Here is a 56,114-nt window from a genome sequence, read left to right as displayed (position 1 = left end):
GTGGCCGTCCAAGCGCACAGGCTGTGTACAACCGCCGATGCCGCGGAGTTGTTTGACGAGGGCGGGCATGCCGCCCAGGGAGACGAGCGCACCCAGTTCTTCGACTGGGGGCGGGACGCGTCCGGTAGTAATGGGAACTGTCCTTTCGGTTTCGGTCGGGAGGTCCGCGCCTGCCGGGGCGGCGGGATGCTTGGCGGTATCGAGGCCGCCCCGGCAGGCTGGTCAGCGCTTGGGCGCGCTGTTGAGCAGGGAGCGCAGCACCAGGGCCGCGATGGAGACGGAGACGGCCGTGATGGCGACCGTGGCCAAGAGCGCGGTCAGCACGACGCCGACGACGAGGACCGCGGCAACGGCGCTCGCCCCACGGCCGACGAGGGGCGAGACCGGGCGGCCGACGGACACCATGGGGGCGTGAGCACAGGAGCAGGTCACTGAGGCGTGGTGGTGCTCGGCTGATCGAACCGGCGTCTGTGCGATCGGTATTGGAGCCGCGTCGGGCATCTTCGGTCGGAGCAGCATGGGGTTTTCCCTTCAGCGATGGGTGCCGTCGACGACGCCGACCCCGGAGCGGGTGCCGGACTCGATGGCGGGGGCGAGGAAGGTCTGAGAGAGCAGGAAGCCGAACAGGGCGATCACGACGGCCACCCACATCCGGACGCCGAGGAACTTGATCGCGGCCCAGGCGATGACGCCGAGGACGAAGACGAGAGGCAGGCTGAGGGTCACGGCGGTCTCCTCAGCGAGCCGAGCAGCGGTGGGTGCGGGCCGCCAGCTCGGCGGCGGCGCGGCTGTCGTAGTCGGTCGAGAAGCCGCAGCGAGGTGCCGTGCAGGCGGCGGTGTGCTTCTCGCGACCGCGACCGTCGTAGTACGTGGCGACCTGGACGGGGCCGATGCGGATCACTCGGCGAAATCGGGGGTTGGCGGGCATCAGGGGAGCTCCTTCGGGTCCTCGTGGTTCTCGCCGGTGAAGTCGGCGACGTGGTCGAGCAGCCACCGCCGGATCTCCTCGCCCTCGATGTCGTCGGCGACGAGGATCACGGGTTCGGCGATGAGCATTGCCTCGGTGAGGCGGTTCTGACGGGTCAGCTCGGCGGCGCGGTTGAGCGCGCGGAGCGTGGACGGGCGCATGGGCGGAAGTTCTCCTGAGGTCAGGTGAGTTGGGCGGCGATGGCTTCGGCGAGCGGGCCCGGAACGCCGAGGCGGGCTCGCAGGGTGTCGGTGTCGATAGGCGCACCGGTTCGGGTGCGGTGCTCGGCGGCCACCTTTCGGGCGTGGTCGACGAGCGCGGTCGGGAGCCGATCTGTCGGTGGAGCGGCAAGCGCGGGACGCACAGCAGGGGCAGCGGGCCGGGACGCAGGCGCGGACGCAGGGAGCGGTCCCTGCTGCGCCGCTTCGTTCGTCGGCTCGTCGTTCTGCTCACGCGGCTCTGGGGCGGGATCGGCGGGTCCGTGCGCGAGCAGCGTTCCGCCGAGGAAGGCGACCGCCGGCCAACCAGCCACGACGATGCGGAGCGAGGCAGGAACATGATCAAGGTCGAGGAGTCCGGCCGTCGCGACGTTGGCGCCGAGACTGGCGGTAAGCGCAACCAGGAACCAGCACCACCCGGCCGCTTTGGACTCCCCCGCCCTCAGCCGCCTCCAAGCCGCCACCAGCAGCAGATCGACGCTGATCGGGTAGGCCCACGCCTTCCAGCCGTCCTGTCCCGCCGCGACGGCCAGATCATGAAGGTGGGCGAAGGACAGCGCGGCAGCGATGACCGCTTGAACCAGTACGGCGTCCACGCGGACCGGAAGGGCACGCGGTGCGGAGCGCTCGACCACGCTGATCACGTCCTCTCGTTCGGTTTCGGGCATGGCGGGGGTAGGGACTTGGCGCGAGGAGGTCGCGCCGGCCGGTGGGTTGGTGGGTCAGCCAGTCGCCGGGTGCGGCTTGGTCACACTGATCGGGGTGTCCGCAGGCAAAGCCGGGACATGCGGCCGGAACGGCTTCAGGGCCGGTACGTCGGGGGCGAGCTCGGCAGTCTCGCGGCAGATCGCCGCAGCGTCGCCGAGGGACAGGTACGGAGTGCGCATGCGTCCCCAGCCGCCGGACGTATCCCCGGACACGGCCAGGCCCGGACGCTCAGCGGGAATGGTGGCCGCGACGCCCACCGCTTCAGGGGCGATGTCGCCGAGGGCCATTTTCGCCGAGGCCTCGTCGTTGACGCGATGGCACACGCGGCCCGTCAGTTGAGCACGCAGCATGGTCGCGCCCTTGCCCAGCTCGGCGCCGAAACGCTGCCCGCAGATCTCCAGGTAGATGCCCGCAGCCCGCCCGAGCTGGGCAAGTCGGATCAGCTGGGTCACCATCTCGTCGCGCCGTTCCTCGTCCTTGCGACTCGCCACGAGGAAGAGTTCGGCCACCTCGTCGACGAACAGCACGATGGGCGGCGGCCGTTCGTCGTCGGGGAGACCCCACACGTCGGAGGTGATCTCCTCGTCGGGCGTGCCGGGCGCGATGCCCTGACGTGCCTTGACCAGGTCGTAGCGGTCCTCCATTTCCTGGACGAGGGCCGGCAGCAGCTCGGCGGCTTCATCAGAGTCGGTGGCCAACGCCGACAGTCGCGGAGCGAAGGGCGCCAGCTCGACCCCTCGCTTGCAGTCGATGCCGACCAGGGCGACCGGTTGAGCGGCCAGTCCTGTCAGCAGATTGCGGAGGAACATCGACTTCCCCGACAGGGTGGCGCCGAGGACGAGTTCATGAGGAACGGCCCGGTAGTCGCGGACGAACACGGTCGCGTCCTCCCGCAGAGCCACCGGCACAGCGAGGAGGTCGTGCCCCGCGCTGCGCGGCATCTTCACCTTGCGCAGCAGGTCGAACCCGACCAACCGCAGTTCGACCACGCCCGGCTTGATCTCGCGAACGTGGACCGCGTGAACGCCCCAAGCGTGCCGCAGCCGCTCACAGGAGGCGGCCACGTCCGCCGGCTCCTGGCCGGGAGCGAGCCGAAGCCGGACCCGCAGCCCCGTGGAAGTGGGACGGATCAGCCCTCGGCGCGGCGGCACCGGTCGAACCTCACGGCGGGTGGTAGCCCGCACCGCCAAAGCCCGCAGACGGGACGGCTGAACCGTCAGCCCGCACGCGTCCATGGTCGAGCTGTACGAGCCGACCAGCCGGGCCACCGACGCAGGCAGCCCGACCGTGGCCCAGTAGACCGACGGATGCGCCTTCCTGGCGTAGACCGCCCCGCCTAATAAGGCGAGGGGTCCACCCAGTTCGGCCAGCGTCATGAGCTCGGACACGAGATCAGTTCTCCTGTCCGACGGGGAAGGCTCCCGGAACCACCGCGGCCGCCCGGTAGGCGATGCCGTGGCGAGCCTGCCCGCTGAACACGCTCTCCCAGGGACGGGCGACGAGGCCGGGCAGGGAGACCGGGGCGCCGACGGCCAGGCCGTCCGTGATCCCGCTCTCCGGGACGGTCACCGCGATGAGCGACGACTCCCCCTCGTCGATGTAGACGACGCCGACCTTCATCAGCGCCTCCCCACTGACCGCGTCCTTGGCGATCTCGCCCGTCTGCCGGTCCTTGACCTTCGGCTCAGGCGCCTCCGTCAGCAGGATCGTCGCGGACGAGGTCTCGACTCGGATTGCACGCACAGAACTTCTCCTTTGTAGACACCTGCCAGACGACCTGACAGGTTGACTTAGCAAGTTCGAAGTTAAGGAAGCCAGGTTGACTTGTCAAGTGGCTTCAGTGGCCTACCGCGAAAGTCGCCGAGCACCAAATGCCCCGTCTTTTGGGCCAGTTGGACTCAGCCGAGCCGGTACGTGTCTTCAAGTTCCTGCCGATCAGCAGGAAGGAGAACGTCCGTGACCTGCAAAGCCTGCCCAGCGACGTCGCACGCAACGACCAACACACTGAGCACCGGCTCCCCTTGAGGCATCGCCAAGAGGTCAGCCTCCTCCTGGCTGGGCAGCCGGGCCGAGACGCGCTCGGTTACATGGTCGAAGCGCACCTTCTTGCGCGCTTCCAAGTGAGCACGCTGCCCTTCACGCAGTGGAGACGGGACGGAAAGCTCGGTCCCTTCGACCAGGCCGGCCGAGAAGTAGGACGAGGAGAGCTCAACCGGCTCACCGTCCCGCTCCACCAGAAGCCGCCGAACCAGGACCCTTGTCTGCTTGGGCACGCCGAGGAGGGACGCGACCCTCGACGGCACGGGGACTTGATCAACTTGGACGAAGCGACCCTCGATCGAGGATTCGTCGCGCTCCAGCGCGTCACGTCCCCGCCGATCCTTCTGCTCTACGACTTCCGGCCGCCCGCGAACGATGGTGCCGAACCCCTGCCGGGACTCAAGCCAGCCATCCCGCTTCAGCAGCTCCAGCGCGCGAACGACGGTGGGCCGGGACATCCCGAAGGCCTGGACCAGCTGATTTTCACTCGGGACCCGACTCCCCGGCGGATACGTGCCGTCCTCGATGCGTCTCTGGAGCGTCTGCGCCAGCCGCACATACTTGGGTGCAGCCACCTCGTACGCCATAGCCCCGCCTAGTGAGAATCCGCCAAGTCAACCTGTCAACCAGCCTACTCACGTGAGTGGGTACTGAACAGCTGCAGACACGCAGGCGCCACCGGTCGGGGTCGACTCACGGCTTCCATGCTTCATCGATCTGGAACCACACGACGGTTCCACCGAAGCGGCTGGGGCCGGCGGCCCAGGAGTCCGCCAGCGCGTTCACCAGGCAGAGCCCGCGGCCGTGCGCATCATTGGCCCTGGGATTACGGAGCCGGACGTCCGCCGGGAAGCCCGGGTTGTGGACGTCGACCCGCAGGGACTCCCCCAGGCGCGACCACTCGACCCGGACCCGCCAGGGTTCTTCGGCCTCCCCGTAGAGGATCGCGTTAGTCACCAGCTCGGAGAGCATCAGTACGCAGTCGTCGATCGGGCAGGCCAGGTTGTACGGAGCGGTGAACTTCCGGAACCATCGCCTGGCCCGAGCCACGGACTCGGGCACGGGATAGAGGGTCATACCCCCGATCGGCGTAGGTCCGGCAACCGCAGCTTCGGACTCTTCACGCGCATCCGCCATGAGCGCCACTACTCCCTACCGGTGCCATCACAGTCGAGACAGCGCCGCTTGGACGTAGCACGGACGCGAGCATCAGCGGCGGAGAGCGCCAGAGCGGAGCGGGAGCCGACGTGCTTCCACCCTCGCCCCCGGCATCCACGGCAGACCGCTTCCCGCGAGACGTGCCGTAACTCCCCGCACTCCTGGCTCACGCCCGTGCCCCTTCCGGTCAAGTGGCCTTAGCCACTTACTGGATAGTGGCATTAGCCACTCGGAGCCACAAGCGATTCTCAGAGAGAAGGCCGATTTTCTAGCTGATCGGGTAGCCCTGCTCGAACGCCCAACGCCCAGGCGGGTACGTGGCTTCGGCGAACTCCAGAGGCCGATCCTGCAGGTCATAGACCACGTGATGAACGATCAAGACGGCTGCACCAGGCTCAAGTTCAAGGTCAGCAGCCTCATCCTCGGTCGCCAGCCGGGCACACATCCGGTCTTCGGCATAGCTTCCTTGCCGCCCCGTGACGCTCTCGACGTACATGAGCGTCCCCTCCTGAATCCGGTCGGGATCACAGAGCCTGGGCGCCCGCTCGCCGACATCAACGCCGAACCACGACGTGGAGATGGTGATGGGACCCGACTCGTTCTTGGTGACGCGTCGACGGTGAACGGCTCGACTTCCAGCCGCCAGACTCAGCGCCTCGGCCACGTAGTCGGGGGCCTCCAACCAGCCGGCGGACGTGATGACTGCATACTCGCCCGGCGTGTAGATCTTGCCGGTCTGCTTGGCGCGACCGTAAAGCTCCCGAGCACGCCGATTGACTGCGAGGCCCCGCACGTAAGTGCCCGAGCCCTGGCGCTTCTCCACCAGGCCTTGATTACTCAGGGCCTCCAGGGACCGAGCCGCCGTAGGGCGTGAAACGCTCCAGTCGGCGGCCAGTTGACGTTCCGACGGGACCTCATCGCCAGGCCTCAAGTCGCCTCGCAAGATCTGATCGCGGATGTGGTGTGCGATCTGGAGGTACTTGGGCTGGGTCTCTTCGATCTGCGGCATCGGAGCCCCTCCCTAAGTGGCTATGACCAGTAGCCACTATAGGGTGAGTGGCCAGCAGGGGAACCCGTACGCTGCGAGGGTGACCCGCTTGATCGTGGCAGCAGGAGGAGGGGGCGACGCAGTCGCCGCCGCAATGCTCGACGCAGCCCTCTACGGGGGTGACGACCGTCCGGCGGTGATCCTCACGTACGCGTGGGACCGCCTCCTGATCGACCCGGTGCCGGGCCCCCGAGGCCCGGAGAACTTCACGGGTCTACGTCCCCTCACGCGAAGCGTCTGGACCGTCCCGGCCGACGCGAAGCCCATCGCCCCCGCGGGTTCGACGCTCCCTCGCCTGGCAGCCGAACTCCCCCACGCCTTCGCCCTGATCGACCCCACGCACGGCGCCGAGGGCATCACGCGCCAGCTCGAAGAACTCATCGAGCACCTGGCCCCCGAATCCATCGACCTCCTCGATGTCGGCGGCGACATCCTCGCCAAGGGCGACGAACCCACCCTCCGCAGCCCGCTCGGTGACGCCCTCACGCTGGCCGCATGCTGCCAGGTCAACGCACCCGTAAGGCTCCTGGTCGCCGGTCCCGGCTTGGACGGCGAGCTCCCGGCCGGGCTCCTTGCTGACCGAATGGGCCCGCCGACGCTGACGCTCACGGCTGAGCACGTCGAACCGGTCAGCTCGGTCCTGGAGTGGCACCCGTCCGAGGCGACAGCGATGCTGGCAGCCACAGCCCGCGGGGTACGCGGCCTCTGCGAAGTCAGAGACGCCGGCCTCCCGGTCCCACTCACCGCCAATGGCCCCGCCATCCACAAAGCGGACCTGGACGACGCCCTCAACCGCAACGAACTCGCACGCGCCATCCTCGCAACGGAGACCCTCGCCGAGGCAGAGCAGTACAGCCGCGAGGTCTGCGGGTACTCAGAGATCGACTACGAGCGCAACAAGGCCAGTTGGCTCGGCAGCCAGCCGGAACGGAAGCTCGACCCGGAAGCCGCGCTCCACCAGCTCGACCAGTTCGAGGCCCAGGCCCGCGACCGCGGCATCACGCACACGACGTTCCGCAGGATCACCGAAGCCCTCGGCCTCAACGGCAAACAGCGCCAGGACCTCCGGGCCCTACTGCTCAGCAGCCGTCCAGACCAGTACGAAGCCCCGCTGTGGCGCATCACGTGAGAGACGATCACAGACTTCCGACTGTCGCCGACCTGCCCGATCCCCGATCAACACTCACCCGAACCAACTGGGCCGCGCTCCAGCATGCTTATGGGCTGGCCACAGATGCACCCGAGATCCTGACCGCGCTACTGGACACAGACCAGGGTGTGAGAACCAGGGCGCTGGACAACCTCTTCGGCATCCTGCACCACCAGGGCACGATCTATGAGGCGACGGTACCTACGGCTCAATACGTGGCCGCGATCCTGCCCGATCCTCGAACAAGGCTTTCAGTCGACAAGACCCACCGATCCTTCCCCGGATGCATACGCGCCGATCTGCTGGCTTGGCTCGGATCAGTCGCCGACTCGATAACCGACGCGGTTGACGAGGTAGGCCAACGGCTCGGGTTCCCTCTCGACGACCACCCGCCCGCCGTAGCCGTGCGTGAGATACGACCGCTGCTGCTGTCGGCTGTTCTCCCCTACGTCGACGACAGCGACCGTGCCGTGCGCGAAGGGGCTATCGCAGCATGCATCCCGCTTCTCGACGACGTCCGGTTGCTGCACCACCGAGCAGCACTGGTGCCCCTGGTCTGCCAGGTGCTCGGAACCAGCGAGCTCTGGCAACACCGTGAACGGGCTATCGACGCCCTCGACGCATGGGGCGAAAGCTCTGCAGGGCTTGAAGGCCAGCGGAATCCCTTCCTGTTCTGCGACGCGGACCTATCGCCGGACAGCACCCCATGGCCTTCAGCTGCGAGCGACACCGAAGGATGGACCGAAGCTCCACCGTTCTGACACGACCGGTCCATGATCACCAGACTCTGCCAGCCGTTGAGTAACAACCTTCTTTACGGGTTCAAGGCGGCTCGCTCCGCTCCCCGCGCGCGGCCCGGCCCCCGGCCGGGCCTGCGCTCCAGTCTCCGCCCCGCTCCAGCCCGGCCGGCGCCCGTGCCGCGCTCAGAGCAAGAGGCCACCTGATGCCAGAGAAGAGGTACATCGTGGCTGAGGCCGGTCGGCTCCACGGCTTTAGGCAGCCACTTTGGCGCGAGCCTCGCAGATCATGGCCCCAACGTCGTGCTTTACCGGGCAGGTCCACAGACTGCCCGACGCGCCGGAAGCTTACGGGGCCATGATCACTCGCGCCAAAGCAGCTCCAGCCCAAAGCCGCTCCACAGACCGCACATTTGTTCTGCAGCCCGAATAGACCAGACCGCGTATGCTGTTCATGCTATCCCTCGATTCGACCAGAAGGAGTAAGAAATTGGGATGCACATCTGAGAGGGTAAGAATTTCAGACGCAACCGCCCGCGAGCTATTCTCCCGGGCCGCTGCTCACTGCCAGAACCCGAAATGCGCTCGTGACGTGCTTGTCGAGGTAGGCGACGGAAGAGTAAGCATCGCCGAAATGGCCCATATCGTAGCGGCCATCGAAAAAGGCCCTCGAGGAAACTCGCCACTCACTGACGTCGAGAGGGCAGGCTTCGCGAACCTGGCACTGCTTTGCGCTTCATGCCATACGATAGTGGATAAATCACCAGACCAGTTCCCTATCGAGTTGATGCTTGAGTGGAAAAAGACTCACGAAACGCGAATCAAGGAGCTATTCGGCACTCGAAAGGTCGGCGATCGAGCGGAGGCCCGTGCCTATGTTCTCCCGATTTTTCGAGAGAACAAGCAAATTTTTGATATTTACGGACCCGCGGGTAGCGGAGGCGAGGACTGGGCAGGTGACAGGTTTCCCTCATGGAGCAGAAAAATGCTCACCCGCATCATTCCAAACAACCGTCGCATTTTGAACTTTGCAGATCTCAATCGTGACCTGCTCACAGAGAATGAACTTCTCACGATAGAAGAGTTTCGTCAGCACGCCGACGACCTTGAGGCGAGGCACGTTCACCACATCTACGAGGTCAATGGCAAGCGGTTCCCGGAGGCCATGTCATACATCTTTGAAAGTGAGGGATAGCGGTGACACTCTCAAATCGGTTTCAGGGCGCACGCGACTGGGCGAGTAGGGCCCTTCTGGAAAGCGATGATGTTACCGCCACAGAAGTTACGCAAGAGGGGTCCTTGCTCGTCACCAGAAAAGATAAAACTCCCGTTCGGCTCAGTCTCGTAAGCGTTCCAATACTAGACGAAAAACTCGTGGATGAGTGCTACTCCACCGACCCTGGGATCGACGCTGTCGTCAACTCAGGAAAGGACTTGCATTACTCCGGACCTTCGAAAGAAAGGGCTCATTCACTCGGCTTCGAGGCTTACACATTCAAGGAAGCATGGAGCGCCATAGGGCGTAGGGAGTTCCGTGGATGGGAGCCGAGCAACCTCACTTATGCCAGGACAACGCTCCCTTCACACCGACGGGTATCGCACGTCGAGCGCGTATGTGAAAGCATCCTGCGCATCCATCGAAATAACATCCCCGCAGTTGATATCACTTTTGTGGACGCCTATACCCTTGGCGTTGCCGGCCTCCAGCAAGCTCTAGGTTGGCATCCGAACGTGGATGCCGTCGTAAATATGGGCGCATACAACAGCTATACCGGCGAGGCGAAAGAAGCAGCAGCCAGCCTGGGAATCGGACTGTTTACATACAAAGAACTAATGGGGGCCCTGCATCATGCCGAACAGAGATTCATTGATTACACGCCTCCGCAGTGAAGCGGAGGAATTTAGAAAAATTGCCCCTAGGGTTCAGTGGTACCTCTTCGGGTCATACAGCAGACCAGAAAGCGCAACCACCGCTAGCGATGTGGATATTCTGATAGTTTTCCCTGAATCGAACCGAAGCGACGTCATAAGCCTCCACGATAAATTAGCCCAAGATTTCAGGCTTCAGGATCTAGACGTTACTCTCCTCACGGACGAAGAGGAGAGGTCCCTTCAGTTCATACGACACGAAAGAGCAGTTGCACTTTAGTCGGCAATTTGGAATTCAGATCTCGCGCATGCAGAAAATTGCTGCAGCCTATGGATCGCCGGAGCCCCCTTCAGTGCATCCACGGCCGGGCGAACGCAGCATTGTCAGCCCGGCCGCGGTGGCATTCGTAGGGTCAGCTTTGCGACTTCCGCGATAGGGAAATCTAGAAAGAAAGTGTGTTTTCGCGAGGCAGGCCGAGGTCTGCAAGATATTTAATCCTGGCGTTGATGGCTGCCGAAAAATGACGCCAGTCCAGGCTGCCGGTGGGCTCGGCCGGCTTTGGATCGGCCGCCGAGGAGGTGATGTAACAAATCGAGTCGTACAACCCCTCCGCCATCAGCCTCTCACAGAATACAGCAAACCGATCCTGATACGATTTTCCAGCCCATACATGATCAACAGGGAAGACTCCATCTCTCGTCCCCACGGGGCCGCGAGACTTTGGATGATCTTCCATTATGAAGAAGTAACCAAGCCAAGGCTTTTCGCCCGGGAATAGCTCTGCAAGGGCAGCGCGACGTAGGTCCACTGCGCTACCCAAAGCTTCTTCGACCCGATTGTTGTAATTGTTACCGAAAGATGGGCCGCCGAGGGCTTTGAGCTCGAAAGCAGCGACGAGCGTGTTGTCATGGATCACCACGACATCCCATTGCTTCTGAGGGCGGTAGTAGCCAGGAAGTTCCAGCCCCTGCTTCTTGGTTACTCTGATGTCTTGTGGCGCATAACCGGCATCGAGGAAGAACTTGGCGAGAAGGGCAGCGATACCGTCAAAGTGCTTCCCTCCGCGTACAGAACCTGCAGTGCCAGCGCCTACCGCATCCTTAATAACGGACAGCTCTCGCTGAGACTCTTTAGCTCCCCAGTAGGCAGCGACAGCATCCTCGAAATCATGGCGCGTAACCGTCAAGACGTACCCCCTAGTCAGGAAGCGCGTCGAGCCCGTAAGCACGCAACGCAGCCTCAGTCGCGGCTTGCACGTCCCGCATTTCGAAAGCCCTAGCCAACGCGACACGATCCTCCTCCCGCATCTCTGCGGGATCGGGGACTCGAATCCTGCGAAGGTACTGCGCTTGGAAGCGAAGCGTCCCACCGCGCATCTTGACCGCGTACGCCTCCACGAACGCCTCGGCGACCTTCGAGAGCAGCAAGCCGCCGAGGACGCGCATGTCCCACGCGTCCGACACGATGTAGTACAGATTGTGGTGAGGGTACAGCCCGTAGGCCCCGCCTTCATCCAGTACTGGATGGATGGTCAACTTCATGTCTGGGAGAAGAAGTTTGGGCCGACGTGTGAGCTTGTGGTCTACCTTATCGATGGTTTTGTACCAGCGGGCAGGCTGCTTGACCGCAACGTATCGCTTGCTCAGCGCCGCTCGGTGCTCATCGAAGTAAGTGCGTAGCTGCGGGTACTCATCCAGGTCGACGAGCTGGCCTTGCGCATCCCACGGATTGACCAAGTAGGTGCCACCCCAGTCAAGCTTCCCACTCGTCGTGTCCTTGACCATGGCAAGGGGGAGCAGACGATCCGTCTCCGCCGTGTCTGCATCGCGGGTGATGAACACCTTGTCAGCACCGGTTGCGATGCCGATACCAACGCGGGTACCAGTGATTTCGTCTTCCAGGAGACGGAATCGGTCGCTCAAGTCCTCCAACATCGACAGGCGGGCCGGTGACGCAGCGGGCCACGAGTCCTCTCCTGGGAACCAGTGGGGAAGTCGAGCAGCGTGGTAACTGGACGCCTTGATGAGGTCCTGGCTCCTCTCGGCAACCCAGGCACGGAAGTGGCTCGATGCGTCGGCGTCGAAAGCACGGGACGCATCCGCTGCGACGGCTGGACCTTGGGTGCCGCGGCTAATGACAGTGATCGCGGGATACGCCGAGACCTGTTCCTCGAACGCGTCTACGTCATGCATGGTCAGTACCAGATCCATGCTGTAGTCACGGGTCACTAGCCGACGAAGTCCACGACCGTACTGGTTTCTCATCCAGCGATCCGCACAGATGAAGCCCAGCTTCCCGCCCTGCCTCAGCCTCCGCAGGCCAGCATCGTAGAAGCCGATGTAGATGTCAGAACGACCGCTCATAGTGGAACACGCCTGCCGGTAGGCCCTCATGCGCTCCTCAGGTACGTCCTCCAACCGGATGTACGGAGGGTTACCCACTACAAAATCTGCGGTGCCCGGGCTCGACTCTTGCAAGAGGAAGTCCCCGTGCCTGACCCATGAACGGACCACCTCCTCAACGTCCGACGCCCGCCACCCGTCGTTGCTGAGTTGCGCAGCGATGGCGGCCCGACTTTGCTCAACATTCCGCTCCACGAGGTCGAACGCCTCGATTGCGTTGCTGGCATCGAGTAGCGAACGCCCATGGCGCCGGCAAGATGCGCTCAAGCGCGCGGCCATGGGGCCGAGGAAGGCACCCTGTCCGCAGGCCGGTTCCAGTATCCGCATGTCGGCAAGGTCTTGATCGTCTGTGTACCCGACCAAATCGAGGATCATCTCTACGACCCAGGGTCGAGTGAAGACCTCCCCGTGCTGCACTGCCACCTGTAGCGAGGTGGGCAGCGGCAGGTCGCCGTCGTCGGATACAAAGAGACTCAGAGGTTCCACCCGGTGACCCTATAGCCCCACGGTCCTGTGTTCGCCTCAGGGCGGCGATGGCACACGAAGGCCGGACGGTGTGAAGCGGCGCACGGCCGCGTCAGGTCAACTCTCCGCGGACCGCTCGTGAACGAAGCTAAGTCGACTGAGCGTGCGTAGGGATCTGACCAGTAACTTCCTCTGAGTGCCAAGCACTCTCCGGAAAACCCGGTGGGAAGGATCAAGGCAAGAACTGCAAGTTGCGACAAATGTCGACCGAAAGATGGCAGTCCGACAAACAGTAATGGTCGATTTTACTGTAAAGATCAGCTTTTCTGCGGAATCTTGGCGTCCGTCACTCGAGACATGCGATGTTCACGCTGAGCGCGCCCTAGTCGCGCCGTCCAACCGCAGGCCCGGACTGGAGACACCAGTTGGCTCGGCCCCGGAGGCACTTCATCGCCCATAGCTGTACGGCGATGAAGTGCGGGGGTTTGCGGAGCGGACGGCCGATGGGCGGTCTCACCGAGCAGGCCGTCACACAGACGGAAGCCCGGTGTGGCGGGCTGCAGATCTCGTACGCGAGGTGAGCCCACTCACCCGGCGCCCAAAGGGCCCGGTGACCTTCACCCACGTCACGAGAGGAAGACATCGTGAACGACCACCACGAACCACATACACAGGCCCGGTCGATGGTCCCGCCGACCGGAGCGTCCGAGCTGTGGGAACTGCGCGCCGCGTTCGAACGGATGGACCGGAAGCTCGATGGGCTGTCCGGTCTAGTGCGCCAGGTCAACGACCACGAGCAGCGGATCAGCAGGCTGGAGCAGCAACAGCGCAGCCGTACTTGGGGCTCCACGCTGATCAGGACAGCGGTCATGTTCCTGCCCGGCGCTTTGGACGACTTGCACGACCACCGGTTCTGATCTCCTCGCGGCGGGTGCGTTCCGGTTCGCCGGACGTGCCCGCCCTCCTTCTCATCACCAACTCTCCACTAAGGCTTTTGTCATGACCGAGGCAATTTCAGGCCCCTTTCACGTGCCGGCTCCGAGGGAGGTACAGGAGACATGGGTCAACGCTGTACTAGCGACGCCTGGGGTCAACGTGCCGCGGGCAGCGCTTGAGGCCATAGTCCCGTTCATCGTCCGCCCTAAAGAAATGCTCGCAGAGCCTACTTCGGGCGAGACACGCCAGATCGCATCGGACCGGCTGCGGAAAGTCAGGACGGATGCTGGCGAACTGTTGGTCGTCATCGTCGACATGCACGGCATCGGCGGCGTGGTCTGGGAGCACAATGAACGGATCTCTGCGACCTGGCGATCGGTGGTCGACCCGGCCGATGCCAAGCATGGGGTGCGCAGCATCTCGCGGGTACGCCCGTGGAGCCGTCTGACCGAGGGCGGCGAGGAGAAGGTGCTTGCAGCCCTTGAAAGCAGGGTGGTGAACCGCGAGCACCTGATCGCCAACGTGGACGCTGCTGTTCACGCGCTCCAAGCCCGGGATGGCTTCCGCTCGTACGACCTGCGAGAGGACCTGATTCTGAACGGCCAGGTAGAGCCGTGCATGTATGTTCCGCAGCACCTCCTACTGGACGAGGAACCGCCCGAGGCTTTGGCCGGAGCTCCCAGTTATCCGGACTCGTATTGGGGCTGGATGGCCGTCCGGGGCAACAACAGGACCAGGTATCGGCACGACCTCTTTGAGGTGACCTCCTCCGAGGTACTCACGGGCATCCCCTTTCGAAAGCTCGGGCAGGACCGTGAGGGTCTGGCAGTCAATCCAAGCTATTGGCTAGCCCAGTACTCAGGGTTGCTCAACGCCGAGTACTGCGCAGCAGACGAAAACGGCGAACCCGCCGGACGGGCTCAGCGGGCGGCTCGAGTGGCCATCGTTGAATCGCATCTGGTGATTGGCAGCCCCACCCCGCGGCGGTTGTTTCGTATCGTGCAGGGCAGCAACCGGCGAGACCACGTGCACCCGCCGCTCGGGTTTGCCCCGAATGATCGGAGCCGGGCACTAGGCCGAAGTGTGCTGGGTGCCTATACGGCTCACGGCGAGCTGGAAGATAAGATCGCCGACGTTCTGACTGGCCTTGCCCCCATCACGGACCTGCCCGACGTGCCCGACGGCGCCTCCATCTCCACCCTGCGCGATATCCGGTCGATGCGACTACTGATCGAACTATTCCCGACCAAGGAGGAAGCAAAGAAGCGCCAATTGATCCGTAGCGCACTCAGCGAACCCGCTCCCTCCCAAATGTCAGCCTCTGACGTGAACCGCCGGGTGCGTGCGTGGTCCGCCCTTACCTCCGAGAGCTACCCCAACCCGTGGAACCCTCGCGTGGCCGAGGTACTCAAGCGCAGCGCGGCCTTCAACGGAGTTGAGCTAACAGGGCGAACGCTCGTGGACCTGCTGGCCGCTGCGAATACGGACGACGAAGCATTCGAGGAATTGCTCGCATATCGTGCGCCGCACTGGCTCGCTGCGTTCGACCTCATTGATGCCGACCGTGGTTCATTGGCCGGCCAGAAAATCGATGACGAAGGAACTAAGGCAGACCGCGTTCGGCGTAGCGTGACGAATAGCATCACTGCGATGCGCAACAACCGCGTCATTGCCGTTGGCCTGCTGCGCGAGATCGCCGACGCAATGGACCACGGCGACCGCCCACCTTCACAAATCGGTCCGGACGGGTTGCCAACCGCTAGCCGGGCTACCCGAGCGTGGTTCAACCGAACTTTCACCAAGGAGTCCGGCACCCGAAGCTATCGAAAGCAGTCGGCTACGGAGAACACCACCTCCGGCCAACCCAGCGCACCCGAATGGGAACCGCAGGACCTCGACGCCCCCGACGCTGCTCTCTTGACCAGGACCGACCCATCAGACAGCGCCACCGACACCGAGGAGTCCGATACCCAGGCACTCGAACGGCTGCAGCGTGAGTTCGAGCGCCACATCCTCATGCTGGCGGACGGAGTCGGGGAGCTCCCCGAGCAACTGGAAGAGATGTCCGAGCGTGCCAAGGCCGCTGGCCTCGACTGCGCAATCGACGCACAACAAGCCAACGAGTGGACTCTCACACTCACTCGGATGCTCGCCGCGCTGCGCAAAATCCCAGAAAGCGTTATGTCCATCAGCAGTCCTGAGTAACAAGTCAGTGTGGGATAGCTTATCGCTCCCTGGCCCTGGCCTCTGCTGAAGCGCGGAACGCGACCCAACCAACCCCGGCTCCTGTCCGTGGACTATTTGTGGACGGGGATTCCCGTTAAGGGGAACCGTAAGCCTGTGACCTGTAGGAATCCTCAGCGGTGAAGCGGCCTCCGGAGCCGTGTGCGCAGGTTCGAATCCTGCCGGGGGCACCCCTTATGAGGTGCCCAAAGACCCCGTCACCAGCGGAAACGCTGAGGCCGGGGTCTTCGCGTATGTGCAGCCGGATGCCGCCCGGAGCCACCGCATGTCGGGGTCTGTGGACTATTTGTGGACAGGATCTTGGAGCGTCGCCCCAGGTCAGCCCTGCAATTCAGCCGATGCCCATCATCCCGCGTCCGGCCACTCCTCGGGAGGGCTGGGCGGCTCGGGTTCGTTCAGACGCTCGGCCTGGCGCGCGTTCTCGCCTCGCAGGCTCGTCAGCCACGGCCACAGGTCGGGCAGTGCTTGTTCAGGACAGGCCAGCCGATGCTCGATGCGGCACCGCTGAAACGGATCGGGAGGACAGACGCCGTACACCGTCATCCGCCCGTCAGACGTCTCGATCCACCGGTGCTCCGCCGGCACCACGTGGGCGAGCGGAGTCATGTCCGGCTCCAACAGCACCCAGTCGTGTTCCAGCGTCGGCACCCGTTCCTGCGGCAGACCGCAGTACGGGCACATCAGCCGTGCCCCGCCTAACCGACGCGTCGACTTCTTCGCAGCCCCCATACAGCGAGGGTCAGCACTCTGCCCGTCCGTGCGTAGAGGGCGAATCGGACGGGATTTCCGGGGCGCTATCGCACAGCTGAAGCAGAAGTCGACGCGGCAGGTGCACCCTGCAACCAGTGACCTGGAAAGTGCGGCCAATACTGTCCCGTCCAACCGAAGGTTGAGCGGTTCGCACGGAAGGTTGACGGTTCCTAATCTCAGGAGAACCTGACCGCCCAGCTCATTAGGCCCGGGTCCCCGGCACCAGGTCTGGAAGGCCTGTGGATCGCTTGGCTACGAACCGATCCAAGAGGGGCGGACGTCGAAGCGACCGGAAGCCCCGTAGTCCGACAGCCGGGTGCGATCGGACTCGATGAGCTTCAAAATGTCGCAGGCGTAGGCGACGGTATCGGGCCCTCGTGCGGCTGCAATCTCGGCGTAGAACAGCCAAAGTCCCTGCCGGGCAGCCTGCTGGCACGCTTCCGAGACGTCTTCGTCGTCGTTGTGGATAAGCCTCAGTAGCAGGTCGAGTATCTCGGTCCTCGCACCGACGGACAGCTTTTGAGTGAGGGCCGCCATCAGCACCGAGACAGCAGGGACAGCCGGCTCCTGCGGGAACGACTGGATCATGAGGTGGTTTTCGAGGCCGAGAGCACACGCGTCTTCCCGCCTCTTGGCGGCTGCCAGCAGCAGGAAGTCGCCGGGCAAATGAGCCGCGCTGTGTCCACCGGCGCATCGGAGCGCGGTCCAGTCGTACCTGTCCAGCTCCGCCTTCATGAGCTCACCGGCGTTCAGCGCGTGCCTCCACGATGGTCACCGAGCAGCCCTGTTTCCAACTGCCTGTCGCAACTCACGCGCTGACGGAGCGGGTTCGCTACCGCCGCGTGCCTCGGCGACGATACCCGGCCCGAGGACCATGGCGATCAGACTCTCCTGAGAAGAGGGCTCACCGTCAACATGCAGCGAGAACCGCTCAGCCTTAACCACCCGGCGCACCGGTACGTGTGGTTCACGGAACGGGAGACGAGTAGCCGTACTCGCCAGCAACCGGGCTGCGCGACGACGGTCTGGGGCAACTATGCCGACAGTCCTGGCCGTTACGTCCACAATCTGACAAGCAAGGGGCGTTGGTGCTGCGCCGACCACCTCCAGGCTCGATCGTGACCGGTTGCCGACGCGCCCGAGGAGCCTGAACGCCACGATGCAACCGGGAGTTCGGGACTGGACCAGCGTCGTCGGTGGGTCGAGAGTGCGCCGGGACCGCTGCCGGCACGGCAGTGCCTGCTGCCCGGTCGGGCTCGGTGCTCGTTCGGTGCTGCGTAGTGGCCGGCCACCCCGGCCGATGTCGTCTCGCTGCCTCTGTGGCCATCCTGCAGTCTTCCGCCCTGCGCCGAATCGCTGGGCCCAGCGGCTGGCTTCTGCGGCAATTCCTTTGCTTGCGTGAGCAGTTCGCCCCTAGCGTGCTCGCTCGTAGGTAGAGGAGCGGTGCGTGCGCCGGAAGGATGAGGGGCAACCGTCGTGGGGGTCATGGTCTCGGTCAGGGGCTGGCTGCAGTGTGACGAAGGGCAGTTGGTCCGGATCAAGGAGATCGTGGCGGCGGACGATCCGAATCGCACCTACAGCGGGGGCTGGGCGTTCCCTCCTCGGCAGTACAACTCCGCCAACTGGGCCTTCTACGGGGGCGACATCCGCGCGGTGTCCCTCGACTGGTTCGAGGAGCGGCTGCGTCAGATCGCCGGGATCCCTGCCTCCGACCCGGACGACGGGTACGACGACAGGCCCCGGGGGCTCTTTCTGCTCAGCCACGACGTCGACGGCATGAGTGAGTGGAGGGTCCGCAACGGCGCCCTGGTGATCGGCCGCCCGGAGGGGGACTACCACTATCTCGACGAGTAGCCGGTGCTCCGACCGGGAAGGTTCGGCCGACGAGGTCGCTGACGCGCGCCGCGCCGTCGGATCGAGCAGGCGTTGCCGGCCGTTTCCTACCCCACCCTCTTCTCCAGCAGCGTGAACGACTTCGGGTTGCCCGTTGGTTGGGGTTTGCCGTGCTTGTGGCCTGTGATCCTGTAGCCGGCCGTCAGGTAGTAGTCGGTCAGGCGGGTGTTGGTCGTCAGGCAGTCCAGGCGGGAGTGGGTGCGGCCCGTCTCGGTGATGCGGTGTTCGGCGGCTCGCAGCAGGTGGCGGCCCGTTCCCGGTGGTGCGTGGGTGTGGTCGGTCATCAGGCGGTGGACGTAGCCGGCCGTCGGGGGCTGCGCGCCCCACGCGGCCTCGTCCGACCACCACAGTTCCCAGGCGCCCGCCGTGCGGCCGTCCAGCTCCGCGATCCACACCTCCCCGTGCTCCATGATCCGGCGGAAGTGGTCCTCGGCCAGTTCGCCCGGCTGCCACTGGCCCGTGGTGCCACGGGAGTTCATCCAGCGCGCCGCGGCGTCCCGCAGGCGTACGAGGGCGGGGAGGTCTTCGTCCGTGGCCGGGCGGAGAGTGAGGTCGCTCATCCGTCGATCCTCACATGGGGTCCGAACATGGGATCCGAATATGGGGTCCGAACATGGGGTTCGATGCGCTGGGGCCTGTTCTGCTAAGGGCTTCCGCGGTCCCGCTCGCGCCGGTTCCTTCGCTCCGTGTTCTCTCCTCCCTTGCGCGGTCACCGTCTTGCAGGAGTCCCGTCTACCGACGGCGCCGTAAACCTGCCGCAGGTCCCTGCCCGGCCGCGTGTGGTGTTCCGGCCGGTGGGCATCCTCGGCCCAGTCGGCGTGGTGGTGCCTGGAGAGACGAGGCGGGATGCGGTCCTGGCTGCGACAAGGGATCTTTCAAGGACCTCAGTCCCAGGCTCACTTGGAGGCGCTCAAGAGGCTTCAGCCCGAGCCGAAGGACATGTACGCCCACGACTACCTCTACGACTGTCTGAGTGTGCTGGACTCCAAGGCCCAGGTGCTGCTCGCCTACGACGGGTTCCTGGTCGCGGCGGCCTCCGTCGTGCTCACCGTCCTTCCCGGGGGCGCCGGGTCGACATCGCTTCTGGTGGCGGCACTTGTCGCGAGCGGGATGTCCGGAGCGCTGAGCCTGATGGTCGTGTCGGTGCACTGGACCGACACCTACGACCTGGAGCACCCGGGCGACATCTTCCCCCGGCTGCTGGAGGTCCGTAATCAACGGACGCTCAGCTACCGGCTTTCCTGGGCGATCGCGCAGGTCGCCTCGCTCCTGCTGGTGGCCGGGGTCCTCGTCCATCTGCCCGGATGGTAGGCGAGGTCCTACGCCGACGCCCGCTTGCGCGGTGTCGTCTTCTTCGCGGCCGTCTTCTTCGTCGCCGTCTTCTTCCCCGCGGCCGCCGTGCCGCCCGACCGTTTCGCGGCCGTGGACGTGCCGGAGGCCGACTTCGTGCTGCTCCTGTTCTCCGCCGCCGGCTTGCCCGACGAGGATGAGGATGAGGAGGAGGACGAGGAGGAGGAGGACGACGCCGACTTCGCCGTCGACTTCCGCGCCGTCGACTTCCTGGCCGCCGTCCGCTTCGCCGCCGACGTCGACTTCTTGCCGCCGACCTCCTTGGGCTCCGTACGGCTCGGCCCGCGGGCGGAGGACCTGCCGGACGCCAGCCGGGTGACCTCGGCGTCCTCCCCCGTGTCCTCGCCCCGCGACTCCTTGGCCGCGCGCACGCTCTTCTCCAGGGCCGCCATCAGGTCCAGCACCTTGCCGCCGGCCTTCTCCCCGGCGGGGGCCTCGGGTGCCTCGTGGCCCTCGGCCTTGGCGGTGACGAGTTCCTCCACGGCCTCGCGGTAGTCGTCGTGCAGGTCTTCGAGGTCGACCTCGCCGAGCGTGTCCATCAGGGCGTCGGCCAGGTCGAGTTCCTTGTCGCGGACCGTGACGGCGGTGTCCGGGGCGACCTCGTCGGTGGCGCGGATCTCGTCCGGCCAGAGCAGGCCGTGCATGGCGATGACGTCGTCGACGACCCGCAGCATGCCGAGCCGCTCCCGGCCCCGCAGCGCGAACTTCGCCACGGCGACCTTCTGGCTGCGCTTGAGTGCCTCGCGCAGCAGGACGTACGGCTTGGCGGCCGGGACGCCGTTCGCGGCCAGGTAGTACGCCGTGTCCATCTGGAGCGGGTCGATGCGGTCGGCCGGGACGAAGGCCACGATCTCGATCGTCCGGGCGGTCGGGATGGGCAGCGAGGCGAGGTCCTCGTCCGTGATCGGGATCAGGGTCCCGTCGGCGTCCTCGTAGGCCTTGCCGATCTCCGCGGACGAGACCTCGCTGTCCTCCAGCTCGCAGACCTTGCGGTAGCGGATGCGGCCGCCGTCGTCGAGGTGGATCTGGCGGAAGGAGATCGCGTGGCTCTCGGTGGCGTTCACGACCTTGATGGGGATGCTCACCAGGCCGAAGGAGATGGCGCCGTTCCAGATGGATCGCACGTGCAGCACCCTTCCGATCACTTTGAGCGATGTTTGTGCCGTTTTCGTGGGATTGTCGACTTTCGTGGGATTGTCATCGTATGACGCCGATCACGGAGGTGGAGGGCAGAAGGCTCGCGCTCACCAATCTCGACAAGGTCCTCCACCCGGCCACCGGCTTCACCAAGGGCGAGGTGCTGCACTACTACGCCACGGTGGCGGACGTGCTCCTCCCCCATCTGCGGGACCGGCCGGTCTCCTTCCTGCGCTATCCGGACGGCCCGGACGGCCAGGTCTTCTTCACCAAGAACGTTCCGCCCGGTACACCCGCCTGGGTCACCACCGCCGAGGTCCCGCGCACCGAGGGGCCCGCGCGCATGGTCCTCGTCCAGGATCTGGCCTCGCTCGTGTGGGCGGCGAACCTGGTGACGGAGTTCCACACGCCCCAGTGGACGATCGGCACGCCGGGGATCGCCGACCGGATCGTGTTCGACCTCGATCCGGGGGCGCCGGCGACGGCCGTGGAGTGCTGCGCGGTGGCGCTGTGGCTGCGCGAGCGGCTGGCCGCCGACGGGATCGAGGCGTACGCGAAGTCGTCCGGGTCGAAGGGGCTGCATCTGCTGGCGTCCGTCGCGCCGACTCCGTCCGCCGACGTCAGCGCGTACGCGAAGGAGCTGGCCGTGGAGGCGGAGGAGGCGCTGCCCCGGCAGGTCGTGCACCGGATGACGCGGAGCCTGCGGCCGGGCAAGGTGTTCGTCGACTGGAGCCAGAACGCCGGCCGCAAGACGACCGCGACCCCCTACACGCTACGGGCCCGGGCCGAGCCGTCCGTGTCCGCGCCCGTGACCTGGCAGGAGGTCGAGGAATGCGGCTCACCCGCCCAACTGGCCTTCCAGGCGCCGGACATCGCTCCCCGGGTACAGGAATTCGGCGACCTCCTGGCCCCGCTGTTCGACCCGGAGCGCACCGGGCGGCTGCCCTGAGCCCTCCGCCACGCCGGGCCGCGGCCCGAGAACCGCACCGGGCAGCGGCCTGAGCACCGCACCGGGCCGCAGCCGAGGCCGCGGGACGGACACCCCTCCCAGGTTCAGAGTCTCAGCCAGGTGCGCCGGTCACGGGCCATGGCGTGCAGGGCCTCCACGTCCGCCGGCTTGAGCACCGCGCCGAGCCGGGCCAGGCCCGCCAGGTCGGTGTCCCGCAGTACGCGGACCTCGCGCGCGGGCGCCGGTGTGTCCAGGCGGGCGGGGCCGACGACGGCCAGGACGGCTCGGACCTCGGCGGTCAGGGCATGGGACGCGCGGTCGGCGTCGGCGCGGACCCGGCGCAGCAGCGGGTGCGCCTCGCGGCGGCCGACGGTGACCATCGGTCCCGTGACCTGGACGCGCTGCCGGTGGGCGTACAGGGCGTGCACGCAGAAGAGGCCGGCGGGGCCGATCAGCAGATGGTGGATGCGGTCGCCGCCGGGGAGCGGGACCGAGTGGAGGGTGTGCCAGCCGCCTCCCTCCAGCCCGTCGAGGGCCGCGCCGACCGTCTGCTCGGCGGCGAGCGCGCGGCGGCGCGGGTCGGGGCGCAGCCGGTGCGCGGGGCCCGGGTCCCGGTCGAGGTCGATCACCAGGGCCTCGCCGGGCCGGTTCGGCGCGAGGTCGTCGTCCGGGTGGAGGGCCAGGCGGGCCAGCTCGGCCGGGGTCGGTACGGGCGGCGGTCCGATCGTCACCGGGCCGGTCAGGAACGGGCCGAGCACGGCGAGCACCTCCTCGCGCCGGTCCTCGCTGAGCAGGTTGACCCTGGCCGTGTCACGGTCGTACCAGGCGACGCTCCTGCCGTCGGTCCGGCAGACGTACAGGCGCTCCTGTCCGTGCCGCCGGGCCGGTACGACGCGCAGTCCGTTCATGCACCATCACCCCACGACCATGGGAACAGGCGGGGTGCTCCGCGGGCAAGAACCCGGTTACCTTTGGCAGGAGTTGGGGCAGTTGGGTGGGAGGCGCCGTTGCGAACTCGCAGAAGGTATCCGGATGTTCCGGTCCCGGACAGCCCGTGGAGTGAGATCGTGCCCGGTCTGTGGATGGGCGGGCACGAGTTCGCGGGACGTTCGGGACAACCGCAATCCGCCGTCGTACACGACGAGTTCGACCTGGTCCTGACGCTGCTGCGGCAGCCGGGGCACGGTCCCGACCCGGGGGTCGAGCATCATGTGTGGCCGATTCCGGACGGGCCGCTGGACGGTACGCAGCTGACCGGGGTCATGCGGCTCGCGCGGGCCGCGGACGACGCGCTGGAGGACGGGCGCCGGGTGCTCGTCCGCTGCTATCACGGGTACAACCGCTCGGGGCTGGTCGTGGCGCACGCGCTCGTCCTGGCGGGGCACACCGCGGACGACGCGATACGGCTGATCAGGACCCGGCGCTCGCCCTGGGCGCTGCACAACGAGCTGTTCGTGGAGTACCTGCGGGCCGGACTCCCCACGGCTCGCCTTCTCGAGGAGCTCGCGGAGTAGGAACCGGGAGCGGGGCCGGGCCAAGGGCCGCACCCGGCCGGAGGCGCCACCGGAACGGAGGCGCCACCGAAACGGAGGCGGGGTAGGGCCGAAGGCGGCACCGGAACGGAGGCGGGGTAGGGCCTGAGGCAGCACCGGGCCAGGCGCGGGACCGGGCTTGAGGCAGCACCGGAGAGGGGCGGGACCGGGCAGGAGCAGTACCGGGCCGGGGGCGTGGCCGTCCGTGCGGCGACCAGGGATCTCTGCGTCAATAAGGGGTACGGGTCGGCCGGCCGTCCCGGGTCGTGCGCGGCCGCCCGGCCTCGGCGGTCACCCCGCGGACGACGTCCTTCCCCTCGCCGGTCCCGTACGGCCTCGGCGCTCCGGCGCCCTCGGACGGGGCGGCCCGGACACGGGAGCGCAGTGATCCACAGCCGCCTCGCGCGCGGGCCCGGAGGAACGCGCGGGCCCGGAGGAACCCGCCGCCGTACCGACGCAACCCGCCGCTCCCCCGGAGGGAACGGCACCGTCCGCGCCCTCGCCGCCGTCCTGGTCGCCATGCTGGTCACGGCCCTGGCGGGCTGCGGTGACTCCGGGGCGCTGCACTCCGCCGGAGCGACCCCCGCCGCGGTCGGTCCGGCCAGGCTGTGGCCGCAGCTGCCGCCCGCGTCGACGCCCGCGGTCGACTACGGCGAGGCGGACACCGAGACGGTCAAGGGCGTCACCGCACCCGGCGACGACATCCGCGCGCTGGACCCGGTGGCGGTCGTACGGGCCGAGGTCGCCGCCCATCCGGACGAGTACAGCGGGCCGCACGCGGCGTACGCCGAGACGGCCCGGCGGCTCCGGGACTGCGGGCTGCCGGGCGCGCGCGGCAGGGCGTGCCCGGTGCTGCGGGCGTACTACCGCGATCTCACCGGCGACGGGAGGGACGACATGGTGCTCGGCATCCGCTTTCCCGCCCACCAGCTGGCGGTACGCGTGTACACGTTCCTGGATCACCGGCTGGTGCAGGTCATGGGCACGGCGGACAGCGTGGTCAGCGTGGAGCTGGCGGGCCGGGACGTGATCATCCGCTCGCCCTCGACCCTGCCGGGGTACGAGTTCCGTACGGTCTGGTCCTGGGACCCGCACCAGAACGCGATGCTGGCGACCCGCGACGAGATCCTGCGGGTCGGACCGCCGACCCGGGCGGGAACCCCCACCCCGGGCCGGTCCCCCGCACCGGACCGATCCCCTTCCGCGGGCCGATCCTCCACCCCGGGCCCGTCCCCTTCCCCGAGCCGGTCCTCCACCCCGGGCCGGTCCCCCTCCGCGAGCACTCCGTGAGACGCCCGCGCCTGCCGCACTGGACCGCCACCCTCACCTGGAAGGCGGCCGCGTTCATCGCGGTGATGTGCTGCTGTCTCGTGGCCCTCCTCGGCGCCCTCGTGCACGTCTCGGTGACCGAGCAGACCGTCGGCGAGGCACGCGACCGCGCGCTCGGCCGGCTCGCCGACGTCACGGCGGCCTACGAGGCGGGCGACCGGCTGCCGCCGGACGCGGGCGTCGACCCGCCCGGGCTGCCCCCGCGCCTGCGGGAACTGGCGGCGGACGGCAAGCGGGGCACGATGGTCGGCGAGCACGACGCCCGCCCCACGATGTGGGCGGCCGGACCCGCCGGCGGAGGGCGGGCCCTGGCCGTCCAGTTCGACTACGCCCAGGGCGCGCACGCCATCGACGCCCTGGACCGGGCCATCGTGTGGTCGTCCGCCCTGGCGATCGGCGTCACCCTGCTGGTGGGGGTGTTCGCGGTGAACCGGGTGACGCGCCGGCTGCACGCGACGGCACGGGTCGCGCGGCGGATCAGCGCGGGGGACCTGGACGCGCGCGTCAACGACCCGCGGGCCCAGGATCCGACACGGCCGCAGGACGAGGTGGCCGCGGTCGCGGGCGCGCTCGACACGATGGCGTCCTCGCTCCAGGGCAAACTGCTGAGCGAGCAGCGGTTCACGGCGGACGTGGCGCACGAGCTGCGCACCCCGCTGACGGGGCTGCACGCGGCGGCCGAACTGCTCCCTCCGGGGCGGCCCACGGAGCTGGTCCGCGACCGGGTGGCCACGCTGCGCACCCTCACCGAGGACCTGCTGGAGATCTCCCGGCTGGACGCCCGTACCGAGCGTCTGGAGCTGGACTCGGAGCCGCTGGCGCCCCTGGCCGAACGGGTGGTGCGCGCGTCGGGGACCGACACCGAGGTCCGGGTGGTGCGGGGCGTGCGGGTCGAGACCGACCGGCGGCGGCTGGAACGGGTGCTCGGGAACCTGGTGGCCAACGCCCACAAGCACGGCAGGGGGCCGGTGGTGCTGACCCTGGACGGGCCGGTGGTCACCGTTCGCGACCACGGGGACGGCTACCCCGGCTACCTCGTGGAACACGGTCCGCAGCGCTTCCGTACCGAGGGAGGTACGAAGGGCCACGGGCTCGGGCTGACGATCGCGCTCGGCCAGGCGGAGGTCCTCGGGGCGCGGCTGGAGTTCGCCAACGCGCCGGACGGCGGGGCGGTGGCGACGCTGACACTCCCTCAGGACGGACTCAGGGAGCCGGGCGGCCCCGATGGCGGAGCGTGAACTGCGCTCCCCGGCTCGCGATCCTAATGTGGCGATAAGTCAGCTTCACCCCCTTCCTGGAGGAGCCCTCCATGTCCCTGCGGTCCACGTACACCCGAATCGGTATGGCCCTCGCCGCCGGCAGCCTCGTCGCTCTCGCCGGCGCCACCCCCGCCCTCGCCGACGGCGACGGCGGCAACGGAAGCGGAAGCGGAAGCGGTGACAGTCACCAGTGGAGCAACGGCAGCGGCGGCCACCAGGGGAACAACGCCGGTGACGGAGGGGGCGACGGCCGGGAGCAGGGCACCGGCAGCGGCGGCCACTCGTGGAACAGCGGCGGTGGCGGAGGCGGCGGCAACCAGAACTGGAGCAACGGGGGCGGTGGCGGTGGGGGCAACCAGAACTGGAGCAACGGCGGCGGTGGCAACGGCCACACGTGGAACAACGGCGGAGGCGGCGGCCGCGAACCCGGGAACGGCAACGGCAACGGCCGGGGCGACGGGAACGGGAACTTCCAGGGCAACCAGAACAACCCGCGCCTGTACCAGGGCCGGGTCACCGCCCGCGGCGGACTGGCCCTGCGCAGCTCCCCGACCCGCGGCAGCCAGCTGATCCGGGTCGCGCGGCAGGGCGAGATCGTCTCCATCTTCTGCAAGACCCCGGGCGAGAACGTCGGCGGCAACCCGCTCTGGTACCTGCTCACCGACGGCACCTGGGCCTGGGGCGCCGCCCGCTACATCGACAACATCGGCCCGTCCCCCCGTTGGTGCTGAGGCCCGTTTCGTCGCCGCATAACGGGACATCACGTCGCCCGCTTGCTACGTTCCGGACATGACCCTGCCCGGAATGTCCGGAACGGCCGTGGCGGCGGACCCGGCCCCTCCCGCCGAACGCCTGCCCAGGCGCCGTGGCATCGAGCTCGCCCTCATCGTCGTCGCCGTCCTGCTCTGCGTGTACGGCTACTGCGCCGTCGGCCTCGCCCGCCACGGCACCGTTCCGCCCGGCGCCGCCGGTTACGGCGCCGGGCTCGGCGTGCTCGCGCTCCTCGCCCATGTCGCCGTGCGCCTGCGGGCCCCGGACGCCGATCCGCTGCTGCTGCCCATCGCCGTGCTCCTCAACGGCCTGGGCCTGGTGCTGATCTACCGGCTCGACCTGGAGACCCCGCACGACCGGGCGGCGCCCATCCAGCTCGTCTGGTCGACGCTGGGCGTGGCGTTCTTCATCGTCGTCGTGCTCGGTCTGCGCGACCACCGGGTGCTCCAGCGCTACACGTACGTCTCGGTGGTCGGCGCGCTCGCCCTGCTCGTCCTGCCGATCTTCTTCCCGGCGGTGAACGGCGCCCGCATCTGGATCAGGATCGCCGGATTCTCCATCCAGCCGGGCGAGTTCGCGAAGGTCCTGCTCGCCGTCTTCTTCGCCGGCTACCTCGCCGCCAACCGCAACGCGCTCGCCCACAGCGGCCGGCGGATCTGGCGGCTCCAACTGCCCACGGGCCGCGTCCTCGGCCCGATCGTGGCGATCTGGCTGCTCAGCGTCCTGGTGCTGGTCCTGGAGCGGGACCTCGGCACCTCGCTGCTCTTCTTCGGCCTGTTCGTGATCCTGCTGTACGTCGCCACCGGCCGCACCGGATGGGTCGCGGTCGGGCTGCTGCTCGCGGGCCTCGGCGCGGTCGCCGTCGGCCGTCTCGAACCGCACGTGCACAGCAGGGTGCAGGACTGGCTGGACCCCTTCGGGTCCATCACCGCGGGCCAGGGACCCAACCAACTCGCCCAGTCGCTCTTCGCGTTCGCCGCCGGGGGGATGCTCGGCACCGGCCTCGGGCTCGGCCATTCGGTCCTCATCGGGTTCGCCGCCAAGTCCGACTTCATCCTGGCCACCGCGGGCGAGGAACTCGGACTGGCCGGTCTGCTCGCCGTGTTCCTCCTCTACGCGCTCCTCGTCGAACGCGGCTACCGCGCCGGACTCGCGCTGCGCGACCCGTTCGGGCGGCTGCTCGCGGTCGGCCTCGCCTCGATCGTGGCACTCCAGGTCTTCGTCATCGCGGGGGGCGTGACCGGTCTGATCCCGCTGACCGGCATGGCGATGCCGTTCCTCGCCCAGGGCGGCTCCTCGGTCGTCACCAACTGGATCATCGTGGCGCTGCTGATCCGGATCAGCGACTGCGCCCGCGGTCAGTACGACGGGACACCGGCACCGTGACCAAGTACATCCGCCGGGCGGTCGGGCTGTGCGCCGTGCTGTTCGTGGCGCTCCTCGTCAACGCCGCCCGCGTCCAGGTCGTGCAGGCGCCGTCGTACGACAGCAATCCCGCCAACCGCCGTCCTGCGATCGCCCGTTACGGGCAGCCGCGCGGGGACATCGTGGTCGACGGCCGGACGGTGACCGGGTCCCGGGACACGGGCGGCCAGTTCCGCTACGAACGGACGTACCTGGACGGCCCGTTGTTCGCCTCCGTCACCGGCTTCGCCTCGCAGCTGTACGGGTCCACGCTGCTGGAGGGGACCGAGGACGGGGTCCTGTCCGGCACCGACCCGATGCTCACCCCGCTGCCCCTGCTGAACGGTCTCACCCGGGCCCGCGGCAGCGGCGGCAGGGTCGTCACCACGCTGGACGCGGCGGCGCAGCAGGCCGCCTTCGAGGGGCTCGGTTCGCGCCGCGGGGCGGTCGCCGCGATCGAGCCGTCCACGGGCCGGATCCTGGCCCTGGTCTCCACCCCGTCGTACGATCCCGGGCTGCTGTCCGGTACGGGGCCGACCGCGGCCAGGGCGTGGGCGCGGCTGAACGGCCAGGACGACAAGCCGATGCTGAACCGGGCGATCCGGCAGACGTATCCGCCGGGGTCGACGTTCAAGGTGCTGACCGCCGCGGCGGCGCTGGACGCGGGCGTCGTGGACGACGTCGACGCGCCGACCCGGTCGCCGAACCCGTACCGGCTGCCGGGCACGACGACGCGGCTCACCAACGAGGTGGAGGGGTGCGAGGACGCCTCCCTCCGGTACGCCTTCACCTGGTCCTGCAACACGGTGTTCGCGAAGCTCGGCGTGGACGTCGGGCTCGACGGCATGACGAGGACGGCGGCGAACTTCGGCTTCAACGACCGCAAGCTGCGCATCCCGTTCTCGGTGGTGCCCAGCAACTTCGATCTGCGGCTGGACCGGGCGCAGTTGGCGCTGTCCTCCATCGGGCAGTTCGACACCCGGGCGACGCCCCTCCAGATGGCGATGATCGCGGGCGCCGTCGCGGGCGACGGTTCGGTCCGGACGCCGTATCTGGTGGAGCGGACGACCACGCGCGGCGGCGCGACGCTGACCACGACCGGTCCGCGGATCCTGCATCAGGCGATGAGCGCGTCGACGGCGCAGCAGATGCGTGAGCTGATGACCGACGTGGTCGAGCGGGGCACCGGAACCGTCGCCGCCATCCCGGGGGCCACGGTGGGCGGGAAGACCGGCACGGCCCAGCACGGCATCGGCAACTCCGGTACCCCGTACGCCTGGTTCATTTCCTGGGCCCGCGCCGACGACGCCACGCAGCCGGCGGTGGCGGTCGCGGTGGTCGTCGAGGACGCGGCGGCGGACCGGGCGGACGTCACCGGCGGGGGTTTCGCGGGGCCGATCGCCCGCGCGGTGATGGAGGCGGTGCTCCACTCGTGAGGTGAGCTCCCGGGCCGGGGCACCGCGCCTCGCGCCGCCCCGGGGGCTCCCTGCCGTCCGGGGTCAGCCGAGGTCTCCGCGGGCCTCCTCGATCGTGGTCTCCATCTCCGTGAGGCGTTCGCGCTCCTCCGCCGCGAAGCGTTCCGCGTCCAGTTGTTCGGCCAGGGCCTCGTCCTGGGTCATCAGCTGGTCCAGGCTGGTGTCGCCCATGTCGAAGACGCCCATGTCGACGTAGGCGCGTTGCAGGCGTTCGCCCCACAGGCCTATGTCCTTGACGCAGGGGACGATGCGGCTGAAGAGCAACTTGCGGAACAGGTGCAGGAATTCGGAGTGCTCGCTGTACTCCTCGGCCTCCGCTTCGGGATGCCGAAGTTCTCCAGGACCTCGACCCCGCTCAGCCTGTCCCGCATCAAGTAGCAGCCGTCGATGACGAATTCCTCGCGTTCGCGGAGTTCGGCGTCGGAGAGCTGCCGGTAGTGGTCGCGCAGGGCCATCCGGCCGAAGGCGACGTGACGGGCCTCGTCCTGCATCACGTAGGACAGGATCTGTTTCGGCAGCGGCTTGTCGGTGGTGTCCCTGATCAGCCCGAACGCCGCCAGGGCCAGGCCCTCGATCAGGACCTGCATGCCCAGGTAGGGCATGTCCCAGCGTGCGTCGCGCAGGGTGTCGCCGAGCAGGGACCGGAGGCTGTCGTTGACCGGGTAGAGCATCCCGATCTTCTCGTGCAGGAAGCGGGAGTAGACCTCCGCGTGCCGGGCCTCGTCCATGGTCTGGGTGGCCGAGTAGAACTTGGCGTCGAGGTCCGGGACCGACTCCACGATCCGTGCCGCGCAGACCATCGCTCCCTGCTCGCCGTGCAGGAACTGGCTGAACTGCCAGGCGGTGTAGTGCTTGCGGAGTTCACCCTTGTCGCGGTCGGTCATCTTCGCCCAGTACGGGGTGCCGTACAGGGTCATCGCCTCGTCGGGCGTGCCGAGCGGGTCCTCGGGGTCGACCTCCAGGCTCCAGTCGATGCGTTTCCGTCCGTCCCACTGTTTGTCCTTGCCCTTCTGGTAGAGGGCGAGCAGCCGGTCACGGCCGTCGTCGTACTCCCAGGTGAAACGGGCCGCTCCCGAGGCCGGTATCTGCCAGTGGGGATCTCCCGAGTCCGCGGCGTAGAGCTCATGCGTCGGCATACTTCGCAGGCTCACATGGAGTAGACGTGTCGTCAACAAGTCCGGCACAGGGGATTGACGAGCTTGCTGACAGGCAGTCTCATAAGTTGTGACCGCCGGTAACTTCTGAAGTGATCCCGTACGACGAGGTGGGAACAGCCATGACGACGGTGCCCGAGGCCGATGTGCTCCGTGACGCGCTCGGTCTGCTCAAGGACCGGGAGCAGGTGGCCGAGCGCCTCCTCGACTCCTCCGCCAAGCACTCCTTCGACCCCGACAAGGAGCTCGACTGGGACGCGCCCTTCGAGGAGGGCAAGTGGTTCTGGCCGCCGGAGCTGGTGTCGCTGTACGACACCCCGCTGTGGAAGCGGATGGGCGAGGAGCAGCGGATCGCGCTGTCGCAGCACGAGGCGGCCGCGCTGGCCTCGCTGGGCATCTGGTTCGAGATCATCCTGATGCAGCTGCTGGTGCGGCACATCTACGACAAGGCGGCGACGAGCGCGCACGTGCGGTACGCGCTGACCGAGATCGAGGACGAGTGCCGGCACTCGAAGATGTTCGCGCGGCTGATCACGCGCGGGGGGACGCCGCACTATCCGGTGAGCCGGGCGCATCTGAACCTCGGGCGGGTCTTCAAGACGGTCTCGACCACCCCGGGATCGTTCACGGCGACGCTGCTCGGCGAGGAGATCCTCGACTGGATGCAGCGGCTGACGTTCCCGGACGAGCGGGTGCAGACCCTCGTCCGGGGGGTCACGCGGATCCATGTGGTGGAGGAGGCCCGGCACGTCCGGTACGCGCGGGAGGAGTTGCGCCGGCAGATGCTGACCGCTCCGCGGTGGTCGCAGGAGTTCACGCGGGTCACCTCCGGCGAGTTCGCGCGCGTGTTCTCGGTGGCGTTCGTCAATCCCGAGGTCTACACGAACGTCGGGCTCGACCGGCGCGAGGCCGTGGCGCAGGTGAAGGCCAGCGGGCACCGGCGGGACGTGATGCAGACGGGGGCCAGGAAGCTGACGGACTTCCTGGACGAGATCGGGGTGCTGCGGGGGGCCGGGCGGCGGCTCTGGAAGTCGTCGGGACTGCTGGCCTGAGACGCCCGGTCCCGGAGCGGCCGGTGTGGCGCGAAGCCGGCCTCCCCGACTCCCGCGGGCGGGGGAGGCCGGACGTCGTACGCGGGGGCCGGGGCCGTGGGGGCGGATACGCTCCCGGCATGACCTCGCAGGCTTCCACCCCCGCCTACCGCCGGCTCAGTGTCGAGGAGCGGCGCAGCCAGTTGCTCGAGGCGGCGCTGTCGCTGTTCGCCCAGCGGGTGCCCGAGGACGTCTCGCTGGACGACGTGGCGGAGACGGCCGGGGTGTCGCGGCCGCTCGTGTACCGGTACTTCCCGGGCGGCAAGCAGCAGCTGTACGAGGCCGCCCTGCGGTCCGCCGCCGACGAGCTGGAGCAGTGCTTCGCGGAGCCGGCGGAGGGGCCGCTCGGCGAACGGCTCTCCCGGGCCCTGGACCGCTATCTCGCGTTCGTGGACCAGCACGACGCCGGGTTCAGCGCCCTGCTCCACGGCGGCAGCGTCATCGAGACCTCCCGGACGACGGCCATAGTCGACGGGGTCCGGCGGGCGGCGGCCGAGCACATCCTCGCCCATCTCGCGGTGAAGGATCCCGGGCCCCGGCTGCGGATGACCGTGCGGATGTGGATCACGGCCGTGGAGGCCGCCTCGCTGATCTGGCTGGACGAGGACAAGGAACCCCCGCTGGACGAGCTGCGGGACTGGCTCGTCGAGCAGTTCGTGGCGGCGCTCGTCGCGAGCGCGGGGCGTGACGCCCAGGCCGCGGCTGTGGTGCGGGCCGCGCTCGCGCTGGAGAGCCCCGACGGCATCGTGGGGGCGCTGGTCCGCCGGGTGCTGCCCGTTGTCGGGAATGCGGCCCACCTGCTGTGACACTGGTCCGGTGAAGAGCGAAGACACCCCCTTTGTCGGCGGCCCCCTGGACGGCCGCGTCCTGCCCGTCCTGATCGGGATCACCGGCCACCCGCCGAAGACGTACCGGATCCCGGTGCCCGGAATCGACGGCGGGCCGTCCACCGTGCTGATCTACCGGCGGGTCCAGGCCTCGACGAGCAAGCGGCTCGGGCTCCATCAGGGGTGGAAGTACGAGTACGACCCCGAGGGCACCGCCTCGGAACGCCGGTTCAAGCTGCCCTGGTCCCCCGGCCCCCGCAAGGGTGCGGGCGGCGGCCGCGCCACGCCGGAGAACAACGCCGACGAGTGAGGTTCTTGCTCCGAAGCGGCCGTCCGGCGCGCGGCCGGGGCCCGGCGGTCCGATCCTTCCGGTGCGAGCGGGGTGGTGGACGGGCCGCCCCCGCACCGGAGGTGATGACGTGTCAGGACGACTTCTGCGGCTGGTCTGCACGGGAGCGGTGGCGGTCGGGGCGCTGGTCCCCTCCGTGCCCGCGTCGGCCGCACCCGAGCCCGGGCAGGGTTCCGGGCAGTCCGTCACCTCGCTGCTGACGGATCTTCAGGGGCTCTACCGGGACGCCGAGCGCGCCACCGAGACGTACAACGCGACCGCCGAGAAGCTGAAGAAGCAGCGCGCGGAGGTGGCCGGGCTCGACGCCCGTCTCGCCAGGGCGCGTCTTTCGCTGGAGGACAGCCGGGGCGCCGCGGGACGGCTGGCCCGGCAGCAGTACCAGAGCGGCGACGAGATCTCCACGTACGTACGGCTGCTGCTCGCCCGGGATCCGCAGCACGCCCTCGACCAGGGGCACCTGATCGGGCAGTTGTCGCTGGAGCGGGCCGCGACCGTACGGCGGGTCGCGGGCGGCGAGAGGCACACCGACGGACTCGCTCGCGCGGCCCGCAAGGCCCTGGACGGCCAGCTCTCGCTGGCCGCGCGGCAGAAGAAGCAGCAGGACGCGGTGCGCGAGCGCCTGGACGACGTCCAGCGGCTGCTCGCCTCGCTGACCGCGGACCAGATCGCCGAACTGGGCCGGGCCGAACAGTCGGGAACGGACACGGCGCAGAGGAAGATCATGGCGTCCGGCGCGCTCAGCACCGTGCGCCCGCCCACGCGGGAGGGCGAGGAGGCGCTGCGCTACGCGGTCGGCCAGATCGGGAAGCCGTACGAGTGGGGGGCCGAGGGGCCGAAGGCCTACGACTGCTCGGGGCTGACGTCCCAGGCCTGGGACCGGGCGGGCCGGCCCATCCCGCGCACCAGCCAGGAGCAGTGGGCCGAGCTCCCGCACGTCCCGCTGGACGAGCTGCGCCCCGGCGACCTGGTGGTCTACTTCCCCGAGGCCACGCATGTCGCGCTCTACCTCGGCGACGGAATGGTGGTGCAGGCACCGCGGCCCGGGACCCGGATCAAGGTCTCCCCCATCGCGGCGAACCCGCTGCTGGGCGCCGTACGCCCGGACCCGGACGGGGAGCCCCTGCGGCAGTACACGCCACCGAAGCTCCCCGAGAACGCCACGGAAGGATCCGACGAGGGCTACGCCTCCGCCGCCCCGGTGACCGACGCCAGGTAGGCGTTCGTCTTCTCCGGGTCGAAGAAGAAGTTCTCGAAGTCCGCCGGGTTGTCGAAGCCGTTGGCGAAGCGGTCGGCCACGGGCGGGAGCTGGCCCGCCGCGCCGATCAGGTTGAGCACGTGCTCCGGCGGGACGCCCAGCATCGCGTTGGTCCACTTGGTGACGTGCTGCGCGGTGTCCCAGTAGCGGTCGAAGGTCGCCTGCATCCACTCCTCGTCGAAGGGCTTGTCGCCCTGCTCGACGATCGAGGCGAGGTAGGCGGCGGCGCACTTGGAGGCCGAGTTGGAACCCTGGCCGGTGATCGGGTCGTTGGCCACGACGACGTCGGCGACGCCGAGGACCAGTCCGCCGCCGGGCAGACGGCCGATCGGGTTGCGGACGGTCGGGGCGTACCGCCCGGACAACGTGCCGCCCGCGTCGGTCAGTTCGACGTTGGTCGCGCGCGCGTACTCCCAGGGCGTGAACCGCTCCATGAGTTCCAGGGTCAGGGAGAGGTGCTCGGCGGGGTCCTTGACGCCGTTGAAGACGTCGAGCGGGCCGCCGGGTATGCCCTCCCAGAACAGGATGTCGGCGCGTCCCGAGGTGGTGAGCGTCGGCATGATGAAGAGCTCGCCGACACCGGGGACCAGGTTGCAGCGGACGGCGTCGTAGTCCGGGTGCTCGGGGCGCGGGCCAAGGCCGTGCACGTAGGACACCGCGAGGGCGCGCTGCGGCTCGGTGTACGGGGAGCGCTCGGCGTCACGGCCGAACATCGAGACGAGTTCGCCCTTGCCCGCCGAGACGAGCACCAGGTCGTACGCGCGGGAGAAGTAGTCGAGGTCGGAGACCGCGGCACCGTGGATGACCAGCTGGCCGCCGCGCTGCGCGAACGTCTCCATCCAGCCGGCCATCTTGACCCGCTGGTCGACCGACTGGGCGTAGCCGTCGAGCCTGCCGACCCAGTCGATGACGCGCTGCGAGGGGCCCGGGTCGAAGGAGCCGGGGGCGGCCACCGAGACACCGAGTCCTTCGATCTTCGGGGCCTGGGACTCCCAGAAGTTCAGCTGGAGGTCGCGCTCGTGCTGGAGCGCCGTGTCGAACATGCACTGGGTCGACATGACCCGGCCGGAACGGATCTCGTCCGCCGTCCGGTTCGACATCAGGGTGACCTCGTACCCGTGCGACTGGAGTCCGAGGGCGAGCTGGAGTCCGGACTGGCCGGCTCCGACGACGAGTATCTTCCGCATGCGGGTTGCTTCTCCCAGTCCTCGGGCGTCCCTATTCGGGGCTGACTTCGAGCGCGTGGCCGACGAGCGCGAGCAGGGTCTCGACGACCGAGATACGGCGGCGCGCGTCCATGATCATGACAGGTATGTGCGGAGGAACCGTGAGGGCTTCGCGCACATCGTCCGGCTCGAACACCTCGCTGCCGTCGAAGTGGTTGACGGCGACGACGTACGGCAGTCCGCAGCTCTCGAAGTAGTCGAGCGCCGGGAAGCAGTCGGACAGCCGGCGGGTGTCGGCGAGGACCACCGCGCCGATCGCGCCGCGCACCAGGTCGTCCCACATGAACCAGAACCGCTGCTGGCCCGGCGTGCCGAAGAGGTAGAGCACCAGGTCGTCGTCGAGCGTGATGCGCCCGAAGTCCATGGCCACGGTCGTGGTCAGCTTGTCCGGCGTCCCCGTGAGGTCGTCGGTCTCCTCGCTGGCCTGGGTCATCAGCGCCTCCGTCTGGAGAGGCGTGATCTCCGAGACGGCGGTGACGAGCGTGGTCTTGCCGACGCCGAAGCCGCCGGCCACCACGATCTTCGTGGCGATCGGCGCGCGCGTGCGGTCCGTCTGCCAGGCCTGAAGGTTCTCCTCCTCGTCGAGGAGGGGGGCGACGCCGGGTTCGGCGTCGGAGGCGACGCCGGCTTCGGCGTCAGAGACGGCGGAGTCCACTCAGCACCCTTTCCAGCAGGGCACGGTCGGGCTGTCCCGGACCGTGGCCTGTTCCGTACACGCGGATCTTTCCCTGGTCCGCCAGGTCGCTCAAGAGCACGCGGACCACTCCGAGCGGCATCCTGAGAAGAGCGGCGATCTCGGCCACCGTACGCATCCGGCGGCAGAGTTCGACGATGGCCCGCATCTCGGGCATGACCCGGGTGGTGAGCGAGCCGTTGGTCAGCTCCTTGCGCACCTCGGGGGCGTCCAGCGCGGCCACGAACGTCTCCACCAGCAGGACGTGGCCGAAGCGCGTCCGTCCGCCGGTGAGCGAATAGGGCCGTACGCGGGCGGGCTTGCGTCCGCCGCCCCGCACCGGGAGCTTCCTGACACCGTTCGAAGCGGTCATCAGGCGCTCCCGGAGGGCTCGGCCTCGAGCGATTTCCGGAGCTCGATACGGAGCTCGGGGGTCAGGACGTGTCCGGCCCGGCCGACGAAGAGCGCCATGTGGTACGCCACCACGCTCATGTCGCAGTCCGCGGAACCGTGGACTCCGAGCAGCGAGCCGTCGCTGATGGCCATGACGAAGAGGCTGCCCTCGTCCATCGCGACCATCGTCTGCTTGACGCCACCGCTGTCCATCAGCTTGGCGGCGCCGAGCGTGAGGCTGCCGATGCCGGAGACGATGGTGGCGAGGTCGGCGGCGGAGCCCTTGGGGCCCTTCGGCCTGGCACTGTCGGCCGTCCTCGCCTCGGCGTTGCGGCCGGGGTCGGAGGAGAGCAGGAGCAGGCCGTCGGAGGAGACGACCGCGACCGACTGGAGGCCGGGCACCTCCTCGACGAGATTGGTCAGCAGCCAGTGCAGGTTACGTGCTTCGCTGCTCAGGCCGAAGGTACTGGTCGCGGTCAACTGCTTGCCTCCTCGACTGTGCCCCCCGATGCTTCCGCGTCCTGTGCGCCGGGCTGGCGCGCGGCGGGCGCGGGTCCTGCGGGCGCGTGTGCGGGTGTGGGGACCGACGGGGTCTGTCCTGCGGGCGTGGGGGTCTCGCCCGTCCGGTCGGCGATCTCGGCCTCCACGTCGCGGCGGCCCTCGATCGCTCCCCGGTGGAACCCGCCGAGCCTGCGGCGCAGTGCGTCGGCGTCCACGCCGCCCACGCGGGGCCGCGGGGCGGCGGCGGGGGCGGAGATCTTCGGCGTGCGTTTGGGCAGGCCCTTGTCCGTGAGCCTGGGGTGCTCGTCGTCCGTGATCCCGTGGTGCTCGTCGGGGACCCGCTCGTGGTCGTCGGGACCGATGGCGTACGGATCGGCGGGCGCCTGGGCCTCCGGGGCTCGCACGGCCTCCCGGGCCACGGCTTCGGGGGCTCCCACGGCTCCCACGGCTTCCGGGGCCGCGGGCCGGTCGGCGGTGTCCCGCGCGGGTCCGTCCGTGGCCGGTCCGCCGGCGTGGGAGGCGGCCCCGGCGACACCGGGGGCCGTTCCGTCCGTGTGCGAGGTGGTCGCCGCCTCGGCGGGGGCCTGAGTCCCCTCGACGGCGCCGAACGGCTCGTCCGCGGCACCGAACCGCTCGCCGACGGCGCCGAACGGCTCGTCGGCGGAGTCCCGGGCGGGGGCCTGCGGTGCGGCGGTGTCCGGGGTGACGGGGGCCTGTGCCGAGGCGGGGGCCTCGGGGGCCAGCTCCGGGAGCAGCAGCTCCATCGTCGTCTCGGACGAGAACTCCGGCTCGGGCTCCGGCTCACGGGGCGCCGGGATGACCGGGTTCGGGGCGGCGGGTCCGGACTCGGCGGCCGGGGCCGGCGCGGGCTCCGTCTCCGGTTCGGCCTCGGTCTCCCGTACGGTCGCCTCGGCCGCCGCGATGAGCGGGTCCTCCTCGGCGGCCGGGGCGGAGACACTGGCGCGCAGGATCGAACGGCCGCGCAGCACGTTGGAGTTGGCCTCGGCGTCGGCGCCGGGCAGGGCCACCGCTGGGGCTCCGCCGGCCAGCCGGACCGAGGAGGGGACGGTGGACGAGGGTGCGGCGGCGAGCAGCGCCTTCGGGAGGACGACCACGGCGGCCACCCCGCCCTGCTTCTGCTCGCGCAGCTTCACCCGTACACCGTGGCGGTGGGCGAGCCGGGCCACGACGTACAGGCCGAGCCCGAGCCCCTCGCCGCTCTCCTGGTCGTAGGTGTCCTCCGGGTCGAACTCGGAGAGGCGGGCGTTGAGGTGCCTCATCCGGTCGTCGGTCATGCCGATGCCCTCGTCCTGCACGGAGAGCATCACGTCACCGCTCTCCAGCAGCCAGCCGGAGATCTCGACGGGCACGTCGGGCGGCGAGAACGAGGTGGCGTTCTCCAGGAGTTCGGCGACCAGGTGGCTGATGTCGTCGGCGGCGAACCCGGCGATGTGCGCGTGCGGGGGCAGCGCGGCGATCCGTACGCGTTCGTAGCGCTCGATCTCGCTGACCGAGGCGCGGGCGACGTCGACGAGCGGGACCGGGCCCGCGTGGTGCTGGACGTGCTCGGCGCCGGCGAGGACGAGGAGGTTCTCGCTGTGCCGCCGCATGACGGTGGCGAAGTGGTCGAGCTTGAACAGGGTGGAGAGGCGGTCCGGGTCCTGCTCGCGCTCCTCCAGGCCCTCGATGACGCCGAGCTGGCGCTCGACCAGGCCGAGGGTGCGCAGCGCGAGGTTCACGAAGGTGCTGTGGATGGTGCCGCGCACCTGCTCCAGGTGGGCGGCCGCCTCGGCGAGTTCGGCGCGCAGCCGGTCGCGGTCGTCGGCCGTCTGCTGCCGCTGGCCGATGAGGTGCTTGCGGTCGCCTTCGAGGGTGCCGATCCGCTCGTGCAGGGCGACGGTGTGCGCGTGGAGCGCGTTGACGGAGCGGACGACCTGGGCGAACTCGTCGTTGCGGCCGGTGAACTTGACCGGTTCCGCGGAGGCCGGGTCGGCGGCGAGCCGGGCCGAGCCGAGGCGCAGCACGGCGAGCGGGCGGGTCAGCGAGCGGGCCATGGCCATCGTCATGCCGGCCGCGACGAGCATCAGGACGCCGAGGAGGGTGACGCGGAGCTCCAGCGCGGTGACGTCGTCGTCCCGCAGCTTCTCGACGTCCTTGGTGCGGTGGTCGTTGAGGGAGGCCTCGGCGCCGCGCATCAGGTCGATCCGGGCGGACAGGGCGGCGTCGAGCTTCTTGACGCCGGTGCCGAGCGCGGAGTCGGAGAGCTTCGGCTGCGCGGTGAGGTTCGCCAGGTACTTGTCCGCGGTGCCGACGTCGGGGCCGGTGACCGTGGAGTCGTAGACGTCGACGGCCTGCTTGGGCGCGGTCTCGCGGAAGTCGGCGACGGCCGCGTCGGAGCGGATGCGCGCCAGCTGGGCGGCGGCGCTCAGCTCGTCGCGCTGCCGGGTGTCGGCGGCCGAGGAGACGGTGGTGGTGGTCGACAGGCCCGTGAGCGGGTTGTAGACGCTCTGGGTGGTGTGCGGGATGCCGAGGGCGGCCAGGAGCAGTCCACGGGCCGCGGCGGACTGCTGCACGGCGGTGTCCAGCTCGGCGAGGGCGTGCGCGCCGGAGCCCGCGCGCGGCGGCATCCGGTCGGCCAGGTCCTCGGCGAGGGAGTGGAGTTCGGCGATGGCGCCGGAGTACGCCTGGTGCGCCTCCAGGGCGGAGCTCTTCCCGGTGAGCGCCTCGCGCCGGAGCGTCGCGATGCCGTCGAGGTCGTGGAGCAGGGAGGCGGGGGCGTCGGTGTCGGCGCGCAGCTCGTCGACCTGGCGGTCGACCTGGGCGCTGCGCTGCTCGGAGGGGGCCTTGGCCCGGGGCCTGCCCGCGGCGACGTAGGAGGTGACCTCGTCGCGCTCGTCGGCCAGCGCGTGCGCGAGGGTCAGCGCCTGCTGGGTGCGCTGGGCGAGCGTCACCAGATTCTGGGAATCGTTCAGTTGCTGTGAGGCGGACAGCACCATGGGCGTGCCGGCTCCGGCGATGGCGGCCGCGACGACCGCCACGGCCACGATCAGCCGGTTGCGTACGTGGGCGGTCCTGCCCCGGCCCGTGGAGTCGGTGGCGTCGCCCACGGCGCCACCCTCTGTGGAGTTGGAGGCCGTCTTCTTGCCTGTGCGCCTCGGCCGCGTCTTCTGCACCGGTGCTCGCATTCCTGACTCGTGTACCCATTTGGGGCCCGGGTGACGTCCCGTCAATCGCGGCGTACGCCCGGTACGGCTCCCGACCCTCCCAGTGCCGGTGGGCAGTGGTCCCGCATCATCTGACCCGCCACCCGAAGGAGTGAACATCGGAGGGGAGTTGGCGGGCAAGTCTCCGGGGCGCCCGCGACGGGCCCGCGCGGCGGGCCGGTTGGACGTCCGGGACGGGCTTTGGCAGTATTCGCCGCCACGTTTTGCCGGAGTCGATCATTCCATGCCAAACCTGGCGCCCGGGCCGCCGGACCGCACGTCGGGCGCCTTCCGGCGGCGTCCGGGTGCCCTTGTGAAGGGCTCGTGCAGACTGGCGGAATGCGCACTGAACTCGTGTCGGAGCCCGGAGACCCGGACCGCCCCAATGAGGACTTCGCATCGGTCGGGCTTCCCGCTTCAGGACAGGGCGGCGCACTGGTCGTCCTGGACGGGGTGACCCCGCCCCGGGGCGACTACGGCTGTCTGCATCCCGTCCCCTGGTTCTCCGCACGGCTCGGCGGGGCCCTGACCGAACTGTCCGTTTCGCAGGGGGATTTGCCGTTGCCGGAGGTCCTGTCGCTGGCGATCGGCCGGGTCGCCGACGCGCACGCCGGCACCTGTGACCTTTCTCACCCGCGCACGCCCCAGGCAACCGTGGTCCTCGCGCGGTGGTCCGCGTCGCGGGTCGAGTACCTGGTCCTCTCGGACTCGGCGCTGCTGGTGGAGTCGCCCTCCGGCGAGGTCACCGCCCTGCTGGACGACCGGCTCTCGTTGCTCCCGCGCACCTCTCTGGCCTCGGACGCGATCGCCGACGCGACCGTCCGCAACAAGGAGGGCGGGTTCTTCACGGCGGCCGCGGACCCGTCGGTCGCCTCGCGCGCGGTGACGGGCTCGCTCCCCCGGGCCTCGGTCCGCGCGCTGACGGCTCTCACGGACGGCGCCGCCCGCTGGGTGGAGCGGTTCGGCGCGGGCGACTGGGGCGGGCTGTTCGCCCTCGTGCGCACGGAGGGCTCCGCCTCGCTGGTCGAGCGCGTACGGGACCTGGAGCGCGCCGACGCGCGGGAGCGGCCGGGGTCGCGCCGGGGCAAGGCGCACGACGACGCGACGGTGGTGTTCGTCGAGCTGTGAGGACGTACGGGCGGGGGCCCCGTACGCGGGGAGGCGGGACTCCGTACGAGGGCAGGCGGGACCCCCGTACGCGATGAGTCCCTCGTACGGGGGCGGGTCGCGTGCCGCGGCCAGGCGGGGAACGGCCGTGCGGGGAGCGGCCGCACGGGGAACGGCCGTGCGGGGAGTGCTACTTCTCCATGCCCCGGTTCAGCTGGTTGAGCAGCCGGGCCAGTTCCGCGACCTCGCTCTGGTCCCAGTGGGCGAGCTGGCGGACGTAGCGGGCGCGGCGGGCCTCGCGGACGCTGGAGACACGGTGGCGGCCCTCCTCCGTGAGGTGGACCAGCCAGGCGCGCCCGTCGGCCGGGTCGGGTTCGCGCGCGACCAGGCCCAGCTCCTCCAGGGCCCGCAACTGCCGGGACATGGTGGCCTTGCCGACGCCGACGTAGGCGGCGAGTTCGGTGGCGCGCTGGCGGCCGCACTCCTCCAGCCGGACGAGGAGTCCGTACGCCGCGGACTCCAGGTCCGGATGGACCTCGCGGGCCATCTCCCCCTGGTTGGCGCGGGCACGGCGCAGGAAGACCGTCAACTCCCGTTCGAGGGAGAGGAATTCGCGTTCCGCTCCACCCCGGGCCGCGGGCCGGTCCATGCCATTTCCCGACACGCCGGATTCGACCGGACGTCCGCCGTCGTTTCCGCCCTCGTGCACGTCAGCACCCCTGACCCGGTTTCCCGATCCTGAAAGTTTCTGCCGGAACTCGCCGTTGCCGCAGCTCCGCCAGTATTTCGCAGGCGTAGACCAACGGCAGACTCCGGCCCCTCTTCCACGCCGTCGTCTACGTGCGTAGCTTCTTTATCGGACACTTATCCGCCGGCATGCGCACGCCACCCCCAGGCCAAGGACGGCCTGATCCCCCTACTCGGCACGCGTGCCCGCGCTCTCCCCCCACCGAGCTCTTCGGGCTCCCCCGGGCTCCCGGAGCTCCCTCGCCCTTCGGAGGCACGCACATGCCCGTGCACAGATCCGGAACGGCCCGCCGCCTGCGCGTACTCGCGGCCGGAACCCTGCTCGCCGCCCTGTCCCTCCTCTCCACCCACCCCTCCTCCGCGGCGGACGTCCCCGCACGGGGCACCGCCCGGATGGGCATGGGGGTCATCGCCCACGACGGCCGGGGCGGCACGCCGTCCACCGGTGACGCCACCCAGACGGAGGGCGTGGACGTCGCCGGATACCAGGGCGACGTGGCCTGGTCGACGCTGTGGAGCAGCGGGGTCAGGTGGGCCTACACCAAGGCGACCGAGGGGACGTACTACACGAACCCGTACTTCGCCCAGCAGTACAACGGCGCCTACGGCATCGGCATGATCCGCGGGTCGTACCACTTCGCGACCCCGGACACCACGACCGGTGCCACCCAGGCCAACTACTTCGTCGACCACGGCGGCGGCTGGTCGGGCGACGGCAGGACGCTGCCCGGCACGCTCGACATCGAGTGGAACCCGTACGGGGCCGCCTGTTACGGCAAGACGCAGAGCGCGATGGTCAGCTGGATCAGCAGCTTCCTCACCCAGTACAAGGCCCGTACCGGGCGTGACGCGGTGATCTACACGGCCGCGAGCTGGTGGACCCAGTGCACCGGCGACTACTCCGGCTTCGCCGCCTCCAACCCCTTGTGGATCGCGCGCTACGCCTCCGATCCGGGGACGCTCCCGGCGGGCTGGGCCTACTACACGATGTGGCAGTACACGTCGTCCGGCCCGACGGTCGGTGACCACGACAAGTTCAACGGCGCACTGGACCGCGTCCAGGCACTCGCCAACGGCTGAGGCCCGCTCGCCCGACGGCACGGCGAAGGCCCGGGCCTCCCTCACGGGACCCGGGCCTTCCCCTTCCGGCGGCCTCCGTCACGCGGCCACCGGAACCTCCGGCACGGCGCCGTTCGTCGCCGGCGCCAGTGCCAGCTCCAGGACCTGGCGGACGTCCGTGACGGCGTGGACGTCGAGCTTCTCCAGGACCTCGGCCGGTACGTCGTCCAGATCGGCCTCGTTGCGCTTGGGGATGATCACGGTCGTGACACCCGCCCGGTGCGCGGCGAGCAGCTTCTGCTTCACCCCGCCGATCGGCAGGACCCGGCCGGTCAGCGACACCTCACCGGTCATGGCCACATCGGTGCGGACCAGCCGTCCGGACAGCAGCGACGCCAGGGCGGTCGTCATCGTGACGCCCGCGCTCGGGCCGTCCTTGGGGACCGCGCCCGCCGGGAAGTGGATGTGCGCGCCGCGGTCCTTCAGGTCGCCGACGGGGAGTTCGAGCTCCGCGCCGTGCGAGCGCAGGAAGGAGAGCGCGATCTGCGCCGACTCCTTCATCACGTCGCCGAGCTGGCCGGTGAGGGTCAGTCCGGCCGCGCCGGTCTCCGGGTCGGCCAGGGACGCCTCCACGTAGAGGACGTCGCCGCCCGCGCCGGTGACCGCGAGGCCGGTGGCGACCCCGGGGACCGCCGTGCGCCGTCCGGCCGGGTCCTGCGCCGACTCGGGCACGTGGTGCGGACGCCCGATGAGCCCGCGCAGGTCGGCGTCGGTCACCGTGAACGGCAGCTTCCGCTCGCCCAGTTCGTGCTGGGCCGCGACCTTGCGCAGCAGCCGGGCGATGCCCCGCTCCAGGTTCCGTACGCCCGCCTCCCGGGTGTACTCCCCGGCGAGCCTGCGCAGCGCGCTCTCGTCCAGGACGACCTCGTCCTTCTCCAGACCGGCCCGCTCCAGCTGGCGCGGCAGCAGGTGGTCCCGGGCGATGACGACCTTCTCGTCCTCGGTGTAGCCGTCGAGGCGGACCAGCTCCATACGGTCGAGCAGGGCCTCCGGGATGGCTTCGAGGACGTTGGCCGTGGCGAGGAACACCACGTCGGAGAGGTCGAGTTCGACCTCCAGGTAGTGGTCGCGGAAGGTGTGGTTCTGCGCCGGGTCGAGGACTTCGAGCAGCGCCGCCGCCGGGTCGCCCCGGTAGTCGGAGCCGACCTTGTCGATCTCGTCGAGCAGGACCACCGGGTTCATCGACCCGGCCTCCTTGATCGCGCGGACGATCCGGCCGGGCAGCGCGCCGACGTACGTACGGCGGTGTCCGCGGATCTCGGCCTCGTCCCGGACGCCGCCGAGGGCGACCCGGACGAACTTGCGGCCCATGGCGTGCGCGACGGACTCGCCGAGCGAGGTCTTGCCGACGCCGGGCGGGCCGACGAGCGCGAGCACGGCGCCGCCGCGCCGCCCGCCGACGACTCCCAGACCGCGGTCCGAGCGCCGCTTGCGCACGGCCAGGTACTCGGTGATGCGCTCCTTCACGTCCTCCAGACCGGCGTGCTCGGCGTCGAGCACGGCCTGGGCACCGCGGATGTCGTACGCGTCCTCGGTCCGCTCGTTCCACGGCAGCTCCAGGACGGTGTCGAGCCAGGTCCTGATCCAGCTGCCCTCGGGCGACTGGTCACTGGACCGCTCCAGCTTCTCGACCTCCTTGAGGGCCGCCTCGCGGACGTTCTCCGGGAGGTCGGCTGCCTCCACGCGGGCCCGGTAGTCGTCGGACTCGTCCTCGCCGTCCTCTCCCTTGAGGTCGCGCAGCTCCTTGCGTACGGCTTCGAGCTGGCGGCGCAGCAGGAACTCGCGCTGCTGCTTGTCGACGCCCTCCTGGACGTCCTTGGCGATGGACTCGGCGACGTCCTGCTCGGCGAGGTGTTCGCGGAGCTGCTCGGTGGCGAGCTTGAGCCGGGCCACCGGGTCGGCGGTCTCCAGCAGTTCGACCTTCTGCGCCACGGAAAGGAAAGGTGAGTAACCGGAATTGTCGGCAAGGGCGGAGACGTCGTCGATCTGCTGCACCCGGTCCACGACCTGCCAGGCGGCGCGCTTGCGCAGCCAGCTGGTGGCCAGGGCCTTGTACTCCTTCACCAGGTCGGTGACGCGGCCGGGCAGGGGGTCGGGCAGGGTCTCCTCGACCCGGGTGCCCTCGACCCACAGGGCGGCGCCGGGACCGGTGGTCCCCGCGCCCACCCTCACGCGCCCGCGTCCCCGGATCAGCGCGCCGGGGTCGCCGTCGGCCAGCCGGCCGACCTGCTCGACGGTGCCGAGCACGCCGGTGCTCGCGTAGGTCCCGTCGATGCGTGGCACCAGGAGTACCTGGGGCTTTCCCGGTGTTGAACGTGCGGCGGCCTGGGCGGCCTCCACCGCAGCGCGCACGTCGGTGTCGTTCAGGTCCAGCGGGACCACCATGCCGGGCAGCACGACCTCGTCGTCGAGCGGCAGCACGGGCAGGGTGAGTGATGCGGACGTCGAAGCCATGATCTCCCCTTCGGCATTCAAGTTGAGCTATGTCGACTCAATGCACGGGAGCTCCCCGATGTTCCCCGGGACCTGTTCGCTCTGAGCGATCGCTTTCCAGGGGGGCGGGATTGCGGCCTGCCGGATCGCGCGGAGTCCGAGCCACTGCTCGGCGTCCCAGGCCCGGAACCGCTCCACCTCGGTGAACCCCAGCTTCGCCGCGAGGCGCATCGAGGCGGTGTTGGCGGTCTGGGTGGTGAGCACCACCGGCTCGCCCGGGAGGACGCCGTCGAACCAGTCGAGTGCCGCCGCGCACGCCTCGGCGGCGTACCCGTGCCCCCAGGCCCGCGGCAGGAACAGGTAGCCGAGATCGACCTTGCCCGCGGCCGCGGGACGGCGGTGGTCCGGTGTCCTTCTGAGCAGGATCTGGCCGATCATCGCGCCGTCGAGTTCGACGACGAGGCTGCCGGGCCACCGTTCGGGCACCTCGGGCAGTTCGCGCTCCAGCTCGTCACGGGGCCGGGGACCACCGAGGTAGGTGTGCGTCCGCGGTGAGGCGAGCAGGTCGACGAACGCCGGGCGGTCCCGGGCCTCGGGCTCACGGAGCACGAGCCTGTCGGTCCGGATCGGGGCGGGCGGCCAGGTGACGGGTCCGAGATCGGTCATGCCGGCGAGCCAATCAGCGGGCCTCGGCAGGGATCAAGGGGTGCGTGTCGATCAAGCCAGGTGTGAACGGGGTGCTCGGGATGCGGGGTGATCGTCGGCTCGGGATGCGGGGTGACCGTCGGGCTCGGATGGTGGGGACATGAACCATCACCTCGCCCAGCGCAAGATCGACATCGACACCCGGCTCGTCACGGCCGGTGCCGTGCTCACGGTGGCCGGCACCGTGGTGGCGTGCACCGGCATGGTCATCGCGGCAGGCGCCCTGCTCGCGGCCGGCCGGCGCATGGTCCGGGCCATGGACGTACCGCCGTCCCAGCAGGCGGCCCAGCAGTGGCGGCGGGCCAAGGAGGCCTCCATGGCGGGCCTCCAGGCCTGGCAGTCCGCGGCCGACGCGGCGAACGGCTCACCCGCCCGGTAGGGGGTCCGGCCGGGGGCAGGTTTCTCGCCGGGGGCAGCGCCGCTCCTCGCCGGGGGCGGCTCGACGCCGGGCGCGGCTCCACGCCGGAGCACCTCCACGCCGGGGCGGCTTCCACGCCGGAGGCGGCACCACGCCGGAGGCGGCACCACGCCGGGGCAGCTCCACGCCGAGGCTGCTTCCACGCCGGGGCAGCTCCACGCCGAGGCTGCCTTCCGCGCCGGGGCAGCTCCACGCCGAGGCAGCTCCGTGCCGGAGCACCTCCGCGCCAGGGCTGCTTCCACGCCGGGGCGGCACCACGCCGGAGGCGGCACCACGTCGGAGGCGGCACCACGTCGGAGGCGGCACCACGTCGGGGCAGCTCCACGCCGAGGCTGCCTTCCGCCCCGGGGGCAGCTCCACGCCGGAGCACCTCCGCGCCAGGGCTGCTTCCACGCCGGGGCGGCACCACGCCGGAGGCGGCACCACGTCGGGGCAGCTCCGCGCCAGGGTTGCTTCCGCGCCGGGCGCCGGCTCCACGTCGGGGCAGCTCCACGTCGGGCGCGGCCTCCACGTCGGCGCGGGCTGCTCCATGTCCGCGTGGGCTCCCTGCGGCGGCGCCTGCGTGTCGGCCGCCACTCGGACGGGTGAACCGGGTCCGGTTCTTGTCCGGCCGGGCCGGGCCGCCTCGGCCGGAAGGGAACGCCGCCCGTGCCCGTCCTGGCCCGGGAGGACACCGCCCGGCCGCTCGGGGACGCCAGGCCCGGCCCGAAACGGGCGGCGGCCCGAGTCGGCCGGACGAGGAAGGCGTCGGCCGGTCGGGCGGGACCCCGGGCCCGGGCCGGAGAGGCTGCTGCCTGGGCCGGGCGTGGCTCAGGGGTGGGTGGCCGGGGGCCGTGGGTGGTGGCGGCGGCGTACGAGCGGCCAGGTCGCGACGCCGATCGCGAGCGCGACGAGGTGGCCCGCGTCCGTCACGGGGTCGGCGAGGAGGATCAGGTCCTGGGTGAGGACCGACCCGAAGCCGATCAGCAGCGGCCAGCGCAGCCAGGGAGAGACGAGTCCCGCGAGTGAGCCGACACTCGCGGCGACACCGAAGCTGATGCCGTAGTCGAGCCGGTGCGTGGAGCCGACCGGCAGGGCGCCCGCCAGCACCGCCGCGCCGACCGGCAGTTCGGTGACGAGCGTGGCCACCACGTGTCCGAGCAGGAACACGGCGGCCGCGCACACCGGTCCGGTACGGCGTTCCAGCGCGGTCAGCACGAGCAGGAACCCGGCCGCGTAGGGCGAGGCGATCCCGCCGACGATCCACAGCGCGCTCGCGATCAGGACGAGTACGGGATGCCGGACGAGGTGGGCGACGTCCGTGCTGGACGCCTGGTGCAGGGCGCGGACGAACGCGGGGCGCGCGTGGTCGGCCAGAAAGGAGGTGACGGCGAGGACGGCCGCGTACCCGAAGGTGAAGGGCGTACCCCGCGGGGTGGGCACGAGCCGCAGGACCTGACGCCCGCCGAGCCTGCCGAGGACGGCGGACGCCCCCGCACCCGGTCCGGCGGCGCGGGCCGCCGGTTCCGGCGAAGGCGGCGGGGCTCCCGTGACCGTCGGCGCCGGGTCGCGCTGCTGGGGCACGGCGGGGAGAGAGCCGACGGGGGACACGGCCGGTGCCGCCCCGGTGGACGCGCGGTCCCTGGCGCCGGCGCCGACGCCGCCGCCGGACGCGGAGCCGTCGCAGCCCGGGTCGCCGACCTCGGGCCCCCGGTCCACGCACCCCGTAACGAGGTTCCCGGCCCCGGAAGCGTCACCACTGGCCTCAGGGCCCGCGCCGGCACACCTCGCGGAGCGCTCCCCGGCCCGGGACGCGTCACCGTCGACCACGGGGCCCGCGTGCCCGCACCCCTCACCGCGGCCCCCTGCCCCGCAGGCGTCACCCCCGGAAGACCCGGATGCCCCGCAAGCCCTCTCGACCCGCCCGAAATCATCGGCCTCCAGCGCAGAAGCCGCCTCGGCCGGCCCGGAAGTCGTACCTCTATATGGGGAAGCTTCGTCGAGGGATGGGGAGGTTTGGTCGGGGGATGGGGAGGGATCGCCGGGGAGTGTGCCGGTCCGGCCGGTGATGCTCAGATCCACGCCGCTCCTTCCGTCACCCTCCACACTTCGCGTCCCGTCCCGTCGCTGTCTATGACCGGCGCCACGCACGGCGGGATTCTCAGGAAGTCCTCAACCAACGGGCCGAGCCCCGGGGACCTCCCCCGCGTCAACCCGGGAGGGGCCCTCGCCCGCAATTCCGGCGACCCGTACAGGTGAAAGTGCCAGGATGGCGGCCATGACTGCCTCGTACGAGATCCCCGAGGTCATCGACCGCCGTCAGGGCCCGTACGGCGAGGTCGTGCTGCGGCGCCACGGCGCCCTGCTGCAGATCATCGCCAACGGATGCTTCCTGATGGACACCTCCGACGGCCGTTCCGAGCGGCTGCTCGTGGACGCGGCGTACGACGCCCTGGACGGGCGCCCCGAGCCGAGCGTGCTGATCGGCGGGCTCGGCGTCGGGTTCTCGCTGGCGCACGCCGCAGCCGATCACCGCTGGGGACGCATCACCGTTGTCGAGCGCGAACGAGCGATCATCGACTGGCACCGGGACGGTCCCCTCGCCGCGCTGTCGGCCCCGGCGCTCGCCGACCCGCGCACGGAGATCGTCGAGAGGGATCTCGTCGACTACGTCAATGAGATCTCCGACACGTTCGACGCCCTGTGCCTCGACATCGACAACGGACCCGGCTGGACGGTCACCGAAGGCAACGCGGGGCTCTACGGGACGTCCGGACTGGCAAGCTGCGCAAGGGCGTTGAGGCCCGGAGGCGTTCTCGCCGTATGGTCGGCGGAGCCCTCTCCGGAATTTGAAGGAACCTTGCGGAATGCCGGATTCCGACGGGTCCGTACCGAAGTGATCCCCGTTGCCCGGGGCGTTCCCGACGTGGTGCATCTCGCGGTGAGGCCTGGATAGCCGAGCCGCACCCACTGCCCGTACCCTGCTTGCCTGACGCGGATCATTCAAGCGTCAAGCGCAGTCATGGGATCACCCCACGGATTCCGGAAAGCACACTTCAGGGGCGGGCGATGGAGCAGACACACACCTCCCAGAACGGCACGGCGGCGACACCGGGCGCTCAGCGCCGTGTCCTGGTCGTCGAGGACGACCCCACGATCGTCGAGGCCATCGCGGCCCGTCTGCGAGCCGAGGGATTCCTCGTGCAAACCGCGGGTGACGGCCCTGCCGCCGTCGACACCGCAGAGGCCTGGCAGCCCGATCTGCTGATCCTCGACATCATGCTGCCCGGCTTCGACGGTCTGGAGGTCTGCCGGCGCGTGCAGGCCGCCCGCCCGGTGCCGGTGCTGATGCTCACCGCGCGCGACGACGAGACCGACATGCTGGTCGGCCTCGGGGTCGGCGCCGACGACTACATGACCAAGCCGTTCTCGATGCGCGAGCTGGCCGCCCGGGTGCACGTCCTGCTCCGCAGGGTCGAGCGCGCCGTCGTCGCGGCCTCCACCCCGCGCAGCGGCATCCTGCGGCTCGGCGAGCTGGAGATCGACCACGCGCAGCGCAGGGTACGGGTCCGCAGCGAGGACGTGCACCTGACGCCGACCGAGTTCGACCTGCTCGTCTGCCTCGCGAACACCCCGCGTGCCGTACTCTCGCGCGAGCAGCTGCTGGCCGAGGTGTGGGACTGGGCGGACGCCTCCGGTACCCGGACCGTCGACAGCCACATCAAGGCGCTGCGCCGCAAGATCGGCGCCGAGCGGATCCGTACGGTGCACGGCGTCGGCTACGCACTGGAGACCCCGACTCCCTGAGCCGGGCCTCCGCAGGAGACGTCGGGACCCCGCGTGAGCGGACCCGCGTGAGGGGCTGATGTGATGAGCGGACTCGGTGAGCGGGGACGCGGGCTCGGCGAGCGCGCGTCCGCGGAGCGCAGGAGCTCGGGCTCCTGGGGCGAGGTGCGGCCGTTCTCGATCAAGACCAAGCTGGGCGCGCTGGTCGTCATTTCCGTGCTCATCACGACCGGTCTGTCGATGATCGCGGTGCACACCAAGACGGAGCTCCGCTTCATCACGGTCTTCTCCATGATCGCCACCCTGCTGATCACGCAGTTCGTGGCGCACTCGCTGACCGCGCCGCTGGACGAGATGAACGCGGTGGCCCGGTCGATCTGGCACGGCGACTACACGCGCCGGGTGCGGGACGACCGGCGGGACGAGCTGGGCGACCTGGCCCAGACGATCAACCTCATGGCCGACGAGCTGGAGGCCCAGGACCGCCAGCGCAAGGAGCTCGTGGCGAATGTCTCGCACGAGCTGCGCACCCCGATCGCGGGGCTGCGCGCGGTCCTGGAGAACGTCGTGGACGGCGTCTCGGAGGCCGATCCCGAGACGATGCGCACCGCGCTGAAGCAGACGGAGCGGCTCGGCCGGCTGGTGGAGACCCTGCTCGACCTGTCGCGGCTGGACAACGGCGTCGTACCGCTGCGCAGGCGCCGCTTCGAGGTGTGGCCGTATCTGTCCGGGGTGCTGAAGGAGGCCAACATGGTCGCCTCCGCGCGCGCGGACCTCGCCTCGGGCTCCGGCGGCGGTCACACCCGTACCGACGTCCATCTGCACCTCGACGTGTCCCCGCCGGAGCTGACCGCGCACGCGGACCCGGAGCGGATCCACCAGGTCATGGCGAATCTCATCGACAACGCGGTCAAGCACAGTCCGCCGCACGGCCGGGTGACGGTACGGGCGCGGCGGGGCGACCATCCCGAGTCGCTGGCCCTGGAGGTCCTGGACGAGGGCCCGGGGATCCCGAAGTCGGAGTGGCACCGCGTCTTCGAGCGGTTCAACCGCGGCGGGGTGCCCGCGCCGCACGGTCCGGGCAGCGACGGCGGCACGGGGCTCGGCCTCGCGATCGCCCGCTGGGCGGTGGATCTGCACGGCGGACGGATCGGTGTGGCCGAATCTCAGCGGGGCTGCCGGATCCAGGTCATCCTTCCGGGCCTCCCTTCTCTGCCAAGTTGACGTAAAGTTCGAACCGGAGCCGCAAGATCCACCGCTGCCGCCGCCGGCGTACACGTGTGATCAGGCACAGGGCCGCGTGAAGCACGCCGCGACCCCCGGTCGACGTACCCATTCCGAAGCGGAACCTCGCTTGTTTCCCGCCATTTCCCTGCGCGAAACACGGATTCCGATGTGACTTACGCGACGTTGGACGGGCCCGGCCTGACCTTCTCGGCCAGGGAGGCGTAGCCTTTATTCCCGCTGTCCATCACCTTGTGAAGCGGAAGAGGGCGGTTAGCGCCGTGTCGCCACAGTCCCCCAGTAACTCGAGTATCTCGACCGATGACCAAGCCGCCGGGAAGAACCCCGCGGCCGCCTTCGGTGCCAACGAGTGGCTCGTCGACGAGATCTATCAGCAGTACCTCCAGGACCCGAATTCGGTAGACCGAGCCTGGTGGGACTTCTTCGCCGATTACAAGCCCGGGGCGCCCGCCGCCGCGGCTCCGGCGGGTACTGCGGCCGCGGGGGCCGCAGGGACCACCACGGCCGCTCCGGCCACCCCCGCGCCGCCAGCGGCGCGCCAGGCTCCTCCCCAGGCCGCTCCCGCCGCGCCCGCGCCCGCTCCGGCCGCCGCTCCCGCGGCTCCGAAGCCCGCTGCCGCCGCCCCGGCTCCCGCCGCCGCCGCTCCGGCCGCCGCGAAGCCGAAGGCCGCTCCGGCCGCCGAGGCGCCCGAGGGCCCCGAGTACGTGACCCTGCGCGGTCCCGCCGGTGCCGTCGCGAAGAACATGAACGCCTCCCTGGAACTGCCCACGGCCACGTCCGTGCGCGCGGTCCCGGTGAAGCTGCTCTTCGACAACCGCATCGTCATCAACAACCACCTGAAGCGCGCCCGGGGCGGGAAGATCTCCTTCACCCACCTCATCGGGTACGCGATGGTGCAGGCCATCAAGGCCATGCCGTCGATGAACTGGCACTACGCGGAGAAGGACGGGAAGCCCACCCTCGTCAAGCCCGCGCACGTCAACTTCGGCCTCGCCATCGACCTGGTGAAGCCCAACGGCGACCGCCAGCTGGTCGTCGCGGGCATCAAGAAGGCCGAGACGCTGAACTTCTTCGAGTTCTGGCAGGCCTACGAGGACATCGTCCGCCGCGCCCGTGACGGCAAGCTGACGATGGACGACTTCACCGGGGTCACGGTCTCCCTGACCAACCCCGGCGGCCTCGGCACCGTCCACTCGGTCCCGCGTCTGATGCCCGGACAGTCGGTCATCATGGGCGTCGGCTCCATGGACTACCCGGCGGAGTTCCAGGGCACCTCCCAGGACACCCTGAACAAGCTCGGCATCGCGAAGGTCATGACGCTCACGTCGACCTACGACCACCGGGTCATCCAGGGCGCCGCCTCCGGCGAGTTCCTGCGGATCGTCGCGAACTTCCTGCTCGGCGAGACCGGCTTCTACGACGAGATCTTCGAGTCGCTGCGGATCCCCTACGAGCCGGTCCGCTGGCTCAAGGACATCGACGCCAGCCACGACGACGACGTCACCAAGGCCGCCCGTGTCTTCGAGCTGATCCACTCCTACCGGGTCCGCGGCCACGTCATGGCCGACACCGACCCGCTGGAGTACAAGCAGCGCAAGCACCCCGACCTGGACATCACCGAGCACGGCCTCACCCTGTGGGACCTGGAGCGCGAGTTCGCGGTCGGCGGCTTCTCGGGCAAGTCCCTGATGAAGCTGCGCGACATCCTCGGCGTGCTGCGCGACTCGTACTGCCGCACCACCGGCATCGAGTTCATGCACATCCAGGACCCGAAGCAGCGCAAGTGGATCCAGGACCGCATCGAGCGCCCGCACTCCAAGCCGGAGCGCGAGGAGCAGCTGCGCATCCTGCGCCGGCTGAACTCCGCCGAGGCCTTCGAGACCTTCCTGCAGACGAAGTACGTCGGCCAGAAGCGCTTCTCCCTGGAGGGCGGCGAGTCCGTCATCCCGCTCCTGGACGCCGTCATCGACAGCGCCGCGGAGTCCCGCCTGGACGAGGTCGTCATCGGCATGGCCCACCGCGGCCGCCTGAACGTCCTCGCCAACATCGTCGGCAAGTCGTACGCGCAGATCTTCCGCGAGTTCGAGGGCAACCTCGACCCGAAGTCGATGCACGGCTCCGGCGACGTGAAGTACCACCTGGGCGCCCAGGGCACCTTCACCGGCCTGGACGGCGAGCAGATCAGGGTCTCGCTGGCCGCCAACCCGTCCCACCTGGAGACGGTCGACCCGGTCATCGAGGGCATCGTCCGCGCCAAGCAGGACATCATCAACAAGGGCGGCACGGACTTCACCGTCCTGCCCGTCGCCCTGCACGGTGACGCGGCCTTCGCCGGCCAGGGTGTGGTCGCCGAGACGCTCAACATGTCGCAGCTGCGCGGCTACCGCACGGGCGGCACGGTCCACATCGTCATCAACAACCAGGTCGGCTTCACCGCCGCACCGGAGTCGTCGCGCTCCTCCATGTACGCCACCGACGTGGCCCGCATGATCGAGGCGCCGATCTTCCACGTGAACGGCGACGACCCCGAGGCCGTCGTCCGCGTCGCGCGCCTGGCCTTCGAGTTCCGTCAGGCGTTCAACAAGGACGTCGTGATCGACCTCATCTGCTACCGCCGCCGCGGACACAACGAGTCCGACAACCCGGCGTTCACGCAGCCGCTGATGTACGACCTGATCGACAAGAAGCGCTCGGTGCGCAAGCTCTACACCGAGTCCCTCATCGGTCGCGGCGACATCACCCTCGAAGAGGCCGAGCAGGCGCTCCAGGACTTCCAGGGGCAGCTGGAGAAGGTCTTCACCGAGGTCCGCGAGGCCGTCGCGCAGGCGCCCGAGGCCCACGTCCCGGACGTCCAGGCCGAGTTCCCGGTCGCCGTGTCCACCGCGGTCTCCCAGGAGATCGTGAAGCGGATCGCCGAGTCCCAGGTCAACATCCCCGACAACGTCACCGTGCACCCGCGGCTGCTCCCGCAGCTCCAGCGCCGCGCGGCGATGATCGAGGACGGCACGATCGACTGGGGCATGGGCGAGACCCTCGCCATCGGTTCGCTCCTCCTTGAGGGCACGCCGGTCCGGCTGTCCGGCCAGGACTCGCGCCGCGGCACCTTCGGCCAGCGCCACGCGGTGCTGATCGACCGGGTCAACGGCGAGGACTACACCCCGCTCCAGTACCTCTCGGACGAGCAGGCCCGCCTGAACGTCTACGACTCGCTGCTCTCCGAGTACGCGGTCATGGGCTTCGAGTACGGCTACTCGCTGGCCCGCCCGGACGCGCTCGTGCTGTGGGAGGCGCAGTTCGGCGACTTCGTCAACGGCGCGCAGACGATCGTCGACGAGTACATCTCGGCGGCGGAGCAGAAGTGGGGCCAGACGTCCGGCGTCACCCTGCTGCTGCCGCACGGTTACGAGGGCCAGGGCCCGGACCACTCCTCGGCCCGGATCGAGCGCTTCCTCCAGCTGTGCGCCCAGAACAACATGACGGTCGCCCAGCCGACGCTCCCGTCGAACTACTTCCACCTCCTGCGGTGGCAGGTGCACAACCCGCACCACAAGCCGCTGGTGGTCTTCACCCCGAAGTCGATGCTGCGCCTCAAGGCCGCCGCCTCGAAGGCGGAGGAGTTCACCTCGGGCCAGTTCCGCCCGGTCATCGGCGACGACTCGGTCGACGCGGCCGCCGTGCGCAAGGTCGTGTTCTGCGCCGGCAAGCTGTACTACGACCTGGAGGCCGAGCGGCAGAAGCGCGGCTCCACGGACACGGCGATCATCCGTATCGAGCGTCTGTACCCGCTCCCGGGTGCCGAGCTCCAGGCGGAGATCGCCAAGTACCCGAACGCCGAGAAGTACCTGTGGGCCCAGGAGGAGCCGGCGAACCAGGGTGCCTGGCCGTTCATCGCGCTCAACCTGATCGACCACCTCGACCTGGCGGTCGGCGCGGACGTCCCGGGCGCGGAGCGCCTGCGCCGCATCTCGCGTCCGCACTCCTCCTCCCCCGCCGTCGGTTCCGCGAAGCGGCACCAGGCGGAGCAGGAGCAGCTGGTGCGTGAGGTGTTCGAGGCCTAGGCCTCGGGCAACACGGCGGAAAGGGCCCGGCCCCGAGTCCAGTGGACTCGCTG

54 protein-coding genes, 1 tRNA gene and 1 pseudogene (1 of these 56 running past the window's edge) are annotated in these 56,114 nt (G+C 69.5%); 28 read left to right on the top strand and 28 right to left on the bottom strand.

All coding sequences use genetic code 11. The annotated features are described in order from the left end of the window. From ACFWI4_RS28205 to ACFWI4_RS28155, 11 genes are all read right to left on the bottom strand, one after another. Positions 1–69 carry the 5' end (the start) of a replication initiator gene (locus ACFWI4_RS28205; protein ID WP_387201558.1) on the bottom strand. The gene continues 1,221 nt to the left of window position 1, outside the view, so only the first 69 of its 1,290 coding nucleotides appear in the window; it begins with the start codon at positions 67–69; its stop codon lies off the left edge, out of view. A gap of 153 nt (positions 70–222) precedes the next feature. Beyond that, positions 223–405 (bottom strand): SpdD protein, encoded by a 183-nt coding sequence (locus tag ACFWI4_RS28200; protein ID WP_387201556.1) that lies wholly within the window; start codon positions 403–405, stop codon positions 223–225. 126 nt (positions 406–531) lie between these two features. Beyond that, positions 532–726, bottom strand: a complete 195-nt coding sequence (locus tag ACFWI4_RS28195) for a hypothetical protein (protein ID WP_387201553.1) — start codon at positions 724–726, stop codon at positions 532–534. Positions 727–736: 10 nt separating this feature from the next. After that, positions 737–928, bottom strand: a complete 192-nt coding sequence (locus tag ACFWI4_RS28190; protein WP_345650281.1) for a mobile element transfer protein — start codon at positions 926–928, stop codon at positions 737–739. Continuing rightward, positions 928–1,128, bottom strand: a complete 201-nt coding sequence (locus tag ACFWI4_RS28185) for a hypothetical protein (RefSeq protein WP_387201550.1) — start codon at positions 1,126–1,128, stop codon at positions 928–930. The genes ACFWI4_RS28190 and ACFWI4_RS28185 overlap by 1 nt, the downstream gene beginning before the upstream one ends. 20 nt (positions 1,129–1,148) lie before the next feature. Next, positions 1,149–1,853 carry a DUF2637 domain-containing protein gene (locus tag ACFWI4_RS28180; RefSeq protein WP_387201547.1) on the bottom strand — a complete coding sequence of 235 codons (705 nt, stop codon included), beginning with the start codon at positions 1,851–1,853 and terminating at the stop codon, positions 1,149–1,151. 54 nt (positions 1,854–1,907) lie between these two features. Continuing rightward, a complete protein-coding gene (locus tag ACFWI4_RS28175; RefSeq protein WP_387201544.1) occupies positions 1,908–3,281 on the bottom strand; it encodes an FtsK/SpoIIIE domain-containing protein in 1,374 nt (457 codons plus the stop codon). Between the two features lie 4 nt (positions 3,282–3,285). Further along, on the bottom strand, positions 3,286–3,636 hold the full coding sequence (locus ACFWI4_RS28170; protein WP_266616567.1) for a hypothetical protein: 351 nt from the start codon (positions 3,634–3,636) through the stop codon (positions 3,286–3,288). Between the two features lie 155 nt (positions 3,637–3,791). After that, complete coding sequence (locus ACFWI4_RS28165) at positions 3,792–4,520, bottom strand: GntR family transcriptional regulator (RefSeq protein ID WP_387201541.1); 729 nt, start codon at positions 4,518–4,520, stop codon at positions 3,792–3,794. A gap of 106 nt (positions 4,521–4,626) precedes the next feature. After that, positions 4,627–5,010: an ATP-binding protein gene (locus ACFWI4_RS28160; protein WP_385400163.1), complete on the bottom strand. Its 384-nt coding sequence runs from the start codon at positions 5,008–5,010 to the stop codon at positions 4,627–4,629. 349 nt (positions 5,011–5,359) lie between these two features. Beyond that, a complete protein-coding gene (locus ACFWI4_RS28155) occupies positions 5,360–6,100 on the bottom strand; it encodes a GntR family transcriptional regulator (protein ID WP_387201538.1) in 741 nt (246 codons plus the stop codon). A gap of 133 nt (positions 6,101–6,233) precedes the next feature. On the opposite strand from ACFWI4_RS28155, the gene ACFWI4_RS28150 reads away from it, so the two are divergent. From ACFWI4_RS28150 to ACFWI4_RS28130, 5 genes are all read left to right on the top strand, one after another. Next, a complete protein-coding gene (locus tag ACFWI4_RS28150; RefSeq protein WP_387201595.1) occupies positions 6,234–7,268 on the top strand; it encodes a DUF1152 domain-containing protein in 1,035 nt (344 codons plus the stop codon). Further along, positions 7,253–8,050 carry a hypothetical protein gene (locus tag ACFWI4_RS28145; RefSeq protein ID WP_387201535.1) on the top strand — a complete coding sequence of 266 codons (798 nt, stop codon included), beginning with the start codon at positions 7,253–7,255 and terminating at the stop codon, positions 8,048–8,050. Before ACFWI4_RS28150 ends, ACFWI4_RS28145 begins: the two co-directional genes overlap by 16 nt. A gap of 430 nt (positions 8,051–8,480) precedes the next feature. Then, a complete protein-coding gene (locus ACFWI4_RS28140) occupies positions 8,481–9,221 on the top strand; it encodes a hypothetical protein (protein WP_387201532.1) in 741 nt (246 codons plus the stop codon). A gap of 104 nt (positions 9,222–9,325) precedes the next feature. Next, complete coding sequence (locus ACFWI4_RS28135) at positions 9,326–9,916, top strand: hypothetical protein (protein ID WP_387201529.1); 591 nt, start codon at positions 9,326–9,328, stop codon at positions 9,914–9,916. Continuing rightward, positions 9,876–10,175, top strand: coding sequence for a nucleotidyltransferase domain-containing protein (locus ACFWI4_RS28130; RefSeq protein ID WP_387201526.1), 300 nt, complete (start codon positions 9,876–9,878; stop codon positions 10,173–10,175). Before ACFWI4_RS28135 ends, ACFWI4_RS28130 begins: the two co-directional genes overlap by 41 nt. Before the next feature lie 163 nt (positions 10,176–10,338). Here ACFWI4_RS28130 and ACFWI4_RS28125 read toward each other — a convergent pair whose 3' ends face one another. Together ACFWI4_RS28125 and ACFWI4_RS28120 are read right to left on the bottom strand one after the other, a co-directional pair. Next, positions 10,339–11,082 carry a PaeR7I family type II restriction endonuclease gene (locus ACFWI4_RS28125; RefSeq protein ID WP_387201523.1) on the bottom strand — a complete coding sequence of 248 codons (744 nt, stop codon included), beginning with the start codon at positions 11,080–11,082 and terminating at the stop codon, positions 10,339–10,341. A gap of 10 nt (positions 11,083–11,092) precedes the next feature. Then, positions 11,093–12,784: an Eco57I restriction-modification methylase domain-containing protein gene (locus ACFWI4_RS28120; protein ID WP_387201519.1), complete on the bottom strand. Its 1,692-nt coding sequence runs from the start codon at positions 12,782–12,784 to the stop codon at positions 11,093–11,095. A gap of 623 nt (positions 12,785–13,407) precedes the next feature. Between ACFWI4_RS28120 and ACFWI4_RS28115 the strand changes: the two genes are divergently transcribed. From ACFWI4_RS28115 to ACFWI4_RS28105, 3 genes are all read left to right on the top strand, one after another. After that, positions 13,408–13,680, top strand: a complete 273-nt coding sequence (locus ACFWI4_RS28115; protein ID WP_387201516.1) for a hypothetical protein — start codon at positions 13,408–13,410, stop codon at positions 13,678–13,680. A gap of 82 nt (positions 13,681–13,762) precedes the next feature. After that, positions 13,763–15,904, top strand: coding sequence for a hypothetical protein (locus tag ACFWI4_RS28110; protein WP_387201513.1), 2,142 nt, complete (start codon positions 13,763–13,765; stop codon positions 15,902–15,904). A gap of 131 nt (positions 15,905–16,035) precedes the next feature. Beyond that, positions 16,036–16,113 (top strand) — tRNA-OTHER (locus tag ACFWI4_RS28105). A gap of 175 nt (positions 16,114–16,288) precedes the next feature. Here the strand turns inward: ACFWI4_RS28105 and ACFWI4_RS28100 are convergent. Both ACFWI4_RS28100 and ACFWI4_RS28095 read right to left on the bottom strand, forming a co-directional pair. Beyond that, the gene (locus ACFWI4_RS28100; protein ID WP_387201510.1) at positions 16,289–16,672 is read right to left on the bottom strand and encodes a DUF6083 domain-containing protein; all 384 of its coding nucleotides are present in this window, start codon (positions 16,670–16,672) and stop codon (positions 16,289–16,291) included. Between the two features lie 273 nt (positions 16,673–16,945). After that, a complete protein-coding gene (locus ACFWI4_RS28095; protein WP_387201507.1) occupies positions 16,946–17,428 on the bottom strand; it encodes a hypothetical protein in 483 nt (160 codons plus the stop codon). 750 nt (positions 17,429–18,178) lie between these two features. Here ACFWI4_RS28095 and ACFWI4_RS28090 point away from each other — a divergent pair. Beyond that, a complete protein-coding gene (locus tag ACFWI4_RS28090; protein ID WP_387201592.1) occupies positions 18,179–18,547 on the top strand; it encodes a hypothetical protein in 369 nt (122 codons plus the stop codon). Positions 18,548–18,633: 86 nt separating this feature from the next. On the opposite strand, the gene ACFWI4_RS28085 is transcribed toward ACFWI4_RS28090, so the two are convergent. Beyond that, positions 18,634–19,146, bottom strand: a complete 513-nt coding sequence (locus tag ACFWI4_RS28085) for a GNAT family N-acetyltransferase (RefSeq protein ID WP_387201504.1) — start codon at positions 19,144–19,146, stop codon at positions 18,634–18,636. A gap of 340 nt (positions 19,147–19,486) precedes the next feature. Here ACFWI4_RS28085 and ACFWI4_RS28080 point away from each other — a divergent pair, with 340 nt between their 5' ends. Further along, complete coding sequence (locus ACFWI4_RS28080; RefSeq protein WP_387201501.1) at positions 19,487–19,897, top strand: hypothetical protein; 411 nt, start codon at positions 19,487–19,489, stop codon at positions 19,895–19,897. 8 nt (positions 19,898–19,905) lie between these two features. On the opposite strand, the gene ACFWI4_RS28075 is transcribed toward ACFWI4_RS28080, so the two are convergent. Then, a complete protein-coding gene (locus tag ACFWI4_RS28075; protein ID WP_387201498.1) occupies positions 19,906–21,060 on the bottom strand; it encodes a Ku protein in 1,155 nt (384 codons plus the stop codon). An 80-nt stretch (positions 21,061–21,140) separates the two neighbouring features. Between ACFWI4_RS28075 and ligD the strand changes: the two genes are divergently transcribed. Next, positions 21,141–22,022: a non-homologous end-joining DNA ligase gene (gene ligD, locus ACFWI4_RS28070; protein ID WP_387201495.1), complete on the top strand. Its 882-nt coding sequence runs from the start codon at positions 21,141–21,143 to the stop codon at positions 22,020–22,022. Positions 22,023–22,126: 104 nt separating this feature from the next. Here ligD and ACFWI4_RS28065 read toward each other — a convergent pair whose 3' ends face one another. Then, positions 22,127–22,930 carry a nuclease-related domain-containing protein gene (locus ACFWI4_RS28065; RefSeq protein ID WP_387201492.1) on the bottom strand — a complete coding sequence of 268 codons (804 nt, stop codon included), beginning with the start codon at positions 22,928–22,930 and terminating at the stop codon, positions 22,127–22,129. Positions 22,931–23,029: 99 nt separating this feature from the next. Between ACFWI4_RS28065 and ACFWI4_RS28060 the strand changes: the two genes are divergently transcribed. The 6 genes from ACFWI4_RS28060 to ACFWI4_RS28035 all read left to right on the top strand — a co-directional run bounded on the left by ACFWI4_RS28060 (position 23,030) and on the right by ACFWI4_RS28035 (position 29,753). Further along, positions 23,030–23,536, top strand: coding sequence for a dual specificity protein phosphatase family protein (locus ACFWI4_RS28060; protein ID WP_385407021.1), 507 nt, complete (start codon positions 23,030–23,032; stop codon positions 23,534–23,536). Positions 23,537–23,938: 402 nt separating this feature from the next. After that, on the top strand, positions 23,939–24,844 hold the full coding sequence (locus ACFWI4_RS28055) for a hypothetical protein (protein WP_387201489.1): 906 nt from the start codon (positions 23,939–23,941) through the stop codon (positions 24,842–24,844). Further along, positions 24,841–26,121, top strand: coding sequence for an ATP-binding protein (locus ACFWI4_RS28050; protein WP_387201486.1), 1,281 nt, complete (start codon positions 24,841–24,843; stop codon positions 26,119–26,121). Before ACFWI4_RS28055 ends, ACFWI4_RS28050 begins: the two co-directional genes overlap by 4 nt. Positions 26,122–26,192: 71 nt before the next feature. Further along, on the top strand, positions 26,193–26,873 hold the full coding sequence (locus ACFWI4_RS28045; protein WP_387201483.1) for an SH3 domain-containing protein: 681 nt from the start codon (positions 26,193–26,195) through the stop codon (positions 26,871–26,873). Positions 26,874–26,931: 58 nt separating this feature from the next. After that, on the top strand, positions 26,932–28,299 hold the full coding sequence (locus tag ACFWI4_RS28040; protein WP_387201480.1) for an FtsW/RodA/SpoVE family cell cycle protein: 1,368 nt from the start codon (positions 26,932–26,934) through the stop codon (positions 28,297–28,299). After that, positions 28,296–29,753 (top strand): penicillin-binding transpeptidase domain-containing protein, encoded by a 1,458-nt coding sequence (locus ACFWI4_RS28035; RefSeq protein ID WP_387201477.1) that lies wholly within the window; start codon positions 28,296–28,298, stop codon positions 29,751–29,753. The genes ACFWI4_RS28040 and ACFWI4_RS28035 overlap by 4 nt, the downstream gene beginning before the upstream one ends. A gap of 63 nt (positions 29,754–29,816) precedes the next feature. Here ACFWI4_RS28035 and ACFWI4_RS28030 read toward each other — a convergent pair. After that, a pseudogene (locus ACFWI4_RS28030) lies at positions 29,817–30,928 on the bottom strand (ferritin-like domain-containing protein). Between the two features lie 140 nt (positions 30,929–31,068). On the opposite strand from ACFWI4_RS28030, the gene ACFWI4_RS28025 reads away from it, so the two are divergent. From ACFWI4_RS28025 to ACFWI4_RS28010, 4 genes are all read left to right on the top strand, one after another. Next, on the top strand, positions 31,069–31,998 hold the full coding sequence (locus tag ACFWI4_RS28025) for a diiron oxygenase (RefSeq protein ID WP_385407001.1): 930 nt from the start codon (positions 31,069–31,071) through the stop codon (positions 31,996–31,998). A 119-nt stretch (positions 31,999–32,117) separates the two neighbouring features. Continuing rightward, positions 32,118–32,843 carry a TetR/AcrR family transcriptional regulator gene (locus tag ACFWI4_RS28020; RefSeq protein WP_387201470.1) on the top strand — a complete coding sequence of 242 codons (726 nt, stop codon included), beginning with the start codon at positions 32,118–32,120 and terminating at the stop codon, positions 32,841–32,843. Next, positions 32,824–33,174 carry a hypothetical protein gene (locus tag ACFWI4_RS28015; RefSeq protein WP_387201467.1) on the top strand — a complete coding sequence of 117 codons (351 nt, stop codon included), beginning with the start codon at positions 32,824–32,826 and terminating at the stop codon, positions 33,172–33,174. The genes ACFWI4_RS28020 and ACFWI4_RS28015 overlap by 20 nt, the downstream gene beginning before the upstream one ends. A gap of 109 nt (positions 33,175–33,283) precedes the next feature. Beyond that, positions 33,284–34,429, top strand: coding sequence for an NlpC/P60 family protein (locus ACFWI4_RS28010; RefSeq protein ID WP_387201464.1), 1,146 nt, complete (start codon positions 33,284–33,286; stop codon positions 34,427–34,429). Here ACFWI4_RS28010 and ACFWI4_RS28005 read toward each other — a convergent pair. Genes ACFWI4_RS28005 through ACFWI4_RS27985 form a run of 5 tightly spaced genes read right to left on the bottom strand, consistent with a single transcriptional unit; the run spans position 34,393 to position 40,434 of the window. Then, on the bottom strand, positions 34,393–35,655 hold the full coding sequence (locus ACFWI4_RS28005) for a styrene monooxygenase/indole monooxygenase family protein (RefSeq protein WP_387201461.1): 1,263 nt from the start codon (positions 35,653–35,655) through the stop codon (positions 34,393–34,395). The two genes, ACFWI4_RS28010 and ACFWI4_RS28005, sit on opposite strands and share 37 nt — an antisense overlap. Positions 35,656–35,686: 31 nt before the next feature. Then, the gene (locus ACFWI4_RS28000; RefSeq protein WP_385406986.1) at positions 35,687–36,349 is read right to left on the bottom strand and encodes an ATP/GTP-binding protein; all 663 of its coding nucleotides are present in this window, start codon (positions 36,347–36,349) and stop codon (positions 35,687–35,689) included. Beyond that, complete coding sequence (locus tag ACFWI4_RS27995) at positions 36,330–36,740, bottom strand: DUF742 domain-containing protein (RefSeq protein WP_385406983.1); 411 nt, start codon at positions 36,738–36,740, stop codon at positions 36,330–36,332. Before ACFWI4_RS27995 ends, ACFWI4_RS28000 begins: the two co-directional genes overlap by 20 nt. Further along, a complete protein-coding gene (locus ACFWI4_RS27990) occupies positions 36,740–37,240 on the bottom strand; it encodes a roadblock/LC7 domain-containing protein (RefSeq protein ID WP_387201457.1) in 501 nt (166 codons plus the stop codon). Before ACFWI4_RS27990 ends, ACFWI4_RS27995 begins: the two co-directional genes overlap by 1 nt. Continuing rightward, on the bottom strand, positions 37,237–40,434 hold the full coding sequence (locus tag ACFWI4_RS27985; protein WP_387201454.1) for a nitrate- and nitrite sensing domain-containing protein: 3,198 nt from the start codon (positions 40,432–40,434) through the stop codon (positions 37,237–37,239). Before ACFWI4_RS27985 ends, ACFWI4_RS27990 begins: the two co-directional genes overlap by 4 nt. A 369-nt stretch (positions 40,435–40,803) precedes the next feature. Here ACFWI4_RS27985 and ACFWI4_RS27980 point away from each other — a divergent pair, with 369 nt between their 5' ends. Then, positions 40,804–41,592, top strand: coding sequence for a hypothetical protein (locus tag ACFWI4_RS27980; RefSeq protein WP_387201451.1), 789 nt, complete (start codon positions 40,804–40,806; stop codon positions 41,590–41,592). 169 nt (positions 41,593–41,761) lie between these two features. Here ACFWI4_RS27980 and ACFWI4_RS27975 read toward each other — a convergent pair whose 3' ends face one another. Further along, positions 41,762–42,280, bottom strand: a complete 519-nt coding sequence (locus ACFWI4_RS27975) for a MarR family winged helix-turn-helix transcriptional regulator (protein WP_387201448.1) — start codon at positions 42,278–42,280, stop codon at positions 41,762–41,764. Between the two features lie 299 nt (positions 42,281–42,579). On the opposite strand from ACFWI4_RS27975, the gene ACFWI4_RS27970 reads away from it, so the two are divergent. Beyond that, positions 42,580–43,398 carry a lysozyme gene (locus tag ACFWI4_RS27970; RefSeq protein ID WP_387201445.1) on the top strand — a complete coding sequence of 273 codons (819 nt, stop codon included), beginning with the start codon at positions 42,580–42,582 and terminating at the stop codon, positions 43,396–43,398. Positions 43,399–43,476: 78 nt separating this feature from the next. Here ACFWI4_RS27970 and lon read toward each other — a convergent pair whose 3' ends face one another. After that, positions 43,477–45,891 carry an endopeptidase La gene (gene lon, locus ACFWI4_RS27965; protein ID WP_387201441.1) on the bottom strand — a complete coding sequence of 805 codons (2,415 nt, stop codon included), beginning with the start codon at positions 45,889–45,891 and terminating at the stop codon, positions 43,477–43,479. Between the two features lie 27 nt (positions 45,892–45,918). Continuing rightward, a complete protein-coding gene (locus tag ACFWI4_RS27960) occupies positions 45,919–46,536 on the bottom strand; it encodes a GNAT family N-acetyltransferase (protein WP_387201438.1) in 618 nt (205 codons plus the stop codon). 139 nt (positions 46,537–46,675) lie between these two features. On the opposite strand from ACFWI4_RS27960, the gene ACFWI4_RS27955 reads away from it, so the two are divergent. Then, positions 46,676–46,954: a hypothetical protein gene (locus tag ACFWI4_RS27955; RefSeq protein ID WP_387201435.1), complete on the top strand. Its 279-nt coding sequence runs from the start codon at positions 46,676–46,678 to the stop codon at positions 46,952–46,954. An 849-nt stretch (positions 46,955–47,803) separates the two neighbouring features. Here ACFWI4_RS27955 and ACFWI4_RS27950 read toward each other — a convergent pair. Beyond that, the gene (locus ACFWI4_RS27950; protein WP_387201432.1) at positions 47,804–48,691 is read right to left on the bottom strand and encodes a rhomboid-like protein; all 888 of its coding nucleotides are present in this window, start codon (positions 48,689–48,691) and stop codon (positions 47,804–47,806) included. Between the two features lie 559 nt (positions 48,692–49,250). Between ACFWI4_RS27950 and ACFWI4_RS27945 the strand changes: the two genes are divergently transcribed. The 4 genes from ACFWI4_RS27945 to ACFWI4_RS27930 all read left to right on the top strand — a co-directional run bounded on the left by ACFWI4_RS27945 (position 49,251) and on the right by ACFWI4_RS27930 (position 56,061). Beyond that, on the top strand, positions 49,251–49,928 hold the full coding sequence (locus tag ACFWI4_RS27945) for a spermidine synthase (RefSeq protein ID WP_385407061.1): 678 nt from the start codon (positions 49,251–49,253) through the stop codon (positions 49,926–49,928). Between the two features lie 113 nt (positions 49,929–50,041). Further along, positions 50,042–50,779 carry a response regulator transcription factor gene (locus ACFWI4_RS27940; RefSeq protein ID WP_355875922.1) on the top strand — a complete coding sequence of 246 codons (738 nt, stop codon included), beginning with the start codon at positions 50,042–50,044 and terminating at the stop codon, positions 50,777–50,779. 63 nt (positions 50,780–50,842) lie between these two features. Next, a complete protein-coding gene (locus ACFWI4_RS27935; protein WP_385406953.1) occupies positions 50,843–51,982 on the top strand; it encodes an ATP-binding protein in 1,140 nt (379 codons plus the stop codon). 281 nt (positions 51,983–52,263) lie between these two features. Beyond that, positions 52,264–56,061 (top strand): multifunctional oxoglutarate decarboxylase/oxoglutarate dehydrogenase thiamine pyrophosphate-binding subunit/dihydrolipoyllysine-residue succinyltransferase subunit, encoded by a 3,798-nt coding sequence (locus ACFWI4_RS27930; protein ID WP_385406950.1) that lies wholly within the window; start codon positions 52,264–52,266, stop codon positions 56,059–56,061. The last annotated feature ends 53 nt before the right edge of the window (positions 56,062–56,114 follow it).

Source organism: Streptomyces sp. NPDC127038, assembly GCF_042725875.1.
Taxonomy (GTDB): Bacteria; Actinomycetota; Actinomycetes; order Streptomycetales; family Streptomycetaceae; genus Streptomyces.
Note: the sequence above shows the minus strand (reverse complement) of the source record. Positions and strands in the feature narration are given on the sequence as shown.

Excerpts from the sequence above, each read along its gene's own strand:
- ligD (WP_387201495.1), top strand. The coding sequence starts at position 21,141 with ATGACGCCGATCACGGAGGTGGAGGGCAGAAGGCTCGCGCTCACCAAT.
- ACFWI4_RS28100 (WP_387201510.1), bottom strand. The coding sequence starts at position 16,672 with ATGGGGGCTGCGAAGAAGTCGACGCGTCGGTTAGGCGGGGCACGGCTG.
- ACFWI4_RS28110 (WP_387201513.1), top strand. The coding sequence starts at position 13,763 with ATGACCGAGGCAATTTCAGGCCCCTTTCACGTGCCGGCTCCGAGGGAG.
- ACFWI4_RS27955 (WP_387201435.1), top strand. The coding sequence starts at position 46,676 with ATGAACCATCACCTCGCCCAGCGCAAGATCGACATCGACACCCGGCTC.
- ACFWI4_RS28085 (WP_387201504.1), bottom strand. The coding sequence starts at position 19,146 with ATGAGCGACCTCACTCTCCGCCCGGCCACGGACGAAGACCTCCCCGCC.
- ACFWI4_RS28065 (WP_387201492.1), bottom strand. The coding sequence starts at position 22,930 with ATGAACGGACTGCGCGTCGTACCGGCCCGGCGGCACGGACAGGAGCGC.
- ACFWI4_RS27940 (WP_355875922.1), top strand. The coding sequence starts at position 50,042 with ATGGAGCAGACACACACCTCCCAGAACGGCACGGCGGCGACACCGGGC.
- ACFWI4_RS28040 (WP_387201480.1), top strand. The coding sequence starts at position 26,932 with ATGACCCTGCCCGGAATGTCCGGAACGGCCGTGGCGGCGGACCCGGCC.
- ACFWI4_RS28015 (WP_387201467.1), top strand. The coding sequence starts at position 32,824 with ATGCGGCCCACCTGCTGTGACACTGGTCCGGTGAAGAGCGAAGACACC.
- ACFWI4_RS27945 (WP_385407061.1), top strand. The coding sequence starts at position 49,251 with ATGACTGCCTCGTACGAGATCCCCGAGGTCATCGACCGCCGTCAGGGC.
- ACFWI4_RS28180 (WP_387201547.1), bottom strand. The coding sequence starts at position 1,853 with ATGCCCGAAACCGAACGAGAGGACGTGATCAGCGTGGTCGAGCGCTCC.
- ACFWI4_RS28160 (WP_385400163.1), bottom strand. The coding sequence starts at position 5,010 with ATGACCCTCTATCCCGTGCCCGAGTCCGTGGCTCGGGCCAGGCGATGG.
- ACFWI4_RS28200 (WP_387201556.1), bottom strand. The coding sequence starts at position 405 with ATGGTGTCCGTCGGCCGCCCGGTCTCGCCCCTCGTCGGCCGTGGGGCG.
- ACFWI4_RS28190 (WP_345650281.1), bottom strand. The coding sequence starts at position 928 with ATGCCCGCCAACCCCCGATTTCGCCGAGTGATCCGCATCGGCCCCGTC.
- ACFWI4_RS28185 (WP_387201550.1), bottom strand. The coding sequence starts at position 1,128 with ATGCGCCCGTCCACGCTCCGCGCGCTCAACCGCGCCGCCGAGCTGACC.
- ACFWI4_RS28150 (WP_387201595.1), top strand. The coding sequence starts at position 6,234 with ATGCTCGACGCAGCCCTCTACGGGGGTGACGACCGTCCGGCGGTGATC.
- ACFWI4_RS27960 (WP_387201438.1), bottom strand. The coding sequence starts at position 46,536 with ATGACCGATCTCGGACCCGTCACCTGGCCGCCCGCCCCGATCCGGACC.
- ACFWI4_RS28155 (WP_387201538.1), bottom strand. The coding sequence starts at position 6,100 with ATGCCGCAGATCGAAGAGACCCAGCCCAAGTACCTCCAGATCGCACAC.
- ACFWI4_RS28025 (WP_385407001.1), top strand. The coding sequence starts at position 31,069 with ATGACGACGGTGCCCGAGGCCGATGTGCTCCGTGACGCGCTCGGTCTG.
- ACFWI4_RS27995 (WP_385406983.1), bottom strand. The coding sequence starts at position 36,740 with ATGACCGCTTCGAACGGTGTCAGGAAGCTCCCGGTGCGGGGCGGCGGA.
- ACFWI4_RS27980 (WP_387201451.1), top strand. The coding sequence starts at position 40,804 with ATGCGCACTGAACTCGTGTCGGAGCCCGGAGACCCGGACCGCCCCAAT.
- ACFWI4_RS28165 (WP_387201541.1), bottom strand. The coding sequence starts at position 4,520 with ATGGCGTACGAGGTGGCTGCACCCAAGTATGTGCGGCTGGCGCAGACG.
- lon (WP_387201441.1), bottom strand. The coding sequence starts at position 45,891 with ATGGCTTCGACGTCCGCATCACTCACCCTGCCCGTGCTGCCGCTCGAC.
- ACFWI4_RS28140 (WP_387201532.1), top strand. The coding sequence starts at position 8,481 with ATGCTATCCCTCGATTCGACCAGAAGGAGTAAGAAATTGGGATGCACA.
- ACFWI4_RS28090 (WP_387201592.1), top strand. The coding sequence starts at position 18,179 with ATGGTCTCGGTCAGGGGCTGGCTGCAGTGTGACGAAGGGCAGTTGGTC.
- ACFWI4_RS27970 (WP_387201445.1), top strand. The coding sequence starts at position 42,580 with ATGCCCGTGCACAGATCCGGAACGGCCCGCCGCCTGCGCGTACTCGCG.
- ACFWI4_RS28020 (WP_387201470.1), top strand. The coding sequence starts at position 32,118 with ATGACCTCGCAGGCTTCCACCCCCGCCTACCGCCGGCTCAGTGTCGAG.
- ACFWI4_RS28045 (WP_387201483.1), top strand. The coding sequence starts at position 26,193 with ATGTCCCTGCGGTCCACGTACACCCGAATCGGTATGGCCCTCGCCGCC.
- ACFWI4_RS28130 (WP_387201526.1), top strand. The coding sequence starts at position 9,876 with ATGCCGAACAGAGATTCATTGATTACACGCCTCCGCAGTGAAGCGGAG.
- ACFWI4_RS28095 (WP_387201507.1), bottom strand. The coding sequence starts at position 17,428 with ATGAAGGCGGAGCTGGACAGGTACGACTGGACCGCGCTCCGATGCGCC.
- ACFWI4_RS28005 (WP_387201461.1), bottom strand. The coding sequence starts at position 35,655 with ATGCGGAAGATACTCGTCGTCGGAGCCGGCCAGTCCGGACTCCAGCTC.
- ACFWI4_RS27935 (WP_385406953.1), top strand. The coding sequence starts at position 50,843 with ATGAGCGGACTCGGTGAGCGGGGACGCGGGCTCGGCGAGCGCGCGTCC.